This is a genomic window from Bacillus sp. FG16 (genome assembly GCF_057809515.1).
The window spans coordinates 115,344-173,014 of sequence record NZ_JBMDKC010000002.1 but is presented as its reverse complement, the minus strand read 5'-3'; the positions used below and the strand labels follow the sequence as shown (position 1 = coordinate 173,014).

General features: G+C 36.5%; 50 protein-coding genes, 2 pseudogenes and 1 riboswitch (1 of these 53 only partly in view). Of the genes and pseudogenes, 1 reads left to right on the top strand and 51 read right to left on the bottom strand.

All coding sequences use genetic code 11. From position 1 onward, the window contains the following. Positions 1-171: 171 nt before the first annotated feature. A complete protein-coding gene (locus ACODS7_RS01960; protein ID WP_000461138.1) occupies positions 172-357 on the top strand; it encodes a hypothetical protein in 186 nt (61 codons plus the stop codon). A gap of 256 nt (positions 358-613) precedes the next feature. Here ACODS7_RS01960 and mutL read toward each other — a convergent pair whose 3' ends face one another. From mutL to ACODS7_RS01705, 51 genes and pseudogenes are all read right to left on the bottom strand, one after another. Then, positions 614-2,557 (bottom strand): DNA mismatch repair endonuclease MutL, encoded by a 1,944-nt coding sequence (gene mutL / locus ACODS7_RS01955; protein ID WP_088115013.1) that lies wholly within the window; start codon positions 2,555-2,557, stop codon positions 614-616. Positions 2,558-2,565: 8 nt separating this feature from the next. After that, the gene (gene mutS / locus ACODS7_RS01950; RefSeq protein WP_029443103.1) at positions 2,566-5,238 is read right to left on the bottom strand and encodes a DNA mismatch repair protein MutS; all 2,673 of its coding nucleotides are present in this window, start codon (positions 5,236-5,238) and stop codon (positions 2,566-2,568) included. 180 nt (positions 5,239-5,418) lie between these two features. Beyond that, on the bottom strand, positions 5,419-5,961 hold the full coding sequence (gene cotE / locus ACODS7_RS01945) for an outer spore coat protein CotE (protein WP_001288799.1): 543 nt from the start codon (positions 5,959-5,961) through the stop codon (positions 5,419-5,421). Between the two features lie 126 nt (positions 5,962-6,087). After that, complete coding sequence (locus tag ACODS7_RS01940; RefSeq protein WP_000870460.1) at positions 6,088-6,519, bottom strand: YlbF/YmcA family competence regulator; 432 nt, start codon at positions 6,517-6,519, stop codon at positions 6,088-6,090. A gap of 3 nt (positions 6,520-6,522) precedes the next feature. Next, entirely contained in the window at positions 6,523-8,052 is a 1,530-nt protein-coding gene (gene miaB / locus ACODS7_RS01935) for a tRNA (N6-isopentenyl adenosine(37)-C2)-methylthiotransferase MiaB (RefSeq protein WP_001005392.1), read from the bottom strand. 430 nt (positions 8,053-8,482) lie between these two features. Beyond that, the gene (locus ACODS7_RS01930; protein ID WP_029443104.1) at positions 8,483-9,349 is read right to left on the bottom strand and encodes a 2-oxoacid:ferredoxin oxidoreductase subunit beta; all 867 of its coding nucleotides are present in this window, start codon (positions 9,347-9,349) and stop codon (positions 8,483-8,485) included. Next, entirely contained in the window at positions 9,336-11,093 is a 1,758-nt protein-coding gene (locus ACODS7_RS01925) for a 2-oxoacid:acceptor oxidoreductase subunit alpha (protein ID WP_029443105.1), read from the bottom strand. The genes ACODS7_RS01930 and ACODS7_RS01925 overlap by 14 nt, the downstream gene beginning before the upstream one ends. A 226-nt stretch (positions 11,094-11,319) precedes the next feature. Continuing rightward, complete coding sequence (locus ACODS7_RS01920) at positions 11,320-12,282, bottom strand: dipeptidase (RefSeq protein ID WP_243168092.1); 963 nt, start codon at positions 12,280-12,282, stop codon at positions 11,320-11,322. A gap of 22 nt (positions 12,283-12,304) precedes the next feature. Further along, positions 12,305-12,565: a stage V sporulation protein SpoVS gene (spoVS, locus tag ACODS7_RS01915; RefSeq protein WP_000404341.1), complete on the bottom strand. Its 261-nt coding sequence runs from the start codon at positions 12,563-12,565 to the stop codon at positions 12,305-12,307. Between the two features lie 149 nt (positions 12,566-12,714). Then, the gene (locus tag ACODS7_RS01910; protein WP_029443107.1) at positions 12,715-13,509 is read right to left on the bottom strand and encodes a TIGR00282 family metallophosphoesterase; all 795 of its coding nucleotides are present in this window, start codon (positions 13,507-13,509) and stop codon (positions 12,715-12,717) included. 162 nt (positions 13,510-13,671) lie between these two features. Then, positions 13,672-15,237, bottom strand: a complete 1,566-nt coding sequence (gene rny, locus ACODS7_RS01905) for a ribonuclease Y (protein WP_000099769.1) — start codon at positions 15,235-15,237, stop codon at positions 13,672-13,674. Between the two features lie 483 nt (positions 15,238-15,720). Beyond that, positions 15,721-16,143: pseudogene (locus ACODS7_RS01900) on the bottom strand (recombinase RecA family protein); the annotation flags it as partial. Positions 16,144-16,411: 268 nt separating this feature from the next. Further along, a complete protein-coding gene (locus tag ACODS7_RS01895; protein WP_000301532.1) occupies positions 16,412-17,035 on the bottom strand; it encodes a PDDEXK family nuclease in 624 nt (207 codons plus the stop codon). Between the two features lie 97 nt (positions 17,036-17,132). Further along, a pseudogene (gene recA / locus ACODS7_RS01890) lies at positions 17,133-17,741 on the bottom strand (recombinase RecA); the annotation flags it as partial. Between the two features lie 144 nt (positions 17,742-17,885). Next, the gene (locus ACODS7_RS01885) at positions 17,886-19,124 is read right to left on the bottom strand and encodes a competence/damage-inducible protein A (protein ID WP_050844447.1); all 1,239 of its coding nucleotides are present in this window, start codon (positions 19,122-19,124) and stop codon (positions 17,886-17,888) included. 20 nt (positions 19,125-19,144) lie between these two features. Continuing rightward, positions 19,145-19,723: a CDP-diacylglycerol--glycerol-3-phosphate 3-phosphatidyltransferase gene (gene pgsA, locus ACODS7_RS01880; protein ID WP_001052967.1), complete on the bottom strand. Its 579-nt coding sequence runs from the start codon at positions 19,721-19,723 to the stop codon at positions 19,145-19,147. A 63-nt stretch (positions 19,724-19,786) separates the two neighbouring features. Then, positions 19,787-20,698, bottom strand: a complete 912-nt coding sequence (locus ACODS7_RS01875; protein ID WP_029443110.1) for a helix-turn-helix domain-containing protein — start codon at positions 20,696-20,698, stop codon at positions 19,787-19,789. A 21-nt stretch (positions 20,699-20,719) separates the two neighbouring features. Beyond that, entirely contained in the window at positions 20,720-21,505 is a 786-nt protein-coding gene (locus ACODS7_RS01870; RefSeq protein WP_243168093.1) for a DUF3388 domain-containing protein, read from the bottom strand. Between the two features lie 138 nt (positions 21,506-21,643). After that, positions 21,644-21,892, bottom strand: coding sequence for a DUF3243 domain-containing protein (locus ACODS7_RS01865; protein WP_000114504.1), 249 nt, complete (start codon positions 21,890-21,892; stop codon positions 21,644-21,646). Between the two features lie 75 nt (positions 21,893-21,967). Continuing rightward, positions 21,968-22,681, bottom strand: coding sequence for an elongation factor P 5-aminopentanone reductase (gene ymfI / locus ACODS7_RS01860; RefSeq protein ID WP_029443111.1), 714 nt, complete (start codon positions 22,679-22,681; stop codon positions 21,968-21,970). Positions 22,682-22,781: 100 nt separating this feature from the next. Next, positions 22,782-24,068: an EF-P 5-aminopentanol modification-associated protein YfmH gene (yfmH, locus tag ACODS7_RS01855; protein ID WP_043936384.1), complete on the bottom strand. Its 1,287-nt coding sequence runs from the start codon at positions 24,066-24,068 to the stop codon at positions 22,782-22,784. Further along, a complete protein-coding gene (yfmF, locus tag ACODS7_RS01850; protein ID WP_029443113.1) occupies positions 24,069-25,343 on the bottom strand; it encodes an EF-P 5-aminopentanol modification-associated protein YfmF in 1,275 nt (424 codons plus the stop codon). A gap of 209 nt (positions 25,344-25,552) precedes the next feature. Beyond that, a complete protein-coding gene (locus ACODS7_RS01845; protein ID WP_000008857.1) occupies positions 25,553-26,512 on the bottom strand; it encodes an ABC transporter permease in 960 nt (319 codons plus the stop codon). Next, positions 26,513-27,571, bottom strand: coding sequence for an ABC transporter permease (locus ACODS7_RS01840; protein WP_001085254.1), 1,059 nt, complete (start codon positions 27,569-27,571; stop codon positions 26,513-26,515). Then, positions 27,564-29,096 carry an ABC transporter ATP-binding protein gene (locus ACODS7_RS01835; protein ID WP_000456926.1) on the bottom strand — a complete coding sequence of 511 codons (1,533 nt, stop codon included), beginning with the start codon at positions 29,094-29,096 and terminating at the stop codon, positions 27,564-27,566. The genes ACODS7_RS01840 and ACODS7_RS01835 overlap by 8 nt, the downstream gene beginning before the upstream one ends. Before the next feature lie 117 nt (positions 29,097-29,213). Then, the gene (locus ACODS7_RS01830) at positions 29,214-30,299 is read right to left on the bottom strand and encodes a BMP family lipoprotein (protein ID WP_000725769.1); all 1,086 of its coding nucleotides are present in this window, start codon (positions 30,297-30,299) and stop codon (positions 29,214-29,216) included. Between the two features lie 92 nt (positions 30,300-30,391). After that, entirely contained in the window at positions 30,392-31,117 is a 726-nt protein-coding gene (locus tag ACODS7_RS01825) for a GntR family transcriptional regulator (protein ID WP_000114182.1), read from the bottom strand. Between the two features lie 233 nt (positions 31,118-31,350). Next, a riboswitch (purine riboswitch) is annotated at positions 31,351-31,452 on the bottom strand. A 203-nt stretch (positions 31,453-31,655) separates the two neighbouring features. Continuing rightward, entirely contained in the window at positions 31,656-34,037 is a 2,382-nt protein-coding gene (locus ACODS7_RS01820) for a DNA translocase FtsK (protein WP_016080547.1), read from the bottom strand. 212 nt (positions 34,038-34,249) lie between these two features. Next, on the bottom strand, positions 34,250-34,453 hold the full coding sequence (locus ACODS7_RS01815) for a YlzJ-like family protein (RefSeq protein WP_016080546.1): 204 nt from the start codon (positions 34,451-34,453) through the stop codon (positions 34,250-34,252). Next, on the bottom strand, positions 34,450-35,199 hold the full coding sequence (gene tepA, locus ACODS7_RS01810) for a translocation-enhancing protein TepA (RefSeq protein WP_016080545.1): 750 nt from the start codon (positions 35,197-35,199) through the stop codon (positions 34,450-34,452). Before tepA ends, ACODS7_RS01815 begins: the two co-directional genes overlap by 4 nt. Before the next feature lie 103 nt (positions 35,200-35,302). Beyond that, positions 35,303-36,973 (bottom strand): ribonuclease J, encoded by a 1,671-nt coding sequence (locus tag ACODS7_RS01805; protein WP_000823096.1) that lies wholly within the window; start codon positions 36,971-36,973, stop codon positions 35,303-35,305. A 925-nt stretch (positions 36,974-37,898) separates the two neighbouring features. After that, a complete protein-coding gene (gene dapA / locus ACODS7_RS01800; RefSeq protein WP_000564763.1) occupies positions 37,899-38,777 on the bottom strand; it encodes a 4-hydroxy-tetrahydrodipicolinate synthase in 879 nt (292 codons plus the stop codon). Between the two features lie 11 nt (positions 38,778-38,788). After that, positions 38,789-40,021: an aspartate kinase gene (gene dapG / locus ACODS7_RS01795; RefSeq protein ID WP_000692456.1), complete on the bottom strand. Its 1,233-nt coding sequence runs from the start codon at positions 40,019-40,021 to the stop codon at positions 38,789-38,791. Positions 40,022-40,044: 23 nt separating this feature from the next. Continuing rightward, a complete protein-coding gene (gene asd, locus ACODS7_RS01790) occupies positions 40,045-41,091 on the bottom strand; it encodes an aspartate-semialdehyde dehydrogenase (RefSeq protein WP_016080543.1) in 1,047 nt (348 codons plus the stop codon). A gap of 149 nt (positions 41,092-41,240) precedes the next feature. Continuing rightward, positions 41,241-41,840 (bottom strand): dipicolinate synthase subunit B, encoded by a 600-nt coding sequence (gene dpaB, locus ACODS7_RS01785; RefSeq protein ID WP_000053596.1) that lies wholly within the window; start codon positions 41,838-41,840, stop codon positions 41,241-41,243. Beyond that, the gene (gene dpaA, locus ACODS7_RS01780) at positions 41,837-42,739 is read right to left on the bottom strand and encodes a dipicolinic acid synthetase subunit A (RefSeq protein ID WP_000954735.1); all 903 of its coding nucleotides are present in this window, start codon (positions 42,737-42,739) and stop codon (positions 41,837-41,839) included. Before dpaA ends, dpaB begins: the two co-directional genes overlap by 4 nt. Positions 42,740-42,909: 170 nt before the next feature. Next, positions 42,910-43,161, bottom strand: a complete 252-nt coding sequence (locus ACODS7_RS01775; protein ID WP_016080542.1) for a YlmC/YmxH family sporulation protein — start codon at positions 43,159-43,161, stop codon at positions 42,910-42,912. Positions 43,162-43,295: 134 nt separating this feature from the next. Further along, positions 43,296-44,537: a M16 family metallopeptidase gene (locus ACODS7_RS01770; RefSeq protein WP_000593001.1), complete on the bottom strand. Its 1,242-nt coding sequence runs from the start codon at positions 44,535-44,537 to the stop codon at positions 43,296-43,298. An 87-nt stretch (positions 44,538-44,624) separates the two neighbouring features. Then, the gene (locus ACODS7_RS01765; protein ID WP_016080541.1) at positions 44,625-45,524 is read right to left on the bottom strand and encodes a polysaccharide deacetylase family protein; all 900 of its coding nucleotides are present in this window, start codon (positions 45,522-45,524) and stop codon (positions 44,625-44,627) included. 152 nt (positions 45,525-45,676) lie between these two features. Then, positions 45,677-47,815, bottom strand: coding sequence for a polyribonucleotide nucleotidyltransferase (gene pnp / locus ACODS7_RS01760; protein ID WP_000076745.1), 2,139 nt, complete (start codon positions 47,813-47,815; stop codon positions 45,677-45,679). Between the two features lie 160 nt (positions 47,816-47,975). After that, positions 47,976-48,245, bottom strand: a complete 270-nt coding sequence (gene rpsO, locus ACODS7_RS01755) for a 30S ribosomal protein S15 (RefSeq protein WP_001229392.1) — start codon at positions 48,243-48,245, stop codon at positions 47,976-47,978. 100 nt (positions 48,246-48,345) lie between these two features. Continuing rightward, on the bottom strand, positions 48,346-49,317 hold the full coding sequence (gene ribF, locus ACODS7_RS01750; protein WP_016080539.1) for a bifunctional riboflavin kinase/FAD synthetase: 972 nt from the start codon (positions 49,315-49,317) through the stop codon (positions 48,346-48,348). A 43-nt stretch (positions 49,318-49,360) separates the two neighbouring features. Continuing rightward, complete coding sequence (gene truB / locus ACODS7_RS01745) at positions 49,361-50,284, bottom strand: tRNA pseudouridine(55) synthase TruB (RefSeq protein ID WP_016080538.1); 924 nt, start codon at positions 50,282-50,284, stop codon at positions 49,361-49,363. Positions 50,285-50,370: 86 nt separating this feature from the next. Further along, a complete protein-coding gene (gene rbfA / locus ACODS7_RS01740; RefSeq protein WP_000776437.1) occupies positions 50,371-50,727 on the bottom strand; it encodes a 30S ribosome-binding factor RbfA in 357 nt (118 codons plus the stop codon). A 15-nt stretch (positions 50,728-50,742) separates the two neighbouring features. Beyond that, positions 50,743-51,024 (bottom strand): DUF503 domain-containing protein, encoded by a 282-nt coding sequence (locus tag ACODS7_RS01735; protein WP_000634349.1) that lies wholly within the window; start codon positions 51,022-51,024, stop codon positions 50,743-50,745. Then, positions 51,021-53,087 (bottom strand): translation initiation factor IF-2, encoded by a 2,067-nt coding sequence (gene infB, locus ACODS7_RS01730; RefSeq protein ID WP_016080536.1) that lies wholly within the window; start codon positions 53,085-53,087, stop codon positions 51,021-51,023. The genes ACODS7_RS01735 and infB overlap by 4 nt, the downstream gene beginning before the upstream one ends. A 4-nt stretch (positions 53,088-53,091) precedes the next feature. Then, positions 53,092-53,403, bottom strand: a complete 312-nt coding sequence (locus ACODS7_RS01725) for a YlxQ family RNA-binding protein (RefSeq protein ID WP_001286522.1) — start codon at positions 53,401-53,403, stop codon at positions 53,092-53,094. Next, positions 53,404-53,676: an RNase P modulator RnpM gene (gene rnpM / locus ACODS7_RS01720; protein ID WP_000071125.1), complete on the bottom strand. Its 273-nt coding sequence runs from the start codon at positions 53,674-53,676 to the stop codon at positions 53,404-53,406. Between the two features lie 11 nt (positions 53,677-53,687). Continuing rightward, on the bottom strand, positions 53,688-54,794 hold the full coding sequence (nusA, locus tag ACODS7_RS01715; RefSeq protein ID WP_000102598.1) for a transcription termination factor NusA: 1,107 nt from the start codon (positions 54,792-54,794) through the stop codon (positions 53,688-53,690). A gap of 17 nt (positions 54,795-54,811) precedes the next feature. Beyond that, entirely contained in the window at positions 54,812-55,282 is a 471-nt protein-coding gene (gene rimP, locus ACODS7_RS01710) for a ribosome maturation factor RimP (RefSeq protein ID WP_000359095.1), read from the bottom strand. Between the two features lie 332 nt (positions 55,283-55,614). Then, positions 55,615-57,671 carry the end of a PolC-type DNA polymerase III gene (locus ACODS7_RS01705; RefSeq protein WP_088115011.1) on the bottom strand. 2,245 nt of this gene lie beyond the right edge of the window, so the window shows 2,057 of its 4,302 coding nt (coding positions 2,246-4,302); its start codon lies beyond the right edge, outside the window; the stop codon is at positions 55,615-55,617.

Sequence of the window (57,671 nt, the reverse complement as noted above, 5' to 3'; positions counted from 1 at the left end):
GGAGCTAACAGCTATTCTTACCATTTCTTCTCAAATTGTTTTCCTTTAAAATGTTTCAGTGGTTATGTAATTAAATTCCATTAACCTATATAAATAACTAGTCCAAAAAAAATCTATATGCATATCATGTTATAGTAAAGAATTTAGGAGATCCTAAAAGGAGGCATTTTCATGTTTGAAGATAAATCTAAAATAAATTACCCATATGAATTTACTGAAACTACAACAGTTCCTCTAAAGAACCCCATTGATAAAAAATTCAAGAACGGGACAGGTACACATAACTTTCCAATTAAGAAGCACTATAAAGAACAAGTTCTATACACTGAAAAAATTAATAATAACAAAAATAAATAATTGTATAGATCCTTATAACGATTAGCCATGTATAGTTATTTGGTTAGTAATGTAGAAATCTTTATTATACAATTCATGCACCTTTTAAAAAGTGCTGTATACAGCGCTTTTTTATACATAGATAAATTTAAGCTAACGCAGCCAAGAAATAAACTGCAAAGTTACTCCACCATATTTTCGTTTAACAATTAAATCTACATATTAAAAGGGAGCAACAGTAAATGTTGCTCCCTTTTGAAATGTAATTTTATTCACCCTACATAACCCTCTTAAACATCTTCTCCAACTCATAAGTAGAATGATGCACAAGAATTGGTCTTCCGTGCGGGCATGTGTACGGGTTTGTTGTTGTACGTAGTTCTTCCAGTAAGGCAAATATTTGATCGTTCGTTAAATATTGATTTGCTTTAATGGATGCTTTACAGCTCATCATGATGGCTGCTTCTTCACGTAACTTTTTAATATCAACTTTTTTTAGTTTAACGACTTGCTCCATCATTTCATCGATAATTTCTGTTTCTTGTCCTTTCGGGAACCACGTTGGATGCGAGCGGACGATAAAGGATTGATGGCCGAATTGTTCTAAAAATAGCCCGACTTTTTTTAGTTCTTCTAACTGCTCTTCGACACGTAAAAATTCAGTAAGAGATAGATCAATACGGTACGGTACAAGTAACTCTTGTACTTCTTGTGCTACTCTTCCTACTTTATCACGGAAGTATTCATAATTAATACGTTCCTGCGCGGCATGCTGGTCAATCATATATAAGCCTTTATCATTTTGAGCGAAAATATATGTTCCGTGCATTTGTCCAATTGGATAAAGCGGTGGTAATTCATTCCCATTCATTTCAATCTCTTTTATTTCCCGAACTTCTTCTTCTAATTCCTCTAGTTCAAAGTCCTCTTCATTACTGTCCCACGATTTCTCTTCTCGAATTGGTTCTTCAATTATCGGTCTAGTAGATGGCTGCCAACTTTGTTCTTCTCTTATGAGCGACTGTGGTGGTTGCCATTCTTGTTTCGGCGGTTGCCACAGTTGTGCTGGCTGTTTCACAGGCAGCGATTCTTCTTGTTTTTCATCCATGCCAGTTGGTAAAACGATGTCCGGCATGGATGGTTCTTTCGGCTTCGCATGCTCAAACTGGAACTGTTCTTGCACACTTTCGTCTTTTTCTTTTTTCTTCGTTGTTACGCCTGCATCTGGAATGAGCTGTATTTTTTTAAATGCAGCTTGCAATGTTTCTTCGATCAGCTTTAGCAATTCTTGTTCTTTACTAAAACGAACCTCTAACTTCGCTGGATGTACGTTAACGTCAACTAGCATTGGATCCATTTCAATCGATAAGAAGCCAATTGGATACCGGCCGACTGGCAGTAATGTATGGTATCCTTGCTGAATTGCTTTCATTAGTACAAAGTTTCGAACGTAACGACCATTTACGATCGTTGACATATAATTACGAGATGCTCTCGTTACTTCTGGTAATGTTACATAGCCTTTAATTGTAAAGTCTAAAGATTCCGCTTCAATTGGAACAAGCTTCTTCGCAACTTGAATACTGTAAATCGATGCAAGTACTTGTCTTACATCACCGTTACCTGATGTATGAAGCAATTTCTTTTCATTATGAAACAGTTTTAACGATACTTCTGGATGTGACATTGCAATACGATACACGATATCTGTAATATTCCCGAGCTCCGTATGAATGGTTTTCATATATTTAAGACGCGCTGGTGTATTAAAGAATAAGTTTTGTACTGTAATATCTGTTCCTTTTCGGCTCGCAGTTTTCTCTTGCTTTATAATGTCTCCACCTTTAATGATGAGGTGTGTACCAGGCGCATCACCTGTGCTAGTAATTAATTCTAATTCACTAACAGAGGCAATACTCGGCAATGCCTCACCGCGGAAACCGAGTGTTCTTATACGAAACAGATCGTTTTCATCTTTAATTTTACTCGTCGCATGGCGTTCAAAAGCGACGATACAGTCTTCTTCTGCAATACCATCACCGTTATCAATGATACGAATTTTCGATAACCCAGCTTCTTCTAAGTGGATTTCAATAGATGTACTATTCGCATCGATAGAATTTTCCACAAGTTCTTTTACGACTGAGGCAGGGCGCTCTACTACTTCCCCTGCCGCAATTAAATTAGAGAGTTGGTCATCGAGTTTGCGAATTTTCCCCATCTACTTACTCATCCTTTCTTTAACTTCTTCTGTAAGCGATACAATTCGTTCATCGCTTCTAAAGGTGTCATATCAAGTAAATCGATTTTTTTAATTTGCGCAAGTACTGCGCTTTCTTTTTGATCAAGCACAGGCTTGTCTTGTTTTTTTGAAGATTGGTCTCCTCCAAAGAAAGATAGTTGTGACTCTTCTTCAGTCTCTTCTTTCTTTTCTTGTATTTCTGCCGGTTCTTCTTTTACAACTACAGGTTCTGGAACAACTTCTTGTACCTTTACTTCTACACGCTTTGGAATAATAATTTCTTCCTGTCCTTCTAGTTGTGCTAACACTTCTTTCGCGCGGGCAATTAAGCTATCTGGAAGCTCTGCAAGTTGCGCAACGTGAATTCCGTAACTTTTATCAGCTGCTCCATCTTGAATTTTATGAAGGAATACTACTTTTCCATTCTCTTCAATTGCTGAAACGTGTACATTTTTCAGTTGATTTAAACTCTCTTCTAACACAGTCAATTCATGATAATGCGTAGAGAATAACGTTTTTGCACCAATTTGGTCATGAATATGTTCAATGATCGCTTGTGCAAGTGCCATGCCATCATACGTAGATGTACCGCGTCCAATTTCATCGAATAAAATTAAACTTCTTTCTGATGCGTTTGCAATTGCATTTTTCGCTTCTAACATTTCGACCATAAATGTACTTTGACCTGAAATTAAATCATCTGCTGCACCAATTCTCGTAAAGATTTGGTCAAATACAGGTAATACTGCTTCTGTTGCTGGTACGAAACAACCAATTTGTGACATAACCGTTACAAGTGCTAACTGTCTCATATACGTACTTTTACCAGACATGTTCGGTCCTGTAATTAAAAAGACATCCATCTTCTCTGGCATAATACAATCATTCGGTACATACAATTTCCCGTTCAATACTTTTTCAACGACAGGATGACGACCATCTTTAATAAAGATTTCACGCTTCGTTGTTAGTACAGGTTTTACAAACTGTTCTTCTTCACTAACTGTCGCAAAACTTTGCAGTACGTCTAATTCACTAATTACTTTCGCTAAATGTTGTAATTTCGGAATAAATACTTTTACTTCTTCACGAAGCGCTGTAAATAAATCGTATTCTAGTTGTACAATTTTTTCTTCTGCTTCTAAAATTAACGTTTCTTTTTCTTTCAGTTCATCTGTAATGAAACGTTCAGCATTAGCAAGCGTTTGTTTTCGTTCGTAGCGGCCTTCTGGAAGTGCTGCAAGATTCGCCTTCGTCACTTCAATGTAGTAGCCGAAAATACGGTTGTACCCGATTTTTAACGATTTAACTCCTGTAATATCACGCTCTCGTTTTTCAAGCTCAGCGATCCACGTTTTTCCGTTTTTACTAACGTAACGATATTGATCAAGCTTGTCATTATAACCGTCTTTAATAATATCTCCATCTTTAATAGAAAGCGGTGGGTTTTCTTGAATACTTCTTCCTAGTAATTCAGTTAAGCTCTCACATGGATCCGCCCCTTGAATTAACCTTGCTGCATAAGCATTATCTAACAAACTAATCGCTTCTAAAATAGCTGGTACTTGAAGTAAAGATCGTCTTAACTGTAATAAGTCCCTTGCATTGACATTACCAAATGCAACTTTTCCTGCTAAACGTTCTAAATCATATACTTCTTTTAATTTTTCTTTTAAATCTTCACGTAAGAAGTAATCATTTACAAATGTTTCAACCATTTCTAAACGCTCTTCAACTTTTTCTTTCTGAATAAGTGGACGTTCCATCCACTGTTTTAACATACGACCACCCATAGCTGTTTTTGTTTTATCCAATAGCCATAATAATGATCCTGTTTTTTCTTTCGTTCGAAGTGTTTCTGTCAGCTCTAAATTTCGCTTTGAATGCACATCAATTTTCATAAATTGATTCGTATAATAAATTTCTACAGGTTGTAAATGATCTAATGAACGTTTTTGCGTTCTTATCACATAGTTAAATAAGCGTCCAATTGCTTTAATTAACTTTGCTTGCGAAACATTTTTCACAAGATGTTCTAATCCTTCAGGAATTGCCGTTGCATCTTCATATGAGATTGTCATTTTTAACGTTTCAGTTAATTTATTTAATTCATCTTTAGAAAATGAAGAATCTACAACAATTTCTTTCGAACCAGTTGCATACACTTCTAATAAAATATCTTCTACTGAACCTGTTAACAACGTTACTGTATTTTGTCCAGTCGTTAAATCATTACAAGCTAATGCATATGATCCATCTTCAAAATGTGTTAATGCGGCTAAAAAGTTATTTTCTTTCTCATCAATCGTACGCCCTTCCATCATCGTTCCTGGCGTAATTAGTTGTACTACTTCACGGCGCACTACACCTTTAGCTGTTTTTGGATCTTCCACTTGCTCACAAACAGCTACTTTATATCCTTTTTCAACAAGTTGTTCAATATAGTTTTTAGCTGCATGATGCGGTACACCGCACATCGGTATACGATCACTACTGCCACCATCTCGGCTCGTTAATGTAATTTCAAGCTCATGAGCTGCTTTAACGGCATCTTCAAAGAACATTTCATAAAAATCGCCTAATCGGAAAAATAAAAAGGCATCTTGATAGTCTGCCTTAACCTTTAAATATTGCTGTATCATAGGGGTATATTGCGTCATACTTTTCCTCCATAATTCTTACATAGTAATCAATTTTCATATATGTCACATTTCACGGACATCCATATCTCCTATTTCAGGAGTCTTTCTTCATTATAACATATTTCATAAAGAATCATGTTCATTCAGCGCCACTTATATAAAGTAAAAAGCTAGGAAGAACTTCTCCCTAGCTTTCTATTACTCTTCTTCTGCATCAACGATAAAGTTCGGATCTAATTCTTCAAATTCATCATCAGCAATTTGGAAATCATCATCTGATTCTACGCAGCCTTCAGGATTTACACTTACACAAATTTTCGTTTCTCCAACTACTTCTGTTACAAATTCACGTTCTACAGTTACAACAATTTTATTACCGTTTGGTGATACAAGCGCTTCTAAACAATTTGGTGGCTGAATAACACGAGCAATAATTTCTAAATCGTCACCAGAAAAGTTTTTATCACGATAACCAATGCTTACTTCGTCCGTGTAGTTCACACGTTCTGTTACAACTTCAGTCTTTGTATTTCCATCAAATGAATACCAAGTGTTCACATCATAGAAACCTTCAATTTCCACATGCTTCCCATTCTTTCTTGCTTCGTACGAGTGGTTAATTACCCAGCACCCTAAAATACTTGTTGGTTCATTATTCGATTCACATGTATGCGTTGACTTTGTATACTTACGTCCTTTTCCAACCACTGCTTTTGTAATAATCTCTCTAAATTCGGACATTCGTAACCCTCCTCAATCACTATTCACTTAATCATATGCGTGACAATAGCGGAATGTGTCATTCTTTTTTTGAGAAGAACTTACGTTTAATCAACTAAAAAAAAGAGATGTCAATATGACATCTCTTTAACAACCACAATTTCCTTTTTTACTTTCTACCGCTGCGCCAGTTTCACCCTTAAGTACATCGCCACCAGTTGAAATTAATATTTCATCTGTAACGTTGTTAGAAATTGTACTAGCAACTAACTGTAATAAGTCATTTACGTATGTTTGTGAAGATTTAAATTCTTGTACGACTGGAATACTGTCTAACTTATCTTGCAATGCATCAATTTCAGCTTCTACCTTTTTTAAAGCTTCCCACTTCCCGTAATGCTGCAAGTTTACTGCTTGTTTTTGCAGTGCTTTAATTTCATCGATTGCGCGCTTTACATTTTCATTTTTATGAATTTGCGCCTCTGCTTTCTTAAAAAAATCAACTTCTTCTGTTTCAGAAATCATTTTTGCTAATTCTTTCGCTTGTTCAACAATGTCATCTTTCGAATATACTTTCATCTATTATTTCACCTCAATCGGCTCTTCAACTAATTCCCCGTTAAGAGACCAAGTTTTTGCTTCCGTTACTTTTACTTTCACAAGCTGACCAATTAAAGATTTTGAAGCGACGAAGTTTACAAGTTTATTCGTACGAGTATAACCTGCAAGTACTTCCGGATTATTTTTACTTTCCCCATCAACTAACACTTCTACAATTTGACCTTTATAACGACTATTCTTTTCAATTGCCAACGTATTTACTAGTGTATTTAAGCGTTGAAGACGTTCTTTCTTTACTTCCATCGGTACATTATCTTTCATTTTTGCAGCTGGTGTACCTTCGCGAGGAGAATAAATAAATGTAAAGGCAGTATCAAATCCTACTTCACGATATAACGACATCGTTTCTTCAAATTGCTCATCTGTTTCATTTGGGAAACCAACGATAATATCTGTTGTTAATACTGCATCTGGAATTGCTTCTTTAATTTTTCTTACAAGTTCTAAATAATGCTCACGTGAATATTTACGCGCCATAATTTTCAACATATCTGTACTTCCAGATTGAACTGGTAAATGGATATGTTCTACTAGGTTGCCACCTTTGCCAAGCACTTCAATTAAGTGATCATCGAAATCACGTGGATGGCTCGTTGTAAAACGAATACGGGCAATATCAACTTTACGAAGTTCGTCCATTAAATCGCCAAGACCGTATTCTACATCTTCAAAGTCTTTACCATATGCATTTACGTTTTGTCCAAGTAACGTAATTTCTTTATAACCATTTGCAGCTAAATGACGAATCTCTTGGATAATATCTTCTGGACGTCTACTTCGCTCTTTTCCGCGTGTATACGGTACAATACAATACGTACAGAACTTATCACAGCCATACATAATATTTACCCAAGCTTTAATATCACCACGACGTACTTTCGGAAGGTTTTCAATTACGTCGCCTTCCTTTGACCATACTTCAACTACCGTCTCTTTCGAGAACATCGCATCTTTTAGAATGTACGGTAATCTATGAATATTATGCGTTCCAAATACCATATCTACATGCTGATTTTTTTGCATAATTTTATTTACAACAGATTCTTCTTGAGACATACAACCACATACACCAATTAAAAGGTCCGGATTTCTTCGTTTTAGTGACTTTAAATGGCCTAGTTCACCAAACACTTTATTTTCAGCATTTTCACGAATCGCACAAGTATTTAATAAAACTACATCTGCATCCTCAGTTGAAAAAGTTGGTTCATATCCAAGCGTTGTGAAAATACCTGCCATTACTTCCGTATCATGCTCATTCATTTGACAACCATATGTACGAATATAGAACTTTCTTCCTGTACCAAAATTGCGAAACTCTTCAGGTAAGCCAAAATCCCGTTCAATTTTAACTTCTTCTTTCCCTCGCTTTTTCGCATCCTTTAAGGAAGGTGGTTGATATACACTTTCAAAGTATTTACTATAATCTTTCTCTTCTTTTTTCGTAGAGGAATTTGCTTGTTGACTTGCTAATCGTTGTTGCTCGTTCATCGGTAATCTCCTTTCACCCTTAACTATACACACTCTATAGTCCATTTTAATGCGCTTAGACTCACCTCAAAAATGGTTAGATAGCTTGGAGATAACTTGTCCTTTGAAACTTGAGTAATCAATCTAATCATTCATAAGAATGAAGTCTTCCCCACGCAAATAGACATTCCCTTTTTATCATTTCTTGTTGTCCTACCCAAAAGCATATTGCTTTATCCCTATAAACATTACCATAGTATGACGTGTTTCGCCAATTTTAACAATCCAGAGGCCCTTTATTATCTTACATTTCATAAGCAATGAACTTGCCATTTTCATACAACGATTTACATATTATTTTACCATTCTGAATTTTCTAAGTAAATAAAACTACCCTATATTTTTTGCACATAAAAAAAGGTTACCAAATCGGCAACCTCCTCTTCTTACATTACATAAATTCAGCAACAAGCTCATCAAACATTTTCTGATCCATATTTAAATCAGATTTCACTAAAGGCTCTTCACTATAGCCTTTAACAAGTTCTTGATATGATGGTTGCTTAGTATTTTGATAAATTAAACCTGTTACTAATCCGTTATTTTCCATTAACGTTTGCATAGCCATCATGCGATTAGACGGATCATATCCCTCTACTGTACTTAGTTTCGTTAAATTCTCTTTAAACCAATCGTAAGTATTTACTTTATTGTAAGTAACACATGGGCTGAATACGTTAATTAATGAAAATCCTTTATGGTTAATACCAGCTTCAATAATTTGTGTTAATTCTTTTAAATCACTTGAAAAGCTTTGCGCCACAAATGTTGCACCAGCTGTTAAAGCCATTTCCATAACATTTAGTGACGGTTCAATTGAACCTTGTGGTGTACTTTTCGTTTTAAATCCAGCTTCACTACGTGGTGAAGTTTGCCCTTTTGTTAATCCGTAAATTTGGTTATCCATTACGATGTACGTAATGTCGATATTACGACGAATAGAATGGATTGTATGTCCCATACCGATTGCAAATCCATCACCGTCACCACCTGATGCGATAACTGTTAAATCACGATTTGCCATTTTCACACCTTGTGCAATTGGAAGGGCACGACCATGAATACTATGCAAACCATACGAATTAATATAACCTGAAATACGACCTGAACAGCCGATACCAGAAATAACAGCAAGTTCATCTGGGTTTAAGCCAACGTTAGCTGCCGCACGTTGAATTGCAGCTTGCACCGAGAAGTCTCCGCAACCTGGGCACCAGTTTGGTTTTACACTGTTACGAAAGTCCTTAAATGTTGCCATTTAGTACAACCCCTTTTTTGCATTCGTTGTAAATCTCTTTTGGCAAGAATGGGTTTCCATCATATTTTAAAAGACTAGAAATTTTCTCACCATTACCAAGATTCATTTTCATAATGTTAGCAAGCTGACCTGTTGCATTGTTTTCTACAACTACAACGCGCTTCGCATTTTTCACAAGTGGATCGATTTCAGCTGTAGGGAACGGGTGAATTAAGCGCACATGAGCATGGTTTACTTTCATACCCTCTTGTTCTAAACGCTCCATTGCCTCTTCGATCGCACCACGAGTTGAATTAAATCCAACAAGCAATACGTCTGCTTCGTCATGCTTAACATTTTTATAAACAGGGGTATTAAACTTCAAGTTATCCATTTTACGGAAACGTTTGTCCATTTGATCTTTACGGTTTATTGCTGATTCAGAAGGTTTACCCATTTCATCATGTTCTACACCTGTAACATGGTGAATACCATTTTTCATACCAGGTAAAACACGTGGTGAAACGCCATCTTCTGTTACTTCATAACGCTTGAAGTATGCTTTATTCTCACGTTCTGGTATTTCTATGTCTAAATCAAGCTTACCACGGCGAATTTCCACTTTATCTAACTTAAGTGGTTCTACAGTTTGTTTCCCTAAAGAAAGCTGTAAATCTGTTAAGAAGATAACAGGAACTTGATATTCTTCAGCTAAGTTAAACGCTTCTACAATATCATAGAAAGCTTCTTCAACTGTACTTGGTGCCATTACGATTTTTGGAATCTCACCATGCGTACCGTAAATCATCGCCATTAAATCAGACTGCTCTTGTTTCGTTGGTAATCCCGTACTTGGACCACCGCGTTGTGTATCAACAATTACTAATGGTGTTTCTGTAATACCCGCTAAACCAATCGCTTCCATCATTAAAGACAGACCAGGACCAGCAGACGCTGTTAATGTACGAACACCAGCATAGTTTGCACCGATTGCCATTGTACAAGCTGCGATTTCATCCTCAGTTTGGATTACTGTTCCGCCGACTTTCGGTAATTTTTTAATTAAGTATTCCATAATTTCTGATGCAGGTGTGATTGGGTATGCTGACATAAAACGAGCACCACCAGCTACCGCACCAAATGCGATTGCATCGTTTCCAATCATAAACATGCGTTTTTTACCATCAGCTTTTTCAAGCTGCATCATGTTTACTTTCTCACCTAGTAATTCTTTCATATATTGAGAGCCGCGTTTAATTGCGTCCATATTCTTTTGAACGACTTGCTCTCCTTTACGACCAAAGATTTCTTCAACAACATCTAAATAAGCTGTTTCGTCTAATCCTAATACCGCACTTGATGCTCCAACAGCAACCATGTTTTTCATTAATGATGTGCCTAATTCTGAAGCAATATCTGTAAACGGTATCACATATAGATTTACATCTGTATTATCAGGTATTGTTGGATTAAATTTCGCATCCGCAACTACAATTCCACCTGGACGTAGTTCGTGGAAGTTAAAATCAATTGTTTCTTGGTCAAAAGCAATTAAAATATCTAAATCATCTGAGATCGCTCGTACTTCTGTTGTACTTACACGAATTTTATTATTTGTATGGCCGCCTTTTATACGTGATGAGAAGTGGCGGTAACCGTATAGGTAATATCCTAATCGGTTTAATGCAATACAGAAGATTTCTCCTGTACTTTCAATTCCTTCACCTTGTTGGCCTCCAACTTTCCATGAAAGTTGACTAATCATCTCCTACACCCCTTTTGGCTGCATTCATTGTAGTGTATTTTTTTACAGTAATAGTTTAGCATTTTTTATGCAAATAAACTACAACGGACGCAAATTATGCCTCTTCTGATTTCCCTGAATCTTTAGTATAAAGCTATTTTGTTTTTCATTCTAGTATTAGGTCTTAAAAAAATCAATAATATCAAATGAATTTATTTTAATTTTTCTGAATCTTTAAAACAAAAACTCAAAAACTTATATGTTCAACAAAATTATCGTATAAAAATCGTTCGACCATAGATGCATCATAGTGTTTGTAAAGCTCATTAACTACATTTTCATACTCTCTATATGCAGTTAAATCTACAACCGTCTCCAAAATCCCATCAAAGTCTGAACCAAAGCCTATATTCTTTTCTCCACCTAAGGAACAAATATATTCAATATGTCTTACTATATCTGTTATATTCACCTGTCTTTCGCTCGTTAAAAATTGCGGTACAAAAGTAACTCCAATCACGCTATTTTTCTTTATGAGTGCTCTAATTTGTTCATCATTTAAATTACGTGGATGTTGACAAAATTTATAGCAATTTGAATGAGATGCAATTGGGTTTTTAGCAATTTCTATAACATCCCAAAAGCTTCTTTCATTCAAGTGAGACACGTCAGTCCATAAATGTAACATATTCAGTTCTTGTACAATATGTTTCCCAAAGGTTGTTAAACCCGCTCCACGCGTCTCTAGCGCACCGTCAGCTAATAAATTGGCATAGTTGTTCCATGTCAGCCCAAAGGAACGCACTCCCAATCGATAAAACAGCCGTAATTTCATTGCATCCTTTCCAATTGCTTCGCAACCTTCTAATGTTAACAGCGCTCCAATCTCGTCCTGTTTTAACATGTTAATATCATCTTTTGTCTGAATAAACTTCACACCCGGTAATGATAAAATTTCATTATAAAAAATATCTACCATTTGTAATGCCACTTCAAATCGTTTTTCATATAGCACCGTTTCTGGCACATATATAGCAAAACATTGTATACTCCCTTTTCTTTTCTTTAATTGTTCAAATGTAATATGTAATTGCGGATCGTTTTTAAAATCCTTTTTCCCCTGTGCACTCCATAACTGAAAGAGTACATCACAATGAGCATCAAAAATTTTCATTTCCATTCCTCCATTATAAAAACAACCTGTTTGCATACTGCAAACAGGTTGTTTAAACTTAACGAGGTTCTACAATTAATTTTATTGCTGTACGCTCTTCGCCATCAATCATAATATCTGTAAACGCTGGGATACAAATCAGGTCCAAACCACTAGGCGCTACAAATCCTCTTGCGATTGCTACTGCCTTTACCGCTTGGTTCAATGCACCTGCACCAATAGCTTGAATTTCTGCTGTTCCGCGTTCGCGAATAACACCTGCAAGTGCACCAGCTACAGAATTAGGGACCGACGTTGCTTTAACTTTTAATATTTCCATTCCGCGTTTCCTCCTCGTTTCTTTAAAAAGTATTAGCAATTATTTCACTTTAACTTATATTCACGAGGAATGGCGCGTATTCCTGCTAAATTTTCGTAATTTTTCTAAAAAATTAAAATATAATAACTTATCTAAAATTTAACGTTGATTTACTCAAAAAATGGTTGATCGTCATTAATTAAAATGCGCTCAATTTTCTTTGCTTTTCCTGTATTTGGATCCACATCAATTAACACTGCACTTAATTGCGTTCTACCACTTGTTACTTCAAATCGTACCGGTAAGTTCGTTAAAAACTTCTTCAATACCGCTTCTCGGTCCATACCTAATATTCCATCATATGGCCCTGTCATCCCAACATCTGTAATATATGCCGTTCCGCTTGGTAAAATACGGTTATCCGCTGTAGGGACATGCGTATGCGTACCTACTACTGCTGTAGCACGTCCATCTACATACCAACCTAGCGCTTGTTTTTCACTTGTAGTCTCCGCATGGAAATCAACAAAGATAATATTCGTACGTTTTTTCGCAATATTAATTAATTCATCCACTTTACGGAATGGACAATCAATCGGAGGAAGGAAAGTACGTCCTTGTAAGTTAATGACTGCAACTTCTTTTCCATTACAGTTCACAAAGATAAGTCCTTTTCCTGGAGTTCCTTCTGGGAAGTTAGCTGGTCTTGCAAGATATTTTGCATCATCGATGAATTCAAATACTTCACGATTATCCCAAGCATGGTTTCCAAGTGTAACTGCTTGCGCCCCACACTCTAAAAAGTTTCGATATATTTTTTCTGTAATCCCACGGCCACCTGCTGCGTTTTCTCCATTAATGATTGTTACTGTAGGTGTATATTTTTTCTTTAATGCCGGTACGTATTGTTGAATCATACCTCTACCAGGAGATCCTACTACATCCCCAACAAATAATATTCTCATATGTCTTACCCTTTCTATGTACTGCATTTTTTATTGCTATAGCATTAAGGAAATTCCTTATAATATGTTTATTATAAGTTTGTTTCACTTTTACGCTATATAACTAACTGTCTTTATTTTATCCAATTCCAACACAAAAAAATAAAGTGGTGTTTCACCACTTTATTTTGCGTATTCCACTGCACGTGTTTCACGAATAACAGTTACTTTAATATGTCCTGGATAATCCAGTTCATTTTCAATACGTTTTCGGATATCACGAGCTAAACGATGAGCTTCTAAATCATCGATTGTATCTGGTTTTACCAAAATACGAACTTCACGTCCTGCTTGAATTGCAAATGATTTTTCAACGCCTTCATAAGACTCTGAAATCTCTTCTAACTTTTCAAGACGACGAATGTAGTTTTCAAGCGTTTCACTACGAGCTCCCGGTCTTGCAGCTGATAAAGCATCTGCTGCTGCAACTAAAACTGCAATGATAGAAGTTGGTTCTGTGTCACCATGGTGAGATGCGATACTGTTTATAACTACAGGATGCTCTTTATATTTCGTTGCGAGTTCAACACCAATTTCAACGTGGCTACCTTCTACTTCATGGTCAATCGCTTTTCCGATATCATGTAATAGACCAGCACGTCTTGCTAGTTTTTCATCCTCGCCAAGTTCTGCTGCCATAAGTCCAGTTAAATATGCAACTTCCATAGAGTGTTTTAAGACGTTTTGTCCATAACTTGTACGGTATTTCAAACGACCTAAAATTTTAATTAAATCTGGGTGTAATCCGTGAACACCCACTTCAAACGTTGTTTGCTCTCCGACTTCGCGAATATACTCGTCCACTTCACGTCTTGATTTTTCGACCATCTCTTCAATACGCGCTGGGTGAATACGTCCGTCCTGTACTAGTTTATCAAGAGCGATACGAGCTGTTTCACGACGAATTGGATCGAATCCAGAAAGGATTACCGCCTCTGGTGTATCATCGATAATTAAGTCAATACCCGTTAACGTTTCTAACGTACGAATATTACGACCTTCACGCCCGATAATACGTCCCTTCATTTCGTCATTTGGAAGATTTACAACCGAAACGGTTGTTTCAGCAACATGATCAGCTGCACATCTTTGCATTGCAAGAGATAAAATCTCTTTTGCTTTCTTATCCGCTTCTTCTTTCGCGCGAACTTCACTTTCTTTTACCATAACAGCGATTTCATGAGAAACTTCATTTTCTACTTTACCAAGAATAATTGCTTTCGCTTGTTCGCGTGTCAGATTGGAAATGCGCTCTAATTCTGTTTGTTGCTTTTGAACTAACTCTCCCACTTTGCTTTCCAACTCTTCAATCTGTTGTTGTCTCGCTACAAGAGAATCCTCTTTCTTCTCTAACTGCTGCTCGCGTTTATCGAGCGTTTCGTCTTTACGATCAAGGTTCTCTTCTTTTTGCATTAAACGATTTTCTTGTTTTTGTAATTCGCTTCTACGGTCACGAATTTCTAATTCAGCTTCTGTACGAAGTGTATGAATTTCATCCTTTGCTTCTAAAAGCGCTTCTTTCTTAAGTGCTTCAGCCTCACGATTCGCTTCGTCTAGAATACGTTTCGCTTCATTAGCCGCACCATTAATCTTCGCTTCAGCAATAGACTTTCGAACAAAAAAGCCAACAACTGCACCGACTGTTGTTGCAAGCAAAATGGAGATGAGTATCCAAACTGTACTACTCATGATTTCACCTCCCCTTGCTATGAATGAAAAAAGACTGTCGGCATGTACATTAAATTACAATATACAGCAAAGACCGTCGTCCCGCTTTTTTAAGGGACTTTCTTCATTTCACAATTAAAATGTCATATTATTATTTCGGTAAGTTTTAAACCTTACTCCGAATATTACTTCTCTTCTTGAGAAGAGTATATCGTATATAAGAAAAAATATACATTCTCATTGTATCTATCGTAATTTTCATTGTCAAGCGTTGTCTACTTTTACTTTCTTTACCTTCAGTCCTGAATGTTATCTGAATTTGAAAAATTGATAGCATATTATCCTGGAAAACCTTAGTAAATACCATTTTATTCCCTTAAAACGCATGAATATTCCTCTTTACACATCCCATTTGAGTCAAAAAAATATTTTAGCCACTACGATAAATACCCCTTTAATAGAAGGTAAAAAAATAAAAGACACGGGACCCGTGTCTTTTATTTTTTAATCTTGAAGAGTTGAATCTTCCGTGTCTTCCACACCAGAATCTTCACCAATTCCGTGATGATCACGAACAAAGAAGGCAATTTCCTCTCTTAAGTCCGTATTCTCTTTTAAGAATTGCTTCGAATTTTCACGACCTTGTCCTAAACGTTCTTCATTATAAGAATACCAAGCACCGCTCTTTTGAACGATATCAAGCTCAGAAGCCATATCCAAGATTTCACCTTCTCTTGAAATACCTTCTCCGTACATAATATCAACTTCAGCAACACGGAATGGTGGCGCTACTTTATTTTTCACTACTTTTACTTTTGTTTTATTACCAACGATGTCGTTACCTTGCTTTAATTGCTCCGCACGACGCACTTCAAGACGAACAGTTGAATAGAATTTCAACGCACGACCACCTGGAGTTGTTTCTGGCACTATCTATAGATTTTCCATCTCTATAGTCTGGACTATCTCTTCATCTCTTTACAGAGAGCCTTGCACTTCCAGCAGTAGCCTATCATCTGCCGTACCCTACTCAGTTAACTAAAAGTCCTTTTCGGTAGTCTCTACACCTTCCCCATATCACTATGGAGCTTGGCACGGTATTACCCTAAATAATGGTGGGCTTCACCGTTAGCAACTATATGGATAGTTACACCCTTAGGCAATAAGGTTCACAAGGTTTTTTAACATGCTATCACTAGCAAGGGAAACCCATGGTAAACTCCTTAATCTTTTGTAAGACTTTTTCTTTATTTGCTAACTCTTCTTCATGTATAACAAGATATTTATAGCAGCCCTCTTCCATAAATAAAAGTTTTCTTTTATCTCGTTCTTTTATCTTTTTGAGTGAGTGTGCCCATTTCCCATGGACATCTAAACAATATTTTCTACCTAAGTAGAAATCAATAGACCACTTATCGATTCTTTTTTGCTTAATGAACGCCAGATCTAAACTTAACAACATCTGTTCAACCTGTTGTTCCAGTAAAGTATCATAATTTTTCTTTCTGACCTTTACATTAAGCTCTTTTCTCCTCTTAGCAACACATGTATCGGATACGCCATACTTAATAGCAATTTCAACATGTGATAAATATGGATTTTTCAATTCTTGTTCAACTTCTGCGGTTTTAGGCAAGTAAATCTTTCTATGTCTGGTTCTTTTAATTCCGAGTAACTTTAATATTTCACCTACTCGCCTTTCATCAAGATTAATTTCTTTACCTATATCTTTCAATTTTCTATCCGCATGTTTCACAATAAAATCCACTTGCCATTGTTCTATGTTTCGATAAGTTCTATTTCCAATTGTCACTGCCACTTTAATCTCTCCCTATAAGAAATCCCTTATAAAGACTTAGTCGAAGAAGACAAATAAAGACTCAAGTACATCACTTTGATTAAGCAACTTGTAGTTGATTTCCGAACATAACCCCAACTTTTTCACGAATTTGGTTAATAAAGATTGCAATTGTTTTTGATTTGTTGATTGCTCCTGAAAGCTTACGAAGTGCTTGTGACATTAAACGTGCTTGTAAACCTACGTGTGAGTCACCCATGTCTCCTTCAATCTCTGCTTTCGGTACAAGAGCTGCTACAGAGTCAATTACGATAATGTCAACCGCACCACTTCGTACAAGTGCTTCTGCGATTTCTAATCCTTGCTCCCCTGTATCAGGCTGTGATAATAGTAATTCATCTATGTTAACGCCTAATTTTTGTGCATATACAGGATCCATTGCGTGCTCCGCATCGATGAATGCTGCTTGTCCACCTTGACGTTGTACTTCTGCAATTGCATGTAATGAAACTGTCGTTTTACCTGAACTTTCAGGTCCGTAAATTTCGATAATACGGCCACGTGGGTATCCGCCTACCCCTAGCGCCACATCAAGTGCTAAAGAACCACTTGAAATTGTAGAAATTCTACGTTCCGCTTGTTCTCCTAATTTCATAATTGAACCTTTACCGAATTGCTTCTCTATTTGTTTTAACGCCATATCTAATGCCGCTTGACGATCACTCATTCAAAATTCCTCCTTAACTGAATTGCTAATCTTATTATACCTATTTTCAATTCAATTTGCCAACAAAAATCGAACATTTATTCGATTTTTTTATTTTCCATCACACAAATACGGAATTTAACTATAAAAAAAGCTAGAAGAAACTTATATCTCTTCTAGCTTTTTATATAAATGATAAAATCCATATTTTGCTGATCGTTCTCTAATTTGTTGACGACTTCCACTTAAATTAAGAGGAAAGACTGCAGTTTGTTCACCATTAATCGCTAATCCAACAAATACTGTTCCTGGCTCTTTCTGTTCTGAAGCATCTGGCCCTGCTACCCCAGTGAAACTAATTCCGATATCCGCTTTTAATAAATCCTTAACATTTTCAGCAAGATAACGAGCACATTCTTTACTAACTGCACCATCAGTATGCAACACTTCTTCAGGCACACGTAAAACATGTTGCTTCACATCATTATGATAACAAATGACACCGCCCTTAAATACAGAAGAAACACCAGCATTTTCAGTTACTTGATTTCCAAAAAGACCACCTGTTAAACTTTCTGCACATGCTAAAGTTAACCCTTTTCTCTTCAATAACTCGATTGCCTTATAATGCAAAAATTCTTGGTCATATCCGTAGAAAAATTCTCCTACTCTTTCTAAAATCAAATCTTCCACATGTTGAATTAGTTTCTCCGCTTCGCTAACATTTTGATGCTTAGCGGTTAAACGTAATGTCACTTCTCCATCATTTGCTAGCGGGGCAATTGTTGGGTTTGTTTGTCCATCAATTAAATCTTGAACTTTCACCTCTAATTGGGACTCCCCAATACCGAAGAAACGAAGCACACGAGAATAAATGTTTTCTCCTGTTGTAAAATTACGTAAAAAAGGCTCTACGTAACTTACATACATTGGTTTCATTTCTTTTGGCGGCCCTGGTAATAAAATATAAACTTTTCCGTTCTTATTTACCCCCATACCCGGCGCCATACCGTGGTCATTTGCAAATACTGTTGCTCCATTTAAAACGAGCGCTTGCTTTTTATTATTCTCCGTAAATTCACGGCCTGTACGCTTAAAGTAATTACTTATTAAGGCTAATGCCTTTTCATCATACACAAGCTTTTCATCTAAACTAGCCGCTATCGTTTCTTTCGTTAAATCATCTTTTGTCGGTCCTAATCCACCTGTAAAAATAAGTATATCAGCACGTTCTTCCGCAGCTTCAATCGCCTTTTGCAGTCGCTTATTATTATCACCAACAACAGTATGATAGTAAACGTTAATTCCAATTGAAGCCAACTTTTCAGATAAAAACTGGGCATTTGTATTTGCAATTTGTCCAAGTAATAATTCAGTTCCAACCGCAATAATCTCAGCATTCATCCCAATTCCCCCATAAACTTCTATTTTGAGTTTACAAAAGCAGCTCTATTCTTCCAGAAATAATCCCATCCTGAAATAACAGTAAAGATTAATGCAATCCATATGAAGATATCAGCAACTGGAATATGGATTAAATTTAAAGGTACATCGTGTAATAAATATGCTGCAATCGCAATAATTTGTGTCCATGTCTTAATTTTCCCTAGCTGATTTGCCGCAACTACTTCCCCTGTTCCAGCAAGTACAAGACGTAAACCTGTTACAGCAAACTCACGACTGATAATTACAATAACAATCCAAGCCGGTACATATTGCATCTCTACCAATGTAATAAGTGCTGCCGAAACAAGTAATTTATCAGCTAATGGGTCAAGAAACTTCCCTAAATTCGTTACAAGATTATACTTTCTTGCGTAATGTCCATCAATCCAATCTGTAGCTGAAGCAATGATAAAGATAAGTGCCCCTACTAAATGTTGAATTGGCAAATCAACATCACCAATTTTGTATGAACCCCAATCAAAGGGCGCTAACATAATTACCATAAAAATTGGAATTAAGAAGATTCTAGATATTGTAATTTTATTTGGTAAATTCACAGCTATTCCTCCATCATATCAAAAACATTTGTTCATTGAAAAAAGTCATCGAAGCGATGACTGTTATTGTGCAGGTTGCTCTATCCCTTGGTTTTTTATCACCAATCTTTGGTGAAGTTCTTTTTCTGGGTCTAGTGGGAAAGCAACCACTTGGCCATTCAGTTTAACTTCAACATTCGTTGCATTTCCAATATTAAGTCGTACTTCTTTTAATGTTGATACATCACGTTTTTCTGTTTGACCACCTTGTACTGTAGTGTTTAAAATTTCGTTACCCGCATCATCTTTAACATCTACATAGCTTGTACCCTTCGCTATGATTTCCAATTCTAACGTTTTATTATTATGAATTTCCAAAGTAGATACCTTACCAGTTGTTCCAACTACTTTCACTTCTTGCTGTCCCGTTGGTGGTGCTGGTTGCTCTTCTTTCTTTGGTTCTTCTTTCTTTGGTTCCTCTTTTTTTGGCTCTTCCGCTTTCGCTTCATCTTTCTTCGTATCTAACGGAGAATCTTTCGCTTTTTGAACTTCAATTTTCTCACTTTGAGCACTCGGAACTTTTTCATCATCTTTTCCAGTTAACGCTTGAAACACAAACCAGATTACCACTCCAACTGCAATTACTAACAGCGCAACTAAGATTTTCGGCATGTGATCTGCAACTGGCCATGATGAAGATTTTTGCATTGTTTCTTGTGTCTTTTGTCCCGTTGATACTTGTGGAACTTCACGCTTTTCAGATTGTGGTATCGTACTCTGATGTTCTACAAGTAGTTCCTCACCATTTAATCCAACCGCATCTGCGTATTGTTTAATGAATGCACGCGCATAAAAAGCTCCTGGCAATACATCATAATTGCCTTCTTCAATTGCCACTAGATGGCGTTTTTGAATTTTTGTAATCTCATGCAGCTGATCAATAGACAAGCCTTTCGCTTCTCTTGCTTCTTTCAGCTTTTGTCCCAATTCCGTCACTACTAACACCTCAATATTTCTTTAAAAGTCAAACATAGAGAAATTATTTTGCGTACCTTGCTCAATTTCATCTACTAAATTATATTGAATTTCTTCATCATAATCGTTACGCAACTCGATAATATAATCAAAATCATCCAATGTGTATTCTGACTGACTCACAAATACATCAGGATGTTCCACAACTTTCGTTGCAGGCAATCTCATAATTTCACGAACGAGCTGCCAATGTCTTTCGTTGGCACGCTTCGTTGACACAATTCCATCTAGGATGAAAATATTGTCATCGCTATACTCATCTTCAATTAATTGACTACGAACAGTTTGCTTAATAAGAGTAGATGATACAAATAACCACCTTTTATTTGCACAAACACTTGCAGCAACAATGGATTCTGTTTTTCCGACACGAGGCATTCCGCGTATCCCCATTAGTTTATGGCCTTCTTTTTTCATAATTTCTGCCATAAAGTCTACCAGTAAGCCTAATTCATCACGCACAAATCGAAATGTTTTCTTATCATCTGCATCTCGTTGTATGTACCTACCATGCCTAACCGCTAGCTTATCTCTTAGCTTGGGCGGACGATATTTCGTTACCGTTATGTTATCCATCGTATTTAAAATTGATTCAAGTCTAGAGATTTGCTCTTGATTATCACACATAAGAAGTAACCCACGTCGTGCATTATCTACACCATTAATTGTGACAATATTAATGCCGAGCATACCGATTAACGAAGAAACGTCACCAAGCAAGCCAGGTCGGTTTTTATGTATTTCATATTCAAAATACCATTCAATCATCCAAGATCACTCCCCTTGCTTACTTTACACCTACGTACTATATTATATGATTTCACCTTAATAGGGAAGCTAAATGTATAATCTATCCTGTGTAATTATTATACAAAAAAAGTAGAGAGGAGAATCTCCTCTCTACTTTTACTTATGTTGTACAAACTTAACCATTAAGTTTGCAATTGTATGTTGCTCCTGTTCATCAGCAACTTTCCAAAGCTCAGCTAATAATTTCTCTTGGTCATTGCGTCCTTCTACTTCATTAGCAAGGTAGTCGCCAACACGAAATGCCATATCTGATACTGCACCGCCATCTAAACCTTTTCCTTGCGCTTGCTCTAAACGATCTCCTAAAAAGCTCTTCCATTGATCAAAATTTTCTAATACTGACATAATTAAGCACCTCACTATTGAGTAATAAAATCATGCTTAATTTGTGCAACTGTTCATTTTTTATGTAAGAAATTTTTAGCAGTGCCAACCGCCATTCACTCCGATGATTTGTCCAGTTATGTAAGATGCTCCTGGTGATACGAGGAATGAAACTGTTTTCGCTACCTCTTCTGGTAACCCTATTCTACCTAATGGTATATCTTCAGCGATTCCCATTTTATCTTCTTCAGAAAAAACACTTAACATTTCCGTTTCAATTGCTCCTGGTGCTACTGCATTCACACGTAATCCACTTAAAGAAACTTCTTTCGCTAGAGCTTTCACATATGAATTTTGCGCCCCTTTTACCATTGAATAAAGCACTTCACAAGAAGCCCCTATTTGTCCCCATATAGATGAAACAATTACAATATTACCGCTTCTCCTCCCGATCATAGACGGAAGTGCCATTGAAAGTAATTTATATACGTTCTTCACTTGAAGTTCTACCATATAATTCAATTCATCGTTTGTTACATCTGTTACTAGTCCAAAAATACTCTTCCCAGCTGCGTATACGATAACATCAATAGGATGTTCAATTTGCCCCCACAATCGCTCTGCTCCATCACTAGAAGCCAAATTCGCTTGAACAGGGATAACTTCCCCCCATGCTTTCTGCAATTCCAATACCTTTCCTTCACTGTTATTGTAATGAACATAAACTGTATATCCATCTTGAATTAATTGTTTCGAAATAGCAGAGCCAATCCCTCCGCTCCCTCCAGTTACTAACGCATACTTTTTCATAAATTCCCTCTCTTATCTCTACAAGTTCAATTTTCACACAACTAAATAATACCCTCACCTTACAATTTTTCAATGATAAGATGAGGGTATCTTTAAAATGTTATTTTTTCGGTAACACCTGACAAACACTCATTTTTTCTTCTGACAACAATAATTTTGCCACTTCCTGTAAGTCTTGAACGGTTAGGCCTTCTAATACAGTCAATGCCTCAAATAGACTAGATTCATTAAACGCATATCGTGTAAATTGATTTGCAATATATTCTGGTGAATTCAACGAGCGTAAAAAACCACCAATTTTCTTTTTCTTCACTCGCTCTAATGCCGCCGCATCTAATTGATCATAATCTGTTTTTAATAAAATATCTTTTAAACGATCTGCCAATTCATCAGGTTGTTTCGTATCACCGCCAACCATTGCAAAACCGAAGTTATTTTCTTCTGTATAGTCATACGAGAATGAATCATCAATAAGCCCTTCATTATATAAAGCTTCGTAATGAACAGAACTTTTTCCAAATAAATAATCTAAAAGTAACGTAAGCGCAATTTCTTGTTTTAAAAGCGCTTGCCCTTTTTCTTTTAAATTAGTCGCTTTAATACCAACTAAACATTTCGGTGTTTGCACAGGCATTGAAATAATTTTTTTCTTTTCATTTACCTCATTTGGTTCCTCTTCAAATGAACGCACAATTTCTGGCTGGTTTTTATAATCTTTTTTCGCTTGATTTTCACGTACTAAATCCATTGTTTTCTCTGGATCAATTGCACCCACAACAAATAATAACATATTGCTCGGATGATAAAATGTTTCATAACATTCATATAATAAATCTTTCGTAATTTTACTAATAGATTCGATTGTCCCTGCAATATCAATTTTAATTGGGTGTTTTACAAACAAGCTATCAATTAACCCAAAGTACAAACGCCAATCTGGGTTATCTTGATACATTTGAATTTCTTGCCCAATAATTCCCTTCTCTTTTTCAACTGTTTTTTCAGAGAAATAAGGCTCTTGCACGAAGTTTAGCAATGTATTTAAATTTTGTTCTACGTTTGAAGTACATGAAAAAAGGTAAGCTGTTCGTGTGAAGGATGTAAAAGCATTTGCCGATGCTCCTTGTTTACTAAACAATTGGAAAGCATCGTGATCTTCTTTTTCAAATAATTTATGCTCAAGAAAATGCGCAATCCCATCAGGCACACGAATCATTTCTTCTTTCCCTAATGGTACAAATGTATTATCTACTGAACCATATTTCGTCGTAAACGTCGCAAATGTTTTATTAAATCCTTGTTTCGGTAAAACATATACATCTAATCCATTAGGAAGTTTTTCATAATAGAGTGTTTCTTTTAATTGCTCATAAACAATTTTCTCCATTTATTCTCCCTCCGTTCCTTGTAAAAAGTAAATTGTATCTAGTTCAATATTTTTAGCAACTTTTACAATTTCTTCTTTTGTCACACTTTCTATACCTGTAAGCCATTCTTCAACTGGACGTGTACGATCTGAAATAATACCATGATATAGCATTTCTACAAATCCACGCGGTGTATCAATCGCCTCTAATATTTGATTTTGGATGACACTTTTTGTTTGATGTATTTCTTCTTCAGAAAACTCTCCGTTTTGCATCGCAAGCATTTGTTCTTTAATAATCTCAACTGCTTTTTCATAATTTTTCGCTTCGATTCCTGACATAACAAATAATAAACCTTTATGACTTTCAAAGCGCGATGCTGCATAGTACGCTAAACTATTTTTTTCACGCACATTTACGAATAACTTCGAATGAGAAAAACCACCAAACAATCCATTGAACAATTGCAATGCAAAATAATCTTCATCTTTATATGTGACAAATGTACGATAACCGATGTGTAATTTACTTTGTTTTAATTCTTGTTTTTCAACAACTTCTTTTTCTTCATTATTTCGTCTATGAAGGAGTACATTTCTTTCTCTCACTGGACGAACTGAAATAGAAAAATATTTACTTACAAGATCAACGGCGTTTTCTGAAATATCACCAATAATATATAGATCCATTTCATCTTCCGCTAACACCTTTTGATAATATTGATACAGACTTTCATTTGTAATAGACGTAACACTCTCTTTTTTTCCATTTGCACTTAAACGATACGGTTCTACTTTGCACATTTCTTCAATTAAACGCTCGTTTGCATAACGCATTTTATCATCATAAGTAGCTTCAATTCTCTGTAACAGTGCTCTTTTTTCACTTTCTACGATAGAAGATAGGAAACCGTTCCCCTCCGTTGCTGGATGTAACACAATATCAGACAACATAGAAAGTGCTTTTTCAAATAACGGTGGTGCATCATGTAAATAAACTTCATTTGCAATGTCTACATAAATGGAGATAATATGGTCTTCCCCTTTTTTACTTACATCTACCGCTAAAGAAGACCCGTATAATTCTTCTAAATATTGACGAAGACGAATTACAGAAGGTAATTTTTCTGTCGCACTTTGCAATACGTATGGCAATAGAGCACGCTCTGTCACCGTCTCCTCATTTAAAGGCGCTTTAAAACGAAATACAAAGGTATTCGTTTTATATTTATCAGTCGGAATAATATGTACGCGCAAACCACCTAACTCATGTAGTTGTTGTTCCATTAGTTTCATTTATAGCCCTCCTTTACTTATATAGGAATATTCCTCTTCAATATACAGTTTTTAGAAATAAAAAATCAACTTTTCTCCCTTATTATGCTTACATATGATTCTTTCTAAAAACTTTAATATGTAAGGAACATAGTAAAATTCCGTATTAAATATATTCTATGTAAAAAAGCCCACACTAATGTGCGAGCTTTTTTATACTTATAAAATACTTATCGTTTTCCTTTTTCATAAGGAGTTCCTAATGCTTTCGGAGCTTCAGAACGACCTACAAAACCAACAAGCGCTAATATTGTGAATACATATGGTAATATCGTTAATAAAACACTTGGAATTTGATCTAATACAGGAATTGTTCCGCCCGTTACACTAAGAGATTGCGCAAAACCAAAGAATAGAGCTGCACCTAGTGCGCCTAGTGGATTCCACTTTCCAAAAATCATAGCAGCTAAAGCTAAGAAACCTTGTCCTGTAATAGTTGCCCCTGAGAAGTTATTAGAAATTGACATTGCAAAAATCGCTCCACCAATTCCAGCAAACACTCCTGAAATACAGACTCCAATATAGCGCATTTTATATACGTTAATCCCCATCGTATCCGCTGCCATTGGGTGTTCACCAACAGCACGTAGACGAAGACCGAACGGTGTTTTATAAATAACATACCAAACAACGAATGCTAAAATAATGGCAATATACGACGTTATTGGTACGTTCGAGAAAAATATTTTCCCTAAAACTGGAATATCCGAAAGGCCTGGAATATCAATCTTTTCAATACGATACTGAATAAAGTCAGTCTGCCCTTTATCAAAAATCTTCTTAATTGCAAATACTGTTAAACCAAGAGATAAGAAGTTAATTGCTACACCACTTACAACTTGATCCGCTCGGAATGTAATAGAGGCTACCGCATGAAGTAATGCAAATAATCCACTACCAATTGCCGCAAATAATAACGCAATCCATGGAGTCATCGTTCCCCAAGTATCACCCATTAATAAGTTTGTAACTACTCCAATAAATGCACCAAATAGCATTAGTCCTTCTAATCCGATATTTACAACACCCGATCTTTCACTAAACACACCACCTAATGCTGTGAAAATGATAGGTGCCGATGTATATAACGTACCCGTCACAAGAATGGCTAATATATCTAAAAAGCTCATTTATTTCCCCTCCTTGCTCATGCGTGTAAGCGCCCATCTTAACACATAACTACATGCAACAAAGAAGATGATACATGCAATAATTACATTAATAAGCTCTGATGGTACATCTGCCTCAAAGTTCATTTGAGGGGAAGCACTTTTCAAACCACCAAATAATAAAGCTGAAAGGATTATCCCAAACGGATTATTCCCTCCAAGTAATGCTACAGCAATCCCGTCAAATCCTACTCCTGTAAACGAAGACATCGCTGTCATACTTTGGAATGTCCCTAATCCTTCCATTGCTCCACCAATCCCTGCAAATGCACCAGCAATTGTCATGGAGAATACTACATTACGAGAAACTTTCATACCTGCATATTGAGAAGCATGCTGATTAAATCCTACCGATTTTAATTCGTAACCTAAAGTTGTTCGATCTAATAAGAACCACATTAAAATAGCGATTAATATTGCTACAATAATTCCCCAGTGAAGACGCGAACCATCAGTAATAGAAGCAAGCCAGTCTGAAGATAGTGACGCACTTTCTTTAATATCATACGTTTTGTCATTACCCGCATGTAAGAAACGCTTAATGATGTCATACGTTACATACAACGCGATATAGTTCATCATAATGGTTACAATAACTTCATTCACTTGAAACTTCCCTTTTAAATATCCCGGAATGAAGCCCCAAATTCCGCCCACCAATGCTGCGAATAAAATAGATAATGGAATATGAAGGAACGCTGGTAGTGAAACTGCATAACCGAACCAAACCGCTGCAAGCCAACCAACTAACAATTGACCCTCTACCCCGATATTAAATAAACCTGTACGAAATGCAAACGCCACTGATAAACCAGCAAGAATAAGCGGTATCATTGTACGAAGCGTTTCACCAATCGCACTTGCGCTACCGAACATGCCCGTCCAAAGTGCACTATAACCAACAATTGGATCATAGCCACTAACTAGCATTACAATCGCTCCGACAAGTAAGCCGAAAATAACGGATAGTACTGGGACTAAAATATTTATCGTTCGCTCTGTTAAAAGTTTTTTAGCCATTGGTACCCACCTGCTCCTTCTTTGTTCCTCCAGCCATTAACAATCCAAGCTGTTGTTCATTCGTTTCTTTCGCATCAACTATTGCTACAATTTTCCCTTCATAAATAACAGCAATTCGATCGCTAACATTTAAGATTTCATCTAACTCTAGTGATAAAAGTAATACACCTTTTCCTTTATCCCTTTGCTCTATTAATCTCTTATGAATAAATTCAATTGCTCCTACATCTAAACCACGTGTTGGCTGTGCCGCGATTAATAAATCTGGATCACGATCTACTTCACGTGCAATAATTGCTTTTTGTTGATTTCCCCCAGATAGAGCGCGTGCTAACGTTTGCTCACTAGGTGTACGTACATCAAACTGTTCAATCAGAGCCTTTGCTTTTTCTGTAATTTTGCTGAAATTTAAAATCCCTTTCTTTGAAAACGGATTTTTATAGTACGTTTGCAGAACTATATTATCTCTAACAGAAAAATCAAGGACGAGTCCGTGTTTATGACGATCTTCTGGAATATGACCAATTCCCTCTTCTGTTATTCTTCTAACAGGCCAATTTGTTATTTCTTTTCCTCTAATTGCAATAGAACCTGACTCAACTTTTCGTAAACCAGTAATTGCTTCTATTAATTCACTTTGTCCGTTTCCATCAATCCCTGCAATCCCAACAATTTCCCCCGCACGAACAGTTAAGTCAAGGCCTTTTACAGCAGGTAGTTGACGTGCATCGTGAACAACAAGGTTTGCAATTGAAAGTACCTCTTCTTTTGGCTTCGCGTCTATTTTTTCTGTTTTAAAATTCACTTGACGTCCGACCATTAATTCTGCAAGTTTATTTTCATCCGTATTTGCAACGTCAACCGTTCCAATCCCTTTTCCTTTACGAATAATCGTACAACGATCGCAAACTTCCATAATTTCTTTCAACTTATGTGTAATAAGAACAATAGATTTTCCTTCTTGCACAAGCTTTTTCATAATTTGAATTAGCTCATGAATTTCTTGTGGTGTTAACACAGCTGTCGGTTCATCAAATATTAAAATTTCTGCACCGCGGTAAAGAGTTTTCAAAATCTCAACACGCTGTTGCATACCAACTGAAATATCCTGTATTTTCGCATATGGATCTACAGCTAAGCCGTATTGTTCAGACAGTTTTTGAATTTCTTTAGCAGCTTCCTCAACAGCAATTTTCCCTTTTTTCTTCGGTTCATTTCCGAGAATAATATTCTCTGTAACTGTAAAATTATGAACAAGCATAAAGTGCTGATGAACCATTCCAATACCAAGGTCATTTGCCACATTCGGATTGGTAATGTTTACAGACTTTCCTTTAATTTTAATTTCACCTTGTTCTGGTTGGTACAAACCAAATAGTACATTCATCAATGTGGATTTCCCTGCACCATTTTCTCCAAGTAAAGCATGTATCTCACCCTGCTTTACTTGCAGCGTAATATCATCATTCGCTACAATGCCTGGGAATACTTTCGTAATATTATTCATTTCAATTACGTATTCCATTGTGTTCCTCCTTTTAACAGGGAACATTCCCTATTACACTATTAACTTATTAAGCAATTCGGAAGTTTTATACATACAAAGGTTAGTTCTATGAACTAACCTTTGCTATTTCTCTATTTATTTTTTTAGAGAAGCTTCATATTCTTTATACTCTTTATCTGTAGCCGGTACTTTAATTTCACCGTCTGTAATTTTCTTTTCAAATTCTTCTACTTTTGTTAAAATTTCAGGGTTAACTTTTTTCACGTTATCAGTTGTTTTTGAAATACCAATACCGTCATCTTTTAAGCCAAACGCTTCAATTTTTCCACCTTTTAACTTTCCATCTTTTGCTTCTTTAGCTACTTTTTCTACAGCTACATCAACGCGTTTTATCATTGAAGTTAATGTTACATTTTCAGGCATACCTTCTTGATGTTGGTCACGGTCAACACCGATTACCCAAACATTTTCACCTTTTTTCTTACGATTTTTCGCTTCAGTGAACACACCGTTACCTGTACCACCAGCAGCATGATAAATTACATCTACGCCTTGACCGTACATTGCTGAAGCAAGAACTGTGCCTTTTTCAGGCTTATCGAATGCTTCTGCATATTCAGATACGATTTCAATGTTTGGATTTACTGCCTTTGCACCAGCTTTAAATCCATTTTCAAATTTACTAATTAAATCACTCTTCATTCCACCAACAAATCCTACTTTATTCGATTTTGTTGACATAGCCGCTACCGCACCTACAAGGAATGATCCTTCATGATCTTTAAATGTAATGCTCGTTACGTTCGGTGCATCTACAACAGTATCTACGATTGCAAATTGTTGTTTTGAAGATTCTTTTGCAACTTCTTTAATTGCACCTTCTAATTTATAACCAATTCCGAAAGTTAAATCATATTTATCTTTTGAGAATTTTTTTAAATTCGGAATATAATCAGCTTCTTTTTCAGACTGAAGGTAACGATAATTTGTCTTTTCTTTTAAACCATTATCTTTACCAAACTTTTGTAACCCTTCCCAAGAAGATTGGTTAAATGATTTATCATCAACGCCCCCAACATCTGTTACGAGACCAACCTTGAAGTCTTTATTGTCTTTCGTGTCTTTCTTGTCACTGCTCGCCTTATCCGAGTTACCACATGCACCTAAAACTGTACTTGCTGCTAATGTTAATGATAATAAAAGGCCTGCTTTTTTCTTCATACTAGAAACCCCTCCAAAAATGATATATATTTATTTATTCTTACGCTGCTGTCCCTTACTTCTTGCTGTCACCTCCCTAAAAAGAAATTTACCTACATACGCTTTCTTAATACGTGGAAGCTAAACTTATCAGCTCTAAAGTAATTGATAGAATATAAGATTGGCTCATCATTTTGATCATAGTGCATTTGTTTTAATACAAGCAGTGCTGTTTCAGGCTCACATTCTAAAATCGGTGAGATTTTCGGATGATAGCCAATTGGCTCAATGTGAGCAACCGCATATGTTATGCGTTTATGCGTGTTATTATGTATCACCGTTAATAATGATTCCTCATTGTAACCCGATAAATCTGGCAATATTTCTTTTGCAAGTTTATCGATACAATACACAACAGGTTCCCCATCTGCTGTACGCACGCGTTCAATCATCACTGCATTAAAACCATCTTCACTATTAAACTTCTCTTTTTCCTCTTCTGTTAAAGTTGTAGTAGATGATGATAAAAAGATTGTTCCTGGTGTTTTCCCCACACTAGAAATCATATCTGTAATACTAGAAAGTTGTTCTATTCCAGAAGAAAATAATGGCTTTGCATTTACAAATGTCCCTACACCATGTCTACGAATGACAACATTTTCTTCTTCTAAAATACGCAACGCTTCCCTTAAAGTCGCTCTACTTACGCCAAGTTCTTTCGCTAAATCAAACTCTGATGGTAACTTTTGTCGTTCTTTATAAGCTCCATCTTTAATTTTTTCTTTGATGTGATCAATCACCCGTAAATATAGGTGACGACTATCGGATTTTACTGACATAAGACTCCCCCGCATTTCAATTATTCGACCTCTGATGTAAGACTTCTTTTCTCTTTTTTCAACTTACAACATAGTACAAATGACTAACTACTAAAAATAAGCGCAATTGTCGAATAAATAATAATAATTTTTTAAGATGAAATTTTCACTCTTTACTGTATAAAAAAAACTTTGCACCATAAACATTCCTCATTTCGAGAAAAAGTTCGGCACAAAGATCCTTTACATCCTTTGTTACACACTTTTCCCCTCATAGTCTAGCAATTCATGGTTGCCAGGTAGAAACTTATGGACCTTATCTCCAAGATTATATGAGGCAGTGATTCTTTTCGAAGTAATCTTACCATTTGCTCTCATACGTGTCAACAAAATCTAACATTTTTCTACATTAAATATCGAACATTTACAAAAAACACAATCAAAGTATTCGTATTCTAAAGAGTACCTCTAAATGTAAGCCCTTTCTTTACTGCTGAGTATAGTATATAACAAAAACACTATATAAAAAAGCCTAATTGTAAAAACAATTAGGCTTTTTTTAAGAACTTTTTTCTTGTACATCATTAATGAGCACTTCTCTTGGTTTACTACCTTCATATGGACCTACTACACCATTCATTTCCATTGCATCAATTAGACGAGCAGCTCGCGTATAACCTACTCTAAACCTACGTTGCAGCATAGAAACAGATGCTGTTTGCATTTCCACTACAAGTTGAACTGCTTCATCGTATAATTCATCTTCTACTTCCTGCTTTGTATCAGGAACATCTTGCGGAATCATATCTTCTTGATATTGCGCTTTTTGCTGTCCAATAACATATTCTACAACTCTCTCAACTTCATCATCTGATAAAAATGCACCTTGTACACGTACAGGTTTCGATGCACCAATTGGTATAAACAGCATATCTCCACGACCTAACAGCTTCTCTGCACCACCACCGTCAAGAATTGTGCGAGAATCCGTTTGAGAAGATACAGCGAATGCAATACGTGATGGTATATTCGCTTTAATAACACCTGTAATAACATCAACCGATGGACGCTGCGTCGCAATAATTAAATGAATACCAGCAGCACGAGCCATTTGCGCGAGACGCATAATCGCATCCTCTACATCAGACGAAGCAACCATCATTAAATCCGCTAACTCGTCCACAATGACTACAATATACGGTAATTCGGGTTGTTTCGCTTCTGATTGACTATTATGTTCTTTAATATGGTCATTATAACCTTCAATGTTACGCGTACCACTATGAGCAAATAATTCATAACGACGTTCCATCTCACTCACAACTTTTTTCAATGCTTGCGATGCTTTTTTCGGATCAGTTACAACTGGCGTTAACAAATGAGGTACACCGTTATATACATTTAACTCTACCATTTTCGGGTCAATCATCATTAATTTCACTTCATGTGGTTTTGCACGCATTAAAATACTAACAATAATACCGTTAATACATACACTTTTCCCGCTACCTGTCGCACCAGCTACGAGTAAATGGGGCATTTTATTTAAACGAGCTAATACAGCTTCACCTGTAATATCCCGTCCAAGACCAATTAACAACTTCTCTTCCGGATGATTATTAGCCTTAGAATCAAGAACTTCCCTCAGCGTTACCATCGAAACTTCTGAGTTCGGAACTTCGATCCCTACAGCTGATTTCCCGGGAATTGGCGCTTCAATACGAATGTCCTTTGCAGCTAAAGCAAGCGCTAAATCATCACTTAAACTGACAATTTTGCTTACCTTTACCCCCATATCAGGATACACTTCATATTTTGTAACTGCAGGACCTCTATGTACTTTTGTTACTTTCGCTTTCACACCGAAACTTTGGAATGTACGTTCTAATTTTCGAGCATTCTCATAAATTTCAGCATTTTCATTTGTAACTTGCTTATTCTTTGGAAATTTCAATATATCAAGTGAAGGAAGCTTGTAATCTTTATTTTCTACATTTGAAAATTGCATAGGAGGTGCTTGTGCTTCACTCTCTAACGATTCAACGATTTTTTCCCCACGCTTTTTCTTTGGTTCTTCAATTGGTGGAGTCTCTTCAATAGACGGCGAAGTTATCAAATCTTCTTGCTCTACTTCGATTCGTTTATCCTCTTCTTCATTTACAGGATAATTCTCAGTGAAATTTGAAATAATTGGCGGATCAATTTGAATTTCTTCCATCGGCTCAATAACTTCTTCTTGTTCTGCAACACGTTTGCTTCTTGTACTTCTTGTTGTTTTTTTCTTTTCTGTTTGTTCAGCCGTTCTTTTGGATCTCCAATCTTTATAATCCCCTTGCATCACTTGAAATTGACTTCTAAGAATTCTACCAACTGGAGCTAACACTTCTCCAATATGTTTATTTGTTATACAAAGTACCCCAAGAATAACTAAAATAATTCCAATGATATAGGCTCCTACTTCGTCGAATAAGAAGTAACATGTCGCGAACATAAGCGCACCAAACATACCACCGCCTAAATGAACGCTATCTGGCCCCTTTTTCATTTCAAGAAAGAAGTTATCTTTCGTACTCACAATCACAGAAGTATTTTGCACTGCTCCATCTTTTGTAAGAAGGTTAAATAATGTAATATGACTAAACATTAATATCGCCAATACAATTAAATAAAATCCAATTAACCGTTTATTTAAAAGGTTCGGCCATCCGCGTTTTATAACAAAGGAAATCGATAGAGCTATTACACCTAACACACCAATTATGTACCACTCACCAAAGAAGAAGCGAAAAAATAACACAAACGATTTCCCTACAACGCCTAGCTGCAAAATCGTAATGATTGAAAGTGCAAAAAGAGTTAAACCGACGATTTCATAATACAAAGTTGGCTTTATCGTACGTCTTGCCTTTGCCTTCGTCCCTCTTTGCTTTTGTTTTGCCATTTCTTCACCTCGTGTTCTACATATAAGTAAAGCTCCCTTAAAAACGCTCTACTTATATGTCTGTTTTCTCTATTTTTCAGGTCTTTATATCTTCTATTTTTACACTTCTTGTAAAATGCTAAATAAACAGAAGAAAGCAGCCTACTCATGGCTGCTCAACCGTCTTGTTTTTTATATTATACCATAGCTCCTAAACAAAATCCTTCTTTTTGCTAAAAGGTTATTTTCTGACCAGGCTCAAATTCTAAGTAGTGAAGTGGGTTCGTACTGAGCACACGTACAATAGAATAATACCCATGTTCCTCTTCAGAAACCATTAATTCTACACCATTTATATTTACAACTTTTTGACTTTCACATAGTGAATAATCGGCCGGATACACAAGTTGCTCTGGCATAATTGTATATAAAATCATTGTAGCATTGTCCCTTCTGCACTATCTTCCGCGCGAACATCTATTAATTCGTTTAATTTTCGAATCGCATTTCCAATACCACCAACATCATCTATAAGACCGTACTTTACTGCATCCCCACCAATTACATTCGTCCCAATATCTCGCGTTAAATTCCCTTTCGCAAACATAAGCTCTTTAAAACGATCTTCTGTTACTTTCGAGTGCTTCGTCACAAAACGAATGACTCTTTCCTGCATTTTATCCAAATACTCAAATGTTTGTGGCACACCTATGACAAGACCTGTTAAACGAATGGGATGAATTGTCATCGTTGCAGTTTCCGCAATAAACGAATAGTCAGTAGAAACGGCAATCGGTACACCTATGGAATGTCCCCCACCTAAAACTAAAGATACTGTTGGTTTTGAAAGTGAAGCTACCATTTCAGAAATTGCTAGCCCAGCTTCAACGTCACCTCCAACTGTATTTAATATTAAAAGCAAACCTTCAATTTTCGGATTTTGTTCAATCGCAACAATTTGCGGAATGATATGCTCGTATTTTGTTGTTTTATTTTGCGGTGGTAATTGAACATGACCTTCCACTTGTCCAATAATCGTTAAACAATGAATACGTGATTCATTCATCTGTGGTACATTTGTCTGTCCAAGCTGTTGAATTTTTTCTACTATTGAAGCCTCTTTTCCAGCTTCTTTTGGCTCAGCTTCTTTTTCTTCATTTGTATATCGTTCACGTTCTGTCATTTCGCATCCCCTTTCACTCGTATATAACTATTATTTCTTAAGTTATAAATTTCATTCGATAGGGTTAAAAAGAAAAAAAAATCACCCATAAGGGTGATCTTTTTTATACTTCCATAATAATCGGTAAAATCATAGGTTTTCTCTTTGTCTCTTCGTACAAGAACTGTCCTAATAATTCACGAATATTTTGTTTTAACATTGACCATTCAATTGAATATTCTTTAATTGACTGCTCAACAATCATACGTACAATCTCTGTAGATCGTTCAATTAACGCTTCTGATTCACGAACATATACGAAACCACGTGAAATGATTTCTGGACCAGAGATAATTTTCTTTTCATCTTTACCAAGCGTTACAACAACTACTAATATCCCATCTTGAGATAGCATCTTTCTATCTCGAAGAACGATATTACCAACGTCACCTACACCTAGTCCATCAATTAAAACATTACCAGCTTGTACTTTACCAACTAAATTCGCTTCATCGTCACCAAAAGCAATTACATCGCCTTTTTCTACGATAAAGATATTTTCTCTTGTAATACCTACATCTTCAGCTAAATATGCATGTGCTTTTTGCATACGGAACTCACCATGTACGGGTACAAAGTACTTCGGTTTCATTAAATTCAACATTAATTTTAATTCTTCTTGGCTACCGTGACCTGAAACGTGAACTTTTCTTTCGCCGTAATAAACAACTTCAGCTCCAGCTCTAAATAACAAATCAATAATTTTTGATACAGATATTTCATTACCCGGAATTGGCGAAGCAGCAATGATAACAGTATCACCTTTACGAATTGAAATTTGTTTATGTGCTTGTTTTGCCATTCTAGATAGAGCAGCCATCGGTTCACCTTGACTACCTGTTGTTAAAATAGCTACCTTTTTCTCTGGGAAGTTGTCTACTTCTTGTAATGAAATAACCATACCTTCTGGAACATCTAAATAACCAAGACGTCTTGCAATGTCTACTACTTTCACCATACTACGTCCTACTACTGCTACTTTTCGCCCTGTTTCGGCTGCTGCATCAAATACTTGTTGAATACGATGTACATTCGATGCAAATGAAGCAACGATAATACGACCTTCTGCGCCGTAGAACACTTTAGAAATTTCTACACCAACTTCTTTTTCTGAACCTGTATACCCTGGACGCTCTGCATTTGTACTATCAGATAATAGGCAAAGTACACCTTCATTTCCGATTTGCGCCATTTTCCCAAGATCTGCTCCACTATTTCCAATTGGAGTTTGATCGAATTTAAAGTCTCCCGTATATACGACTGCACCTTTTGATGTATGGAAACAAACGCCAACAGAATCCGGAATACTATGTGTCGTTCCGAAGAATGACACTGTTGTAGTGTTAAACTCTACCGTTGAGTTTGAATCGATTGTTTTTAGGTCTACACGGCCTAACATGCCCGCCTCACCAAGTTTTTCTTGTATAAGCCCTACTGTTAATTTCGTTGCATAGACTGGAATAGATAATTTACGAAGTACATACACAATTCCACCAATATGATCTTCATGACCGTGAGTAATAAATAAACCCTTTACTCGCTCTTGATTTTCCACTAAATATGTAATATCAGGAATAACGATATCAATTCCAAACATTTCATCTCCCGGGAACATTAACCCCGCATCTACGATAAAGATTTCAGAATCAATTTCAACACAGTACATGTTTTTCCCGATTTCACCTACTCCACCAAGAGCAAATACTTTAACAGACTCATTCTCTTTTCTCTTCATGTTGTTGCCTGGTTTAAAAATCTTGCAAACACTGATTTCACTAAAATTGCAGAGACACCAGGGGAAACTCTACAACCACCATATTTTCACCGTCCAAGACGAATGTCCTTACCGTTATGCGATATCATGTCCTTGTTTATTTTTAAACCAGGTTTCACCTCTCTTTCATTATATAAATCAAATATCTTATTCGATATGATATGAAAATTTAATTAAATTATAATTTTTCCCAATTTTGCTAAGCATACCCGTACTAAGCTACTTAGCCATATTATACCTGATACAAGAAATAGAACACAAGTTAAATCGTGCGAAAGAAAAAGTAAAAGAAAGGAACAGCACTAAAAGTATATGGCTTATTTCCGCTGCTTTTATACTCCATGTTATTTGGAAAAAACTACCCTAAATACTTTAAATTACTTTCATTTGATGGATTTCCTAGATTTTTTTCTTGAATTGCACAAAAACACTTATAAAATGAAGCTTTTTTATAGATTACGTCATATTTGAGGCAATTCCTATAAAAACATAACCGAAAGTATTTTCTGTACTAGCAACTACTTTTCAACAAAATTAAAGATGTAAGATCCTTTTCTTATAAACATTGCATTACATGACAAAAAGCTATGAATTACAAAATCCCGCTAAAAATTTAATAAGGTTAAATTTTTAGCGGGATTTGACAGTCACTATCGAGAACAAGAGGTTGAAACAAAATTAACGAAAGGACCATATCATACTTTAGCCAGTAGAGAACGCGTAGCGTAATATACTCGTTTTCAACATAAAATATTTTCTATATAGGGTCATATACAGACGAGAAAGGCGAGCCTAAAATCATTTTACAAAAGATTTACATTAAAACAGATTCAAACATTTTCATATCAATAAAAAAATGACCTAGTTCCACACTAGGTCATTTTTATTAACGAGGAATAGATTGCATTACAGATTGTAACGTTACTCTTTCTTCTTCTGTTAATGGAAGAAGTGGTAAACGTACAGAACCTACATCTAATCCAACCATTTGTAACGCTGTTTTTACTGGAGTTGGACTTGGCGCCATAAATAACGAATCAGTTACTCTTACAAGTAATTGATGTAATTTTTGTGCCTTCTTAAACTCTCCTGCTTGAAATGCTGTAATCATTTCTTGCATTTCGTTTCCGATGACATGAGATGCTACCGAAACGATACCTTTCGCTCCAACTGCCATAGCCGGTAACGTTAAACCGTCATCACCGCTGTATACCGCAAAGTCGTCCGCTGTTTTTTCAATGATTTCTGTCATTGTTAACACATCGCCGCCGGCATCTTTAATAGCAACAATGTTTTCTATTTCTGATAAACGAACAACTGTATCAACGGAGATTTGTACAATAGATCGTCCTGGAACGTTATATAGCATAACCGGAAGCGGCGTGCTTTCAGCAATTGCCTTAAAATGCTGATACATTCCTTCTTGACTCGGCTTGTTATAATACGGTGCTACTAGCATTACTGCATCCACACCAACTTCTGTTGCCTTTTTAGTCAAATCAATAGAAGCATGCGTATTATTGCTACCTGTTCCAGCGATTACGGGCACTCTTTTATCGACAACAGATACGACATGGCGATATAACGCTACTTTCTCTTCTGAAGTTAATGTAGGAGATTCGCCTGTCGTTCCTCCTACCACGATTGCTGTTGTACCGTTATCAATTAAATAATTTACCAATTTCGTTGTCTTCGCAAAATCGATATTACCGTTTATATCAAACGGTGTTACCATCGCAGTTGCAATTGTCCCAAAATCTATCATGGTCTCACTCCTTATTGTTCCAGTTGCTTTTCTTTTGAAAGCTCAAACGCACTATGTAATGCATTTACAGCCTCCACTAAATCAGTTTCTTTTACAAGAACCCAAATTGTTGTATGACTATCTGCCGATTGCAGGATTTGAATACCTTTTTCTGCTAAAGCTGTAACGATTTTCGCAGTAACCCCTGGGTATCCTGCCATTCCAGCTCCAACGATAGATACTTTCGCACAATGCTCTGTCACAATTGGCTCATATCCAAGGTTCTTTAATAATTTAACTGCATGACTTGATACATTATCACTCACCGTATATGCTACGCCAGTAGGTGAAATGTTAATTAAATCGACACTGATTCCTTCGTTCGCCATTTCTTTAAACACATGTTGCTGCAAATCATATGCCGTTTCTTTTGCAAGCACTTTAATTTGCGTTACGTTTGATACGTGGGCAATACCTGTAACAGGACGTTCTTCTACATCACGACCTCTTGTAGCACCGTCATATGCTGAAATAAGCGTACCTTCACTCTCAGAATACGTAGAACGTACACGAAGCGGTACTTTTGCATGCATCGCAATTTCAACTGCACGTGGATGAACGACTTTCGCACCTTGATAAGCCATGTTACAAATTTCGTTATACGTTACAGTTTGAAGATGACGTGCATCTTTTACAATACGAGGATCCGCAGTCATAACACCTTCTACATCAGTGAATATATCGATGTATTCAGCATGAAGCGCAACACCTAATGCTGAAGCTGAAGTATCGCTACCTCCGCGTCCAAGTGTTGTCGTATCACCTTTTTTCGTTTGCCCTTGGAATCCTGTAACGACGATTACATCTACATTTTCTAACTCTTCATGTATACGATCGCAATTCATTTCAATAATCTTTGCATTCGTAAAGTCATCATTCGTTACAAAACCAGCTTGTGCACCATTTAATGCTGCTGCTTTTATACCGTTCTCATTCAACATATTAGAGAAAACAATTGCAGAGATTAACTCTCCGCACGATAATAATAAATCTTGCTCACGTTTAGAAATAGTAGATTCCTCTTGATTTACAAGACTTAATAACGTATCCGTTGCATATGGTTCACCTTTACGACCCATAGCAGATACGACAGTAACTACTTTATAACCAGCAGCTAATGATTTTTTTATATGATGAAGCGCATGCTTACGTCCATTGTCATCACGTACTGATGTGCCACCAAATTTTTGAACAATTATTTTCATATTTTGCACCTTCTCTTAGCCGTTTACACTAATTGTAATTTTACTAAGCGCTCTGCAATTTGAACAGAATTCCATGCAGCGCCTTTTAATAAGTTATCAGATACGACCCAAAGATGGAATCCTTTATCGTTATTTAAATCTTTACGGATTCTTCCAACGAATACTTCGTTTTTACCTACTGCAGTAGCTGGCATTGGATATAACTGCTCTTCTGGATTATCTTGCAGAACAATACCTTCCGCATTTGCAAGTAAGCTCTTTAATTCTGCTACTGTTACGCCTTCTTTTTCTACTTCGATGTAAACAGACTCAGAGTGTCCTGATACAACTGGTAAACGTACACATGTTGCCGCTACTTCTAATTCAGGCATATGCATAATTTTTTTCGTTTCATTAATCATTTTCATTTCTTCAAACGTAAATCCATTATCTTGGAACTTATCAATCTGTGGAATCGCATTAAAAGCAATTTGGAAATGCTTCTTATCGCCTGATACAGGAAGAACATTTGCCTTAACTTCTTCGCCATTTAAGATTGCTTGTGATTGTTCATGAAGTTCTTCAATAGCTGCCGCACCAGCACCTGATACAGCTTGATATGTGGAAACGATTACTCGTTTTAAACCATATTGCTGACGAACTGGCTCAAGAGCTACTACCATTTGAATTGTAGAACAGTTTGGATTTGCAATAATACCATTATGTTCTTTTAAGTCGTTTTCATTTACTTCAGGTACAACAAGTGGCACGTTTTCTGTCATACGGAATGCACTTGTATTATCAACAACAATCGCACCGCGTTTTGCTGCTTCTGGCGCTAATTGTTTCGATACAGATCCACCAGCACTAAATAGTGCGATATCTACTCCTTCAAAGCTTTCAGGAGTTGCCTCTTGAACTGTAAATTCTTCGCCTTTAAATACAAGTTTCTTACCTGCAGATCGTTTAGATGAAAGTAACGTTAATTTCCCGATTGGAAATTCTCGTTTCTCTAAAGTATTTAACATTTGTTCACCAACTGCGCCGGTTGCTCCAACTACAGCGACATGAAAAGTTTTTTGCTTTTCCATCACTATGCCCCTTTCTAGATACCAATCCTTCTATAACTTAGAATCAGAAGGAGTATACAATACCCCTTCTAATCTTAATAACGTTAATTTTATCATATTCTACAGTAAGAATGATGGTTTCATCAAAAATTGTCCGTTTTTTTCGTTTTTTAATTCATATATCTGAATTTTTCTACGACCACCGGTTGCAATTGCTTTCCTTGCAGCGCTTCTAATACTGTATCTTCCAGTAACTCCATACGAGCTACCATTGAGTTCGGTTTTTTCTCTGGCGCATCTTGACCAAATGGGACGAAGTAGATGTTTTTTGTGGCCATTAGGCGCATGAGATTTACCCCATTTAATCCTAAAGCATCATTCGTCGAAACTGCCAATACGACAGGCTTGCCATTTCTTAGCGTCGCTTTTGCTGCCATTAGTACTGGAGAATCTGTCATTGCATTTGCAAATTTACTCATAGAATTTCCTGTTAAAGGAGCGATTACCATGCAGTCTAATGGAATTTTAGGTCCAAGTGGCTCTGCTCCAACAATTGAATTAATTGCTTTAAAACCTGTTATTTCTTCAATTTTCTTAATCCACTCTGCTCCTTCTCCAAATCTAGTATTTGTTGATTGAACAGTGTATGAAACAACGGGACGTACTTCTGCCCCTTCAGCAATTAATTTTTCTAAGTGCGGCATAACTTCCTCATACGTACAATGTGAACCCGTAAATCCGAAACCAATTCGTTTCCCCTTCAAACTCATTTCTTTTCCTCCTCCTTTGCAATTGCATCTGCTGCTAATAACTGAGAAAGAACATTTGCTAAAATTTGCCCAGCCGTTTTGGGAGCAACAATACCTGGTAATCCAGGTGCTAGCAACGCTTTGACTCCTCTTTTTTCCGCATATCTAAAGTCAGTACCGCCTGGTTTAGAGGCTAAATCAATCACTAACGTATGAGCTGGCATTTTTGCAATAACATTCGCTGTTACAACGAGGTGCGGAATTGTATTGATTACAATATCGATATTTCCTACTTCTTTCTCTATGTCTTGCATATGAAAAGGAGAAAACATCATTTCTGTAATACGTGCAATATGTTCAGATCGTCTTGCTCCAACTTTGACATGGGCTCCTAATGATTGAAATGCTCTCGCAACACTCATTCCTGTTCTACCAAATCCTAGAACCATTACATTGGACCCATGAATTGTATAGTCGGTATGTTGAATTACCATCATTAATGTACCTTCTACAGTTGGAATAGAATTGTATATTGCCACATCATCACGATCAAATAATTTAACAAGTTTTCGGTTCGTAGTAGATACGAGATTTTCCAAGTAAGGTGTACCAATACCCGAATATATAGTAAAGTGTTCTGGTGTATTTTCAATTTGTTCTTTCGTTATTGAAACTTTTTCATTTGAAAAAATAGTATCTACTTCTCCTTTAGCATTTGTACCTGCAACCGGCAAAATAATTGCGTCTACAGAAGTGAAATCTAAATTTTGTATACTTTCTTTTGCTGCCCCTGTGAAACCATGATCTAACTGATCAAACCCTATCAAAGAAAGTTTCGCATCCAATTCAACTAGCTTACGAATTACTTCTAGCTGCCTTGCATCTCCTCCTATGACAGCAATATGCATCTCAGTCAACATTCCCTAATTCACCTTCTTTTTCTGTCATTTATAAGAAAAGTGCCTACTTTTTCTTTTTCCTCCACATCATATGTAATGTACGAGTTTATGGTGATTGAAAATCCAAATGCACATATGATTTATCAGGTTTCTATGTAGATACAAAAAAAGATGACCAAAATGGCCATCCTTCACTCCGAATTTGAACGATCTATACTATCACAAAGAAGCATATCATGTCCGACTTTCTTTATTTGACTCCATGCCACCCTTATTTCTTGTGGTTCCTTTTTAAAACCTCCCCACTTCCCTACAGGTATTATAAGTGTTTGTATTTGTCCGTCTTTCTCATTAATCTCTAAATCCATATAACCTAAGACTCCCATTTTTTCCGCTTTTTCTATATCTACAACCTCTTTACCACTTAATTCACTTAATCGCATACATACTCCACTCCCCCTACTTAATTTTTCATTTGTATTGTCTATAATTAGTACCTATTCTATATGTATAAAAAAATAACCTTCTCTCATTTAAAAAGAGAGAAGGTTATTATCAGATACATCATAAAAATCGATTATAGTTTTATTCCTTTTGGAAGTTTTCCATCTGGACTAATAAGTGCCGCAGAGAATTCATCAGTAAACATGTTGCGAATTAATCCGTCCACATTTTCTTTTGTTACAGTGTTTACACTTTCAATAATCTCATCAAGTGAACGATGTTTACGAAGAAGCAATTCATTTTTACCGTTACGGCTCATACGGCTATTTGTACTTTCTAAACTTAACATTAAGTTTCCTTTTAATTGCTCTTTACTATTCATAAGCTCTTTTTCTGTAATACCTGTATTTTTCAATGTCTCTAATGTTTCTTGCATTGTTTCATACAGTGTATCTAATTGTTGGCTACCTGTTCCACCGTAAAGTGTTAACATGCCTGTATCTTCATAAGAAGAGTGGTAAGAAAATACCGAGTAAGCTAATCCACGTTGCTCACGTACTTCTTGGAATAAACGGCTACTCATGCTACCGCCTAAAACATTATTTAATACAATTAAGTTATAAATATCTTCGTGTCCCATTTGTAAGCCTTTATATCCTAGACATAAATGAGCTTGTTCCGTTTCCTTTTTACGGGCTACCTTATTGAAATGGAAAATTGGGCTATGTACTTGTTCACGGTTTGTTGTTCCTTCATAACTACCGAAATATTGCTCCACTGTTTGTAAAAATGCTTCATCAATATTTCCTGCAACTGATACAACTACATTTTCAGGTGTGTAATGATCTTTTATATATTGACGTAACGTATCACCTGTAAACGTATTAAGCGTTTCTTCTGTTCCTAAAATAGGATATCCAAGTGGATGCGTTTCATATGTTGCTTTCGTTAACATATCATGCACAATATCATCTGGCGCATCTTCGTACATTTTAATTTCTTCACATACGACATTCTTCTCTTTTTTCAGTTCTTCCTCATCAAATGTTGAATTAAAGAACATATCTGCTAAAACATCTAAAGCATATTTAGCATGCTCATCTAATACTTTTGCATAGTAACAAGTATATTCTTTTGAAGTAAATGCATTCACTTGACCACCAATGCTATCAAATGATTCTGCAATCTCTCGTGCACTACGTGTTTCTGTCCCTTTAAAGAACATATGCTCTAAAAAGTGAGAAATCCCATTATTTTTTTCATTTTCATTTCTTGATCCCGCATGGATCCAAATACCAATTGCAACCGATCTTACAGTTGGTATATTCTCCATAACTATTCTTACACCATTTTTACAAGTATATTTTTTAATCAAAAACTTTCCTCCTACTGCCAGTTTCTCTAAATAAAACGCTATTATTTAATGATAACAAGTTTAAGGATGAATGTCATGCAAATGTATTTAATCCACACGTTTTTCATCCAGTAATTCAGTTATATTCCCCACTTTATATCCTTGTTCCTTCAATTTTGTAATCATTGTTTCTAAAGCCTCTGCTGTAGACGAAGTAGGATGCATTAATATGATAGCACCTGGATGTATTTTTCTCATTACTCTCTGCAATAGTACATCCGGCTCAGGTCGCTTCCAATCAATCGTATCTACAGTCCACATAATCGTTCCCATTTGAAAATCATCTGCAATCTTTACGACTTCATCTCGAAAGCTTCCACTCGGCGGGGCAAACCATCTTACTTTTTGATTCGTTGCTACTTCTATCATTCGATTTGTTTTTTGTAACTGATCTCGTATTTCATCTGACGATAACGTTTTCATATTAGGGTGTGTGTATGAGTGATTTCCAACTTCTTGTTTTGCATCGACAATCATTTTTGCAAACCGCAAATTTTCTTTCACCCAACGTCCTTCTAAAAAGAAAGTGGCCTTCACATCATGCTTTTTCAAGATTTCTAATATGCGAGGCAAATACTCATTTCCCCATGCCACATTTATTGTTAATCCTACCATCTTTTTATTTGGATGCCCTCTATAAATTGGAGCTGGTGATAAATCTTCCAAATGAACACTCGGTGAGACTTCTTTGAATTCAAGATATTTTTGATCAAATTCCTTTAGCTTCTTCATATTATTATACGATGCTTCAATATCCACTTGTCTTCCATTATATCCAGGTGTTGCCTTCCATATTTTATCAATCATCGCATTTTGAGGTGCAATCTCATACTGTTTTGCATGCTTTTGAATTTCTTTATGCAAGTTATCTTGTGCAAAAACAGAATAAGAGCCTAAACTGACATATAAAGAAAATATACATATGTATGCCAATATACGAACTTTCATATAAACCCTCCCAAATTAGCTATATAAAAACATTTTCTTCTTATCTTTGTTAATTTGAGCGTTATAATGAAAACTATACCTATACCGACATAAAAATATATGAACATCATGTTTTTTACATAACAAAAAAAGCCAGTTTAACTGGCTTTTACTTATTGCTGCTCTTGTTTGTTTTCTTCTTTAGCAGCTTCTTTTTCTTGCTCTTCTTTTAGCAATACTTTTCTAGATAGATTTACGCGACCTTGCTTGTCAATCTCGATAACTTTAACTGTAATTACATCACCGATTTTCACAACGTCTTCTACTTTACCTACACGCTCAAGTGCAAGTTCAGAAATATGAACTAATCCATCTTTACCGCTGAATAATTCAACGAAAGCACCAAATTTCTCAACACGCTTCACTTTTCCTTCGTAGATCTCACCTACTTGTACTTCGCGAACGATATCTTCGATAATCTTCTTAGCTTTGTCGTTCATTTCTTGATTTATTGATGAAATGAATACTGTACCATCTTGCTCGATGTCAATTTTAACGCCAGTTTCTTCAATAATTTTATTGATTTGTTTACCGCTTGGTCCAATAACGTCACGGATTTTATCTGGGTTAATTGTCATTGTAATAATCTTTGGAGCGTAAGCTGATAATTCAGTACGTGGCTCTGCAATAACAGATAACATATGATTTAGAATGTGCACACGACCAATTTTCGCTTGTTGTAATGCCTCTTCTAAAATCTCACGTGATAAACCATCGATTTTAATGTCCATTTGCAGTGCAGTTACACCTTGTGCTGTACCTGCTACTTTAAAGTCCATATCACCTAAATGATCTTCCATACCTTGAATATCAGATAAAATTGTGTAATGCTCACCAGATTTAACTAGACCCATTGCAATACCTGCAACTGGAGCTTTAAGTGGAACACCCGCATCCATCATTGCTAAAGTACTACCACAAATACTTGCTTGTGAAGTAGAACCATTTGATTCTAATACTTCAGATACAAGGCGTACTGTGTATGGGAAATCTTTTTCAGATGGAATTACAGGCTCAAGTGCGCGCTCTCCTAGTGCACCATGACCAATTTCACGACGACCTGGTCCACGCATCGGTCTTGTTTCACCAACACTAAATGATGGGAAATTGTAATGGTGCATAAAGCGTTTTGATTCTTCTACACCAAGACCATCTAAAATTTGCACATCGCCTAATGCACCTAATGTACAAATACTTAATGCTTGTGTTTGTCCACGTGTGAATAAACCAGAACCGTGTGTACGAGATAAAATACCAACCTCTGATGCTAAAGGACGGATTTCGTCACCTTTACGGCCATCTGGGCGGATTTTTTCAACTGTAATAAGACGACGTACTTCTTCTTTTACAATTTTATATAAAATCTCATTTACTTGTCCTAATGTATCAGCGTCAGCTTCCTCAGCTTCGTAATGCTCAATTACACGCTTTTTCACTTCGTTAATTGCATCTTCACGTGCATGTTTCTCATGTACTTGAATTGCAGAATGCATATCCTTCTCAGCCATTTCACGTACAGCTTGATTAAGATCAGCGTCAACTTCATAAAGTTTCACTTCTGATTTCTCTTTACCTACAGCTTGTACAATCTCTTCTTGGAATGCAATTAAACGTTTAATTTCGTCATGACCAAACATAATTGCTTCTAACATTGTTTCTTCAGGCACTTGATCTGCTCCTGCTTCAACCATGTTAATCGCATCTTTCGTACCAGCTACAACTAAGTGGATATCACTTTGTTCTTGCTGTTCTACTGTTGGATTAATAACGAATTCGCCATTAATACGACCAACTGTCGCACCAGCGATTGGACCTTCAAATGGAATATCTGAAATCGATAACGCTAATGAAGAACCAAGCATAGCTGCCATTTCAGAAGAACAATCTTGATCAACACTCATTACAATGCTGACAACTTGTACTTCGTTACGGAAACCATCTGCGAATAGCGGACGAATTGGACGGTCGATTAAACGACTTGCCAAAATTGCTTTTTCACTTGGACGACCTTCACGCTTAATAAAACCGCCAGGAATTTTTCCGACTGCATATAAACGCTCTTCATAGTTTACTGTAAGTGGGAAAAAATCTACATTTTTAGCTTCTTTTGATGCAGTTGCTGTAGATAGAACCGCTGTATCGCCATATCTTACTAATACTGCTCCGTTCGCTTGTTTTGCAAGCTGACCAGTTTCAACTGTTAGCTGGCGACCAGCTAAATCTATCGAGAAGACTTGCTTTTCTTGACTCATTTAAGTACCCCTCTCAATTTAAAGTATTCAATTCTTCTATGTAAATGGATAGTATATCACAATATTCTACCTCTAGTATTGCCTAAAATTAAGTAAGCTATAAAGCGTAGAAGATATATTTTTACCTAACAAAAAAGCGGGAATATTCCCGCTTCTTTGACTATCGACGTAAGCCAAGCTTTGTGATTAATTCACGGTAACGTGTGATATCGCTATTACGAAGGTAAGTTAGTAAGTTACGACGTTTACCAACCATCTTTAATAGACCACGACGTGAATGATGATCTTTCTTGTGAGTACGTAAGTGCTCGTTTAGAGTGTTAATTTGCTCCGTTAGGACAGCAATTTGAACCTCTGGAGAACCAGTATCAGTCTCATGAGTTCTAAATTGTGCAATGATTTCATTTTTACGCTCTTGTGTTAAAGCCATCCTATTTCACCTCCTATTAATTAAACCCCCAATTACCTAGCAAGCGTCGGTGAGTCGCAATGCCAAGCAATGGTTGTCATAAAGTACATAACATAGAATACTACTTTTCATTTGAAAAAGCAAGTATATTCTTTTCGCTCGCAAAATATTCTTGTGCTGTTTTCTTATCTTTTGCGATTTGTTCAACTAACTCATCAATGCCATTGAATTTCTTCTCTTCTCTTATACGCATATGCCACTCTACTGTAACATTTTGATCGTATATATCTTTGTTAAATTCAAATAAGTGCACTTCAATTGATAATTGACGCTCATCTTCTTTAAAAGTCGGTTTATATCCAATATTACATACACCATCGTACCATTCATCGTGAACTTTTAATCTCACTGCATAAACACCTACAGGTGGCAATAAATACTCATCACTTAAACCTACATTAGCTGTTGGAAAACCAATTTGACGCCCACGTTTGTCGCCGTGTATAACTGTTCCCGCTACAGTATAGGCTCTACCTAAAATAGATGGAATTTGTTCCATTTCGCCATTTCGAATTAACTTTCGTAATGCTGTAGAACTTACTTTCTCTTCTTGAAATTCAACTTTTTCAATCACAGTCTGTGTAAACTCCCCTCTTGCATGAAATGGTAAAGTCTCCATCTTTCCTTTTCCTAAACGTCCATATGAATAATCAAACCCTGCTACTACATGCTTTACATTTAAACCAATAATATAATCATCTACAAATTGTTGCGGTAATAGCCCTGCAAATGATTCATCAAATTTAATCACATATAATATATCGATTCCTAAGCTTTCGACTATTTTTTCTTTATCACGCATTGGTGTAATATACTCCACATGCGCATCCTTTTTCCCTAAAACAACAGATGGGTGAGGATGAAATGTCATAACTGCACTTTTATATCCTCGGTCGTCCGCTATTTTTTTCGCAGTTCGAATTACACATTGATGTCCTAAATGAATGCCATCAAAAAATCCTAATGCCATTACAGTAGGTGGTAATTCTAATTTTTTTTGTTCATGTGGATGAGTTAAATGAATAAGTTTCACGCTTGAATTCACCTTTTTCTGTAATAATCCTTCCAATAATTCATTATAGCTTTAGTTCTTGATTATTCACAAGTACTTTCATCGGCTTTAACATGCCAGGATGTTTTGGATGATGTTCATAAATTGCTAAGCAACGATCATTTTCATCAAACACTGTAATAAATGGTGCTGTTATTTCTAATTCATTCTTTAAGAACATACCATTCTTGATTTTCTCTGCTTGCTTTTCATCTACAACCATTTTTGGAAACTTACTTAATGCTTCATCAATTGAAATGAAGATAGACTCTACTGTTCCATTTTGCACGTTTTCTTCAATTTCTTCAAATGATATGCAATCTTCTAATAAAAATTCACCAGATGCCGTTCTTACAAGGTGAGACATATGTGATGGGAAGCCAAGTTTCTCCCCGATCATTACCGCTAACGTTCTTACATATGTTCCTTTACTACACGTTACACGGAAACGGAATGAAATATTTTCTCCTTCAAAAACTTCACGGTCATCAAGTAATACGAATTCATGAATCGTAATTGTACGAACTGGACGTTCCACCTCTTGTCCTGCTCTTGCATATTCATATAATTTTTTCCCGTTTACTTTTACAGCTGAGAACATTGGTGGCATTTGTTCAATCGTGCCTGTTAATTCAGCTAGTACCTCTTCTACTTCTTTACGTGTAATAACACGGTTTACATCTTGTTTCTCCACAACTTCACCAGAAGCATCTTCTGTTGTTGTTGAAAACCCTAATGTTACTTCACCTTCATATGTTTTCGTTTCACTTGTTAAAAATTGTGCAATCTTCGTTGCTCTCCCCACACAAAGTGGTAATACTCCCGTTACATCTGGGTCTAATGTTCCCGTATGACCAATTCTCTTTTCTCGCAATATCTTTCTTAATTTAAATACACAATCATGTGATGTCATGCCTTTTGGCTTATGTAATAATACTACACCTTCCATATATGTTCACCTCATCATAATTCTTTCGTAGTAAATATCCAAAACTTATTTTGCATTGAAAAAATGGATAGACAAATGTCTATCCATTATTCTTCACGTTTACCGTCTTTATTAATTTCATGTAAAAGTGTATCAATTCGATGACCATATCCGATAGACTCATCAAACTCAAAGGTAATTTCCGGTGTTTTACGAAGACGAATACGTTGGCCAATTTCTGAACGAATAAAGCCTTTTGCCTTCGCTAAACCTTTTAACGTATTTTCTTTCTGTTCTTCGTCACCTAAAACAGAAATATATACTTTGGCAATTTGCAAATCACCACTCACTTGTACATCTGTTACTGTAACAAATCCGATACGTGGGTCTTTAATTTTACGACTAATGATGTCGCCTAATTCTTTTTTCATTTGCTCGCCTACACGGTTTGCACGTAATTTCATAACTCTTCACCTCATTCAATACCATTCCAATTGTGTTATCGTACGTTCAATTTCAGGAAATGAATCGATGTACTCCAGTACACGATTCATTTCTTTTTCACAGATAACACGATTTGAGGATACGGAGACAATCGCAATTTCTGTACGTTGCCATACATCTTGATGCCCAACTTCAGAAACAGCTACATTATAGCGCTGTTTCACACGAGTTAGCACTCGTTGCAAAATTGCCCGTTTCTCTTTTAAAGAATGCACATCGTAAATCATACACTCGAATGAGAGTGAAGCGACAATCATCGCTTCACTTCTTCCATAACGTATGCTTCAATGATGTCCCCTTCTTTAAGGTCATTATATCTCTCAATTGTAATACCACACTCATAGTTTTGTGCAACTTCTTTTACGTCGTCTTTGAAACGTTTTAACGTATCAAGTTGTCCTTCGAAAATTACGATACCATCGCGGATAATACGAACGCCACTATCGCGTGTAATTTTACCGTCAATTACGTAACAACCTGCGATTGTTCCAACTTTTGTTACCTTGAATGTTTGACGAACTTCCGCTTGACCGATTACTTTTTCTTCGAATTCTGGATCCAGCATACCTTGCATTGCTAATTCAATTTCTTCGATTACTTTGTAGATAATACGGTGTAAGCGAACATCAACGTTCTCTAATTCAGCTGTACGCTTCGCGTTCACATCCGGACGTACGTTAAATCCAATTACAATTGCATTAGATGCAGAAGCTAAAATAATATCAGATTCTGTAATCGCACCTACACCAGTGTGAATGATTTTAACTTTTACGCCTTCAACATCAATTTTACGAAGTGACGCTGCCATCGCTTCAACAGAACCTTGTACGTCTGCTTTTACGATTAAGTTGATTTCTTTTACATCGCTCTCTTGGATTTGTTGGAATAAATCTTCAAGGCTTAATTTAGATTTCTCACCACGTTGTGCAACTAACGCTTCTTGTGCACGTGATTCACCGATTTGACGAGCTTTCTTCTCATCAGCGAATGCCATGAAACGATCTCCAGCCTGTGGTACTTCATTTAAACCTGTAATTTCAACAGGAGTTGATGGACCAGCAACTTTTACACGACGACCAATATCACTTACCATTGCACGAACACGCCCGAATGAAGTTCCAACAACGATTGGATCTCCAACTCGAAGTGTACCGTTTTGAACTAATAATGTCGCGATAGTTCCTTTACCTTTATCAAGCTGTGCTTCAATTACAGTACCCGTTGCATAACGATTTGGGTTTGCTTTATATTCTTCTACTTCACTTACAAGAAGAATCATCTCTAGCAAGTTGTCAATTCCCTCGCCTTGAATTGCAGAAATTGGTACGAAAATTGTATCTCCGCCCCAAGCTTCTGGAACTAATTCATATTCTGTTAATTCTTGCATTACACGATCAGGATTCGCCGCTGGTTTATCCATTTTATTCACAGCAACAATAATTGGTACTCCAGCTGCTTTTGCATGGCTAATCGCTTCAACTGTTTGTGGCATAACACCATCATCAGCTGCAACAACAAGGATTGTAATATCAGTTACTTGCGCACCACGAGCACGCATCGTTGTAAATGCCGCGTGACCAGGCGTATCTAAGAATGTAATTTTCTTATCATTTACTTCAACTTGGTATGCACCGATATGTTGAGTAATTCCACCCGCTTCGCCAGCAGTTACTTTTGAATTACGAATAGAGTCAAGTAATGTTGTTTTACCATGGTCAACGTGTCCCATAATCGTAACAACAGCTGGACGCTCTTTTAAGTTTTCTTCATCATCTTGCTCATCAATGAATGTTTCAAACTCAGTTTCACTTACAACTATTTCTTCTTCTACTTCAATACCGTAATCAGTAGCAATTAACTCAATTGTATCTTTATCTAAATCTTGGTTAATTGTCGCCATAATTCCTAGCATGAAGAGCTTTTTAATAATTTCAGATGGCTCTTTGCTTAACTTTTTAGCAAGTTCACCTACTGTAAGGCTTCCAGAGAAAGTAATTTTATCTGGTGTTTCTACTATTTGCGTTTGTTGTCTTCCAGCAAAGTTATCTTGACGTTTGTCTTCATTTCCTTTGCCTTTTTTCTTTTTCTTGTTGCTGTTCTTTTTACTGCGAACAACTTTCTCTTCTACTTCAAACTCATCTGCAACAGAAGGTTTTTCCGCTCCAGTGTTATATTCATTATCTAATTTGTTTACTACTTCATCTTCTAACATTGTCATATGATTCGAAACCTCGATATTCATCTCTTTAAGTTTTGTCATAAGATCTTTACTTGAGATATTATTTTTTTTTGCATATTCATGTACTCGAATTTTACTCATACCTTCACCCCCGGTAATTTGTATCGAGCATGCTACGTAGCTTTTTCGCAAAGCCTTCATCTAACACAGCTACAACGACTCGCTCGTCTCTCCCAATCGCATGCCCTAATTGTTGTCGATTTTCGACTTTTTTCATTGGTACGTTGTAGTACGTCGTTTTATCAGTGATACGTTTAGTAGTGTTCGCTGACGCATCTTCAGAAAGCAATACGAGCTTTGCTTTACCACTTCGTACTTCCTTTAAAACGAGTTCTTCACCCGAAATGATTTTTCGAGCGCGATTTGCTAGTCCTAAAAACGATTTCCAATCGGACACTTATTTCGACTCCTTCTCAACAAGCTCAAGAAGCTCTTCGTACAGAGAACTGTCGATTTTCGCTTTTAGATGATGTTCCAAAATGTTTTTCTTTTGGGCTTGCATAATGCATTCTTTATCTTTTGACAAATATGCACCTCGTCCTGATTTTTTTCCAGATAAATCAATAGACACTTCGCCCTCTTTGGAACGAACAATGCGAACGAGCTCTCGTTTTGATTTCATCTCTTGCGTCGCGATACATTTTCGTAACGGAACTTTTCGATTGCTCATACTCATCACCTCTATTCGATTTCGTCTTCAACTGAATCGAATCCGAATGCGATTACGCTATCTTCTTCTGTTACAATTCCAAGTTGTTTCGCATCAGACTCGCTTTTAATATCGATTTTCCAGCCTGTTAATTTAGCTGCAAGACGCGCATTTTGTCCACGCTTACCGATAGCTAATGATAGCTGGTGGTCTGGAACCACAACAGTTGTTGCTTTTTCATCTTCATCTACAAGTACTTTAACAACTTGTGATGGGCTTAAAGCATTTGCAACATATTCAACTGGATCATTTGACCAGCGAACGATGTCAATCTTTTCACCTTTTAGTTCATCTACAACACGTTGTACACGTTGTCCTTTCGGTCCTACGCAAGAACCAACTGGATCAACATCAATGTTTTCTGCATGCACAGAGATTTTAGAACGATCTCCTGCTTCGCGCGCTACAGAGCGAATTTCTACAGTTCCATCATAAATTTCTGGAACTTCCATTTCGAATAAACGTTTTAAAAGACCAGGATGTGTACGTGATACGTAAATTTGTGGTCCTTTTGTTGTCTTTTCTACTTTTGTAATAAATACGCGAATACGATCATGTGGCTTATATTGCTCATTTGGCATTTGCTCACTTACAGGTAATAAAGCTTCTACTTTACCTAAGCTTACGTAGATGAAACGAGCATCTTGGCGTTGTACAATACCAACCATAATGTCTTCTTCACGATCACTAAATTCTGAGTAAATAACACCACGTTCTGCTTCACGAACTCGTTGTGTTACAACTTGTTTTGCAGTTTGCGCTGCAATACGACCAAAATCTTTTGGCGTTACTTCAATTTCTAGTACGTCGCCATCTTGGTAGTTTGGATTAATTTGTCTTGCCTCTTCTACAGAGATTTCAAGACGTGGATCAAACACATTATCAACAACGTCCTTACGTGCTAAAACTTGAATTGTTCCCACTTCTGGGTTAAAGCTCACACGAACGTTTTGTGCTTGGTTAAAATTGCGTTTATAAGCAGAGATTAACGCTGCTTCAATCGCATCAATAATAATATCTTTACTAATACCTTTTTCTGACTCTAATACGAGCAAAGCATCTAACAACTCAGTGCTCATGAAGATCCCCCTTCTTACTAAAACGTAACAGCAAGTCGCGCATTTGCAACTTTATCCATTGGAATTTGGATTTCTTTTTTACGTGTTTTAATTGTTAATAGTAGTGTAATTGTAGTACCGTCGTAGGAAAGTAACTTTCCTTCAAACATCTTTTCGCCATCAATCGGCTCATATGTTTTAATTGCCACTTGTTTTCCTACCGCTTGCTGGAAGTCTTTCTCTTTCTTTAATGGGCGTTCTGCTCCAGGAGATGATACATCCAAAAAGTAAAGGTGAGGAATTGGATCCTCTTTATCTAAAGCTTCGCTTAAACGTTCACTTACCGCACCGCATTCTTCAATGTCGACTCCCTTTTCAGAATCGATGAATACGCGTAAGAACCAGTCTTGTCCTTCTTTCACATACTCTACATCTACAAGTTCAAGATTTAACTCTTCAACGATTGGCTGCGCAAATGCTTCTACAACTTCTGTGACTTTCTTATCCATAAACAGCCTCCTTCCTGCCGCCATGTACCATTTACAAGAAAAGATCCCGTTCATAAGACGGTCTATCTTATTCTTTCTCGTTAGCTAACAAAAGCCCCTGCCGTTAAGCAGGGAATATCTGTCTTAGTATTACCAAATTTAAGAAGTAAAACTTGTAACAAAATATGTATATACGACAGAAATGTCTTTACTATCTACATGAATAAAATGTAGATAGTAACACGAAAGAGTGGGTTTCCCCACTCTCTTTTTCACAAAATATACATGACATGGTTATCTCGGTTTATAGTATACCATAGCAAATATTGATTTGCAAAGACTTTTCCTACCTATTAGAACAGTGATAATTGGTTTTGATCCGGCAAATCTCCTAAACAACCTTGGCTATCTAAATACTCAATAATTGTTTTCGAAACCTTACTCCGCTGCTGTAAGTCTTCTTTTGATAAGAAGTCTCCATTTTTACGCGCTTCCACAATACTTAAGGCTGCGTTCGTACCAAGACCAGGCACTGCATTAAATGGAGGAATTAAAGTATCCCCATCAATAATAAACTCAGTTGCATGCGAGCGGTATAAATCGACCTTTTGGAATGAATATCCACGCTCACACATTTCCAGTGTCATTTCTAGTACTGTTAATAAACTCTTCTCTTTTGGCGCTGCATCCAATCCTTTTTGAGCAATTTCATCAATTTTCACACGTATGGATGCTGAACCTTTCGCCATCGCCTCTACGTCAAAATCATCTGCACGAACTGTAAAATATGCCGCATAGAATAAAAGTGCAAAATGTACTTTAAAGTATGCGATACGCACAGCCATAAGTACGTAAGCAGCCGCATGGGCTTTAGGGAACATGTATTTAATCTTCTTACATGAATCAATATACCAACCTGGTACATTATTACCTTTCATGTCATCTTCCCATTCTTCCGGTACACCTTTACCTTTACGAACCGACTCCATGATTTTGAAGGCTAATGATGGATCTAAACCTTGATAGATTAAATATACCATGATGTCATCACGACAACCGATAACTTCACTCAGCGTACATGTACCGTTATAAATTAACTCATTTGCATTACCCAGCCATACGTCAGTACCATGTGACAGCCCAGAAATTTGGACCAATTCTGAGAATGTCGTTGGTTTTGTCTCTTCTAACATCTGTCTTACGAATTTCGTACCGAATTCTGGGATACCAAGTGTACCTGTTTTACAGTTAATTTGTTCTTCCGTTACCCCTAACGTTTCTGGACCAGAGAAAATTTTCATTACCTCTGGATCATCCGTTGGGATTGTTTTCGGATCAATACCACTTAAATCTTGTAACATACGAATAACGGTCGGATCATCGTGTCCTAGTATATCAAGTTTCAATAAATTATCATGAATCGAGTGGAAGTCAAAATGCGTTGTTCTCCACTCAGCACCAATTGAATCAGCAGGAAACTGTATTGGTGAGAAATCAAAGATATCCATGTAATCTGGCACAACGATAATACCACCTGGATGCTGTCCAGTTGTACGTTTTACCCCTGTACATCCCGCTACTAAGCGATCAATCTCTGCATTTCGAATTGTTAAATTGTGATCATTTGCATAACCTTTTACATATCCATAAGCTGTTTTTTCCGCAACTGTACCAATCGTTCCAGCACGGTATACATAATCTTCACCGAACAGTACTTTCGTATAGTTATGGGCACGTGGTTGGTATTCCCCGGAGAAGTTCAAATCGATATCGGGTACCTTATCTCCTTTGAATCCAAGGAACGTTTCGAATGGGATATCATGTCCATCTTTTACATATGCCACATTACATGTCGGACAATCTTTATCTAGTAAGTCGAAACCAGAGCCTACCGAACCATCATTAAAGAATTCAGATTGCTTGCATTTTGGACAGACATAGTGTGGTGGTAATGGGTTTACTTCTGTAATTTCCATCATCGTTGCAACGAACGATGAACCTACTGAACCACGCGAACCTACTAGATATCCGTCGACTAACGATTTTTTCACAAGCTTATGTGAGATTAAATAAATAACGGCAAATCCATGTCCAATAATACTTTTCAATTCTTTTTCTAAGCGAGCCTCTACAATTTCTGGTAGTTCTTCACCATATATACTGCGTGCCATTTTATAACTCATATCACGTGTTTCATCATCGGCACCCTCAATTTTAGGTGTATATAGATCATCTTTTACCGGACGAACATCACCAATTAATGACGCAACCTTTTGTGTATTCGTTACAACAACTTCTTTCGCTTTGTCCTCACCTAAAAATGAAAAACACTCTAGCATTTCATCAGTTGTACGGAAATGTACTGGCGGTAATGAATGTCGATTTAACGGATTTGCCCCGCCCTGTGAAC

Excerpts from the sequence above, each read along its gene's own strand:
- ACODS7_RS01960 (WP_000461138.1), top strand. The coding sequence starts at position 172 with ATGTTTGAAGATAAATCTAAAATAAATTACCCATATGAATTTACTGAA.
- mutL (WP_088115013.1), bottom strand. The coding sequence starts at position 2,557 with ATGGGGAAAATTCGCAAACTCGATGACCAACTCTCTAATTTAATTGCG.
- mutS (WP_029443103.1), bottom strand. The coding sequence starts at position 5,238 with ATGACGCAATATACCCCTATGATACAGCAATATTTAAAGGTTAAGGCA.
- cotE (WP_001288799.1), bottom strand. The coding sequence starts at position 5,961 with ATGTCCGAATTTAGAGAGATTATTACAAAAGCAGTGGTTGGAAAAGGA.
- ACODS7_RS01940 (WP_000870460.1), bottom strand. The coding sequence starts at position 6,519 with ATGAAAGTATATTCGAAAGATGACATTGTTGAACAAGCGAAAGAATTA.
- miaB (WP_001005392.1), bottom strand. The coding sequence starts at position 8,052 with ATGAACGAGCAACAACGATTAGCAAGTCAACAAGCAAATTCCTCTACG.
- ACODS7_RS01930 (WP_029443104.1), bottom strand. The coding sequence starts at position 9,349 with ATGGCAACATTTAAGGACTTTCGTAACAGTGTAAAACCAAACTGGTGC.
- ACODS7_RS01925 (WP_029443105.1), bottom strand. The coding sequence starts at position 11,093 with ATGATTAGTCAACTTTCATGGAAAGTTGGAGGCCAACAAGGTGAAGGA.
- ACODS7_RS01920 (WP_243168092.1), bottom strand. The coding sequence starts at position 12,282 with ATGCAAACAGGTTGTTTTTATAATGGAGGAATGGAAATGAAAATTTTT.
- spoVS (WP_000404341.1), bottom strand. The coding sequence starts at position 12,565 with ATGGAAATATTAAAAGTTAAAGCAACGTCGGTCCCTAATTCTGTAGCT.
- ACODS7_RS01910 (WP_029443107.1), bottom strand. The coding sequence starts at position 13,509 with ATGAGAATATTATTTGTTGGGGATGTAGTAGGATCTCCTGGTAGAGGT.
- rny (WP_000099769.1), bottom strand. The coding sequence starts at position 15,237 with ATGAGTAGTACAGTTTGGATACTCATCTCCATTTTGCTTGCAACAACA.
- ACODS7_RS01885 (WP_050844447.1), bottom strand. The coding sequence starts at position 19,124 with ATGAATGCTGAGATTATTGCGGTTGGAACTGAATTATTACTTGGACAA.
- ACODS7_RS01870 (WP_243168093.1), bottom strand. The coding sequence starts at position 21,505 with ATGATTGAATGGTATTTTGAATATGAAATACATAAAAACCGACCTGGC.
- ACODS7_RS01865 (WP_000114504.1), bottom strand. The coding sequence starts at position 21,892 with ATGTCAGTATTAGAAAATTTTGATCAATGGAAGAGCTTTTTAGGAGAT.
- ymfI (WP_029443111.1), bottom strand. The coding sequence starts at position 22,681 with ATGAAAAAGTATGCGTTAGTAACTGGAGGGAGCGGAGGGATTGGCTCT.
- yfmH (WP_043936384.1), bottom strand. The coding sequence starts at position 24,068 with ATGGAGAAAATTGTTTATGAGCAATTAAAAGAAACACTCTATTATGAA.
- yfmF (WP_029443113.1), bottom strand. The coding sequence starts at position 25,343 with ATGAAACTAATGGAACAACAACTACATGAGTTAGGTGGTTTGCGCGTA.
- ACODS7_RS01845 (WP_000008857.1), bottom strand. The coding sequence starts at position 26,512 with ATGAGCTTTTTAGATATATTAGCCATTCTTGTGACGGGTACGTTATAT.
- ACODS7_RS01840 (WP_001085254.1), bottom strand. The coding sequence starts at position 27,571 with ATGGCTAAAAAACTTTTAACAGAGCGAACGATAAATATTTTAGTCCCA.
- ACODS7_RS01835 (WP_000456926.1), bottom strand. The coding sequence starts at position 29,096 with ATGGAATACGTAATTGAAATGAATAATATTACGAAAGTATTCCCAGGC.
- ACODS7_RS01830 (WP_000725769.1), bottom strand. The coding sequence starts at position 30,299 with ATGAAGAAAAAAGCAGGCCTTTTATTATCATTAACATTAGCAGCAAGT.
- ACODS7_RS01825 (WP_000114182.1), bottom strand. The coding sequence starts at position 31,117 with ATGTCAGTAAAATCCGATAGTCGTCACCTATATTTACGGGTGATTGAT.
- ACODS7_RS01820 (WP_016080547.1), bottom strand. The coding sequence starts at position 34,037 with ATGGCAAAACAAAAGCAAAGAGGGACGAAGGCAAAGGCAAGACGTACG.
- ACODS7_RS01815 (WP_016080546.1), bottom strand. The coding sequence starts at position 34,453 with ATGATTTTATATACAATTATGCCAGAGCAACTTGTGTATCCGGCCGAT.
- tepA (WP_016080545.1), bottom strand. The coding sequence starts at position 35,199 with ATGACAGAACGTGAACGATATACAAATGAAGAAAAAGAAGCTGAGCCA.
- ACODS7_RS01805 (WP_000823096.1), bottom strand. The coding sequence starts at position 36,973 with ATGAAGAGAAAAGAGAATGAGTCTGTTAAAGTATTTGCTCTTGGTGGA.
- dapA (WP_000564763.1), bottom strand. The coding sequence starts at position 38,777 with ATGATAGATTTTGGGACAATTGCAACTGCGATGGTAACACCGTTTGAT.
- dapG (WP_000692456.1), bottom strand. The coding sequence starts at position 40,021 with ATGAAAATAATTGTTCAAAAATTTGGTGGCACATCAGTACGTGATGAC.
- asd (WP_016080543.1), bottom strand. The coding sequence starts at position 41,091 with ATGGAAAAGCAAAAAACTTTTCATGTCGCTGTAGTTGGAGCAACCGGC.
- dpaB (WP_000053596.1), bottom strand. The coding sequence starts at position 41,840 with ATGAGTTTGAAGGGGAAACGAATTGGTTTCGGATTTACGGGTTCACAT.
- dpaA (WP_000954735.1), bottom strand. The coding sequence starts at position 42,739 with ATGTTGACTGAGATGCATATTGCTGTCATAGGAGGAGATGCAAGGCAG.
- ACODS7_RS01775 (WP_016080542.1), bottom strand. The coding sequence starts at position 43,161 with ATGCGATTAAGTGAATTAAGTGGTAAAGAGGTTGTAGATATAGAAAAA.
- ACODS7_RS01765 (WP_016080541.1), bottom strand. The coding sequence starts at position 45,524 with ATGAAAGTTCGTATATTGGCATACATATGTATATTTTCTTTATATGTC.
- pnp (WP_000076745.1), bottom strand. The coding sequence starts at position 47,815 with ATGAGTCAAGAAAAGCAAGTCTTCTCGATAGATTTAGCTGGTCGCCAG.
- rpsO (WP_001229392.1), bottom strand. The coding sequence starts at position 48,245 with ATGGCTTTAACACAAGAGCGTAAAAATGAAATCATTGCACAATTTAGA.
- truB (WP_016080538.1), bottom strand. The coding sequence starts at position 50,284 with ATGGAAGGTGTAGTATTATTACATAAGCCAAAAGGCATGACATCACAT.
- rbfA (WP_000776437.1), bottom strand. The coding sequence starts at position 50,727 with ATGAAATTACGTGCAAACCGTGTAGGCGAGCAAATGAAAAAAGAATTA.
- ACODS7_RS01735 (WP_000634349.1), bottom strand. The coding sequence starts at position 51,024 with ATGATTGTCGCTTCACTCTCATTCGAGTGTATGATTTACGATGTGCAT.
- infB (WP_016080536.1), bottom strand. The coding sequence starts at position 53,087 with ATGAGTAAAATTCGAGTACATGAATATGCAAAAAAAAATAATATCTCA.
- rnpM (WP_000071125.1), bottom strand. The coding sequence starts at position 53,676 with ATGAGCAATCGAAAAGTTCCGTTACGAAAATGTATCGCGACGCAAGAG.
- nusA (WP_000102598.1), bottom strand. The coding sequence starts at position 54,794 with ATGAGCACTGAGTTGTTAGATGCTTTGCTCGTATTAGAGTCAGAAAAA.
- rimP (WP_000359095.1), bottom strand. The coding sequence starts at position 55,282 with ATGGATAAGAAAGTCACAGAAGTTGTAGAAGCATTTGCGCAGCCAATC.